Below are 57,671 nucleotides of genomic sequence, written 5' to 3' on the forward strand. Positions count from 1 at the left end.
GCGCTCGGGCCGGATCGTGCTTGCCGCAAGGTCGTCGACGGGCGCCGACACATCGGTGAGCCCCTGGAACGAGAGCGACGGATCGAGAGCACGGATCCGTATGAGCGGCGACAGCTCGCGAAGGCCCAGTCCGGGCGCACCGGTTCCCGCCCGATGCAACGCCTCGACGAGTCCGCGGCGAGATTCGATCCACTTGGTGTGGATGCCGCGGATCGGCAGTTCCCGCACCAGGTGACCCGATTCCGGGTTCTCGCGCAACCAGGCCAGCACATGGACGAGCCTGTCGAAATCGGCGCCATCGAGATCGGCGATCGCACGGGCACTGGCGCGGAGCACACTGCTGGCGTCGGAACCGGCCAGGCCTCTCAACTCGTCAAGTCGCGCCACCAGAAGTCGCCAGCCATCCGTCTCGCCCGCCGCTCGAGCGATCGAATCCGAACCGCGCAGCACCGCGCGAACGGGGACTTCCTGCGACCCGATGCGTGACCAATTGCGGACGACCCACTCGAGCTCGATACCCCAGCCCTCGCTCACGCCGCGCCAGGCGTCAACCCACTGTCGAACCCGATTGAGATCGTCCAGCACCTCCCGCTCCGTTGGCGGACGCAGCGGAACCTCGAGCACGACATCGGTCTGCTGGTCGGCGGCCCAGGTGCGGGCATCGCGGTCGAAGAGCTTCTTCGCCCGCGCGCGCAGGTCAGACGGTGTGACAAGCGTGGTCACGCGCGCGACTCCGCGTGCGGCGGGGCGGCGACCTCAGTCTCATCTACCGAGAACACCACGTTCGCGAGCCGTGAGGCGTTGCGGTCGGGATTCGATACCGACGTGATCGCACCCACGTACGGCTCGAGCGTCTGCAGCAGCTTCTGCGGTGTCGCGAGGATCATGTGGAATCCGAACTCTCCGAACACCTCCATCGCGTTACGCGTGTATCGGCTGTCAGCCTTGTCGAACGCCTCATCGAGCACGATCGACCCGAACCTCGGAACCTCGTCCTCTTCTTCAGTCAGCTGGTACCGCAGCGCTGCCGCGAGGCAGAAGATGACGAGCTTCTGCCGCTGACCACCCGACAAGCCCTCTGCGGAGTCATACACCCGCACAACGCGGCCGGCGACGTCCTTCTCCCGCGCGAGGAAGCTCACGTGAAGCCTCGTGTCGAGCACCCGGTTGCGCCAGTCGATGTCGACGCGGTCCTTGGATCCGAGTCGACCGATTACGCGCTGCAGCACGGCGAATCGCTGCTCCGCACCGGACGCCGACTCGTCGGCCCAGTTGCCTTCCACGATGCGGCGGAGGTCGGTGAGGAACTCGTCGACCTCCGGGGTCCGCGTCGTCTTCACATCGATCTCGAGGAAGCGGTCCGCTCCCTCGAACGGGGACCGCCCCAGGGATGCGTTGACAGGGAGGATTCGCTCGCGGATGAGACCCGGGGCGTCGCGGAGATCGCTGAGCAAGTGTGCGACGACGTCCTGCGATCGTTCCCGCAACAGCTTGCGGAACTCGGACTCCTTCTCGGGCAGGCCGCGGGCGAGGATGCCCTCCCGCAGTTCCCGGTAGCCGTAGCGGTCACGGATGTCAGCAGTCAACTCTGCGGATGCAGCGGACCACCCGAGCCGAAACTCGGCGGCGCGCCCGGCGAAGCTGGCCTCAGCATCCGCTGCACGGCTGGCCGCGGCGTCCTTCTCCTTCGAGAGTGCCGACTGCACCTTTCGCGCGACTTCGTCCACCGTCTCCAGGATCACCGAACGTCGCTCGGCTCGGAACCGGCCCTCGAGGGCGTCGGCGATCCGCTCCTCGACCGGTGCATATGGGGTGGCCTCGAGTTCGGCGACGTGTGCCTCGATGCTTTCGACGTGATTGCGGGCGACAGCGTGGGCTCCGAGCGCCCATGCTTGCTTCGCGTTCGTTTCGTCCAGTCGCTGGGTCGCTCGCTCCGCGGCCTCCTGTGCTTCGCGGAGAGTCCCCGATTCGCTGGTGAGCACCCGGAGATCGTCGCGCTGGGCCGCGGTGACCGCCATCGCGGATGCGAGGTCCACTTGGTCCCAGCTGAACGTCGATACGCGTGTGAAGACGTCGCGCCGACTGACAGCGTCCTGACGAAAGGAGTCGGCCTCGGCGTCGCGGGCGGATGCTTCCTCCATCGCCGCCATCGCTTCCCGCCGACGCTCAAGCAAAGCCTCGAGCCGCGCGTGGGTGTCGCGGCCCAGCACCCATCGAGTGGCATCACCGACCTCGTGACGGTCATCCTTCTCATACCTGCGTGAGTTGCGTTTGACCAGGCCGCCGATCGTGACGCCACGCTCGACGTCATCAAGCTCGTCGGGGTGCGCAACGCAGGCGTAGTCGAACTCGGAGGCCATGCGCCTGCGGACGTAGGACGCGAAGGGCCCATCGCTCACCGCGAGGCGATGAACGAGCGAGCGGGCATCCTTGGGGCGACGCGGCTCGTCGACGGCGTGCGGGACCGCTTCGATGACGAGCCGGACACCGAGTGTCCGCGAGTCGGCTGCCCGACGTGCGGCGACAAGATGTTCGTCCCGCACGAGGAGCGTCGACGCAAACGGAGCGAGCACTCGCTCTGCCGCGCCGCGCCAGGCGGAGTGCTGCTCGGCGACCGAGATCAGCTCGCCCGCAAAGGGGAATGTCGATGCCGGCACACCGAAAGCCTCCGCGAGGAATCGCCGTGCGTTCAGAAGCTTCTCGTCGAGGTTGCTCCGGTGATCTCTCAGCGCCTGAATCTGCCTGGTGACTTCGTCCAGCGCCTTACGCGCCTGACTCGCGGCGTCACGGACCTCATACGACACAGCGGGGATGTCGCGCGCAACCTCGGTGACGGCCGCGGCAAGGAGCTCCGCAAACTGCTCGGGGTCTTCGGGCATTGGTGCGCCGATGCGCATCAGCTCTGCGGTCAACTGAGCTCGATATTGCCTAGTGACGTCCTCGGCACGCTGCGCACTGTCGATCCGCTCCTGCAGAAGCTCGACGCGCGCGCCGCCCTCGTCCCGGACCCGCACCTTCGCGGTTTCCAGCGCCTCTGCCGCCAACCGCTGCTCTCGCGCGGCGTCGCTCAGGTCGCTCTCGGCGCGCGCCAGCGCGGCGCGTGCGGGGCCCGCGGCTTCCTTCGCGAGCCGCAACTTGAGTCCCGCTGTGAAGGGCTCGACCCCCTCGTGCAGATCGGAGATCGCCGCCATCTCAGCGCCGGCCAAGTCGAACGCGGTGATCGCCTCGTCGACCTTGCGGAGCGCATCAGCCTGCTTCCTCAGGTCGACCACGTGCTTGTGCGCGGCATCGAGCTCCGTGAACTGCTCAACGGCGGTCTCGGCCCGCGCGAAGGTCCCTGGCTGGTCGAGCATGAACCCGCGGAACAACGCGTCGAGGGTGCCGAGGTTCTTCGCTGATTGTGTCTTGTGGAGAAGCTGAAGCGTCGCATCTCCGCGGAAGCCGAACTGACGGATGATCCGCTCGTGAAAGCGTCCGTGTCTCCCGCCGGTGGTGATCAGCGCGTCGGGGAAGGCCTTCGACATGCGACGCGCGTCAATTCCGCCTTCGACGTGCGGCTTCACGTCGAGAAGCTTCACGTGACCGCGGGTGAAGATCCGTGCGTCCTTCAACGCGGTCGGTTCGGTGCGCGTGCCTGGTGCGTGGAACACCCGCAGCAGGACGACCGGTTCATCGCGGAGATTCTCGTAGCGCAGCAGGATGCCGCTCCAGGTTGCCTTCGAGCGCAGGTAGGTCGTGGTGGCCCGATCGGCAGTCTCGTCAGCTTCCTTGCTCCAGGCGCCACGCACATAGCTCATCAGCGTCCGATCGCTCTGCCGGGAAGCGCCATCCTGAGCCGCCGCGTTGAGACGCAACCACCTATCGGGGGTGAGGACGGCGGCAATCGCGTCGAGTAGCGACGACTTGCCCGATCCGGATGCGCCGGTGAACAGGTGGCCGACACGCGCGACATCCACGGCGACGTGGCCGGCGAACGTGCCCCAGTTGACGAGTTCGATCTGGGCGAGTCGCCACTGGCCGGGCCTGGTCGGATCGACCTCCGGCTCGTCGGTGGGGAAGCTCAGCATCGTCATTCTGTGTCATCCTCGGCATCCGTCGACGGGGTAGCGGATTCTCCTCCGCCCTCTCGGGCGATCCGGTGGTACTCCGATGTGATCGCGCGGATCTGGTCGGCATCGACGAGCAGTCGGAGCACGGGCGAAATCTCGGCACGGTCATCGCCAACGGCGTGCAGCACGCGGAGCTTGTTCTGCATCTTGTTCCACGACGAGTTGACGCGGCTCGCGAAGTCCTTCTCATCACGGTCCGGGGTGCGGAACACGGCGAGCTGCTCGAACACCTCCGCCTGCCCGACGATCACCCGACCGCGACCCTCCTCGCTCAGCAGCGTCTGGCGCAAGACAAGCAGCATTGCGGTGTCGAGGAACGTCAACGCCTCAGACCGCACTGCCTTCGGGGCGTCCTCGGACGGAGCGTTGCGGACGAAGGCGAACTCGTTGTCCCGATCGATGACCAATTCGAGGAACAAATCGGCGAGCCGGGAGCGGAGGACAGCCTCGTCGGTGAGCAGCACCGCCCACAGCTGCGCCTCGCGCGCTCCGGAAAGATACGGGCCACGCACCAGACGCAGCAAGACGCGCCTCGTCCGATCAGGGAGTTCGCCGGCGTCGCCACGCCAGAGGCCTCCGTCCTCGTCGGGGGCGACATCCGCCGTGGTCGACTCGGTCATGCCACCGCTCCTGTGAATCGGTGCGCGGCCACAATCGCCGCACGCGGAACTCCGTCGGCGCCCTGCCAAGCGAGTACCTCGGGCTCATCGTCAACAGTGCCCTGCTCGGCGGCGATCGAGAGAAGTCCGATCACGCTGCCGACCCCCTGCGTCGCGGGGTATCGAGCAAGGACATCTGCGACGGTGCACGAGGGCACCTCGGCGAGCAGGTTGTTGACGTTCCGGGTGAGTTCGTCGAAGTCGATCTCGGTTTCGCGAGCGATCGCCCGCAGCTCCTCGAGGCTCGCGAGGGATGTCGTCTGCGTGACGATCTCTTCGGTGGCGGCGAATTCGGCGGGGTCGTGAAGGTCGATCGCCCCGACGCTCGACAGCGCAACGGCCGAGAGATCCAGCGTGAGAAACGTCGGATGCCACGGACGCGTGTGTGCGGCGGCTTCCACCCCCGCGTGCTGAGCCTCCCGCAGAAGAGTCCGCAGGACCCGGTCGCGCTGGTAGTCCTGCGACTGCACGTAGCGGCGGAGCGCCCGGGCGAACAATGTGATGACATCGTGGATCTCCGCGCTTCGTCCCTTGAGCGTTGCGAGGAAGGCGCGCAGTGCCCGGCGCTCATCCGAGGTGAGATCACGAGCGAATCCGCGGTCGAGGATGCGGCGGATGTCGGCCTCGAACGCCGCACCGAGTGCAGGGTCAAGGACGAGCTGGGAGAAAGCAGCGAAACTGCGGCCTGCATCCGAGTCGGAGATGTGGTCGATTCCGCGGAAGACTTCGTCGACGACGGCCGCCTGAGAGACATCGGACTCGACGATCTTCGCCCTCAGCGATGCATTCAGCATCTCGAACTCAGCACGCACCCGAGCAAAGTCGTCCGGCACGTCCGCCGCCTGCGCCAGCACGTCGCGAACGCGTTCGATCGCCCGGTCTTCATCGATCGCGGACTCGTCACCGGAACGCAGGCTCTCGATCCGCCGCTCAATCGACTCGATCTCTTCCTCGAGCAGTGCGATGCGCGCTGACACGTCAGGATCGGTGTCGATCGCGAGGCGACGGACCTGCGCCGCAAGACTCGCAAGCCGAGACTCGGTCACACTCGAACGCGGGGCGGCGCGACCCTGCAAGAAGCGGATCCCGGCGATCGCGTCCGGGGAAAGCTCGAGCGTCTCACCCCGCGCTTCCGATGACGGCCGACGCACCAGGAAGCCGGCCGATCGCCACTCCCCGCAGTACCCCTTCGCAGTCAGCGGCAAGATCAGTCCCTGCGCACGGAGCCGCTCGAGGTCAGCATCGATCCGCTCGTACAGCTCCTCAGCGTCGACTCGGCGCTCGTCTCCACCCAGGTGGGCGCCGAGAAGACCGGCGACCACGGGTGCGCTGTCGGCTCGAAGCAGCTTCCACGCCGCATCGCGCTCCGCAAGCTGAGCGAGCTCGAGAACCTGGGCGACGGCGGGCACGCGTCCATTGTGAAGGAACACACCGACATCCGTCGACGCGGCGGCGGATAGCTCGGGCTGAGTCACCCGATGAGGTAGACCATCCCGCGACCGTCTGTCGCGAGCGACTCGACGAATTCCTGTGCCCACGTGAGGTAGTCGAGGACGTAGCGGAGCTCGTCGTGCCGGCTTCGCCAAGTGCGCGCCCACGTTCGCGCCTGGTCCTCGTCGATCGCACAGAGGTCGTCCGAATCGCTGGCACCTCCTCCGGGAGGATCGTCCTCACCCACGGGTCCCAGCCCATGACGTGCATCGTCACGTTCCCTTCGAACATCCGGTAGCACGAGCCGGCGGCGGGACTTCCGGGCCCCGAGCGCGTGAGGGACTGCAATGCGGACCATGCCTTGTCGAGATAGAGCATGTCGCGCTTCGGTGAGCCCTGCTCGAACGTCGCGACGCTCACGCTCGCGTGCGGCTCCAGGCCCCACGCGTCAGCGAGCGGGTCGCTGGAGAGGATGCTGTGCGGGTCATCGACCGCCTGCTGAGCAAGGTCGGCATCGAAGGCATAGGCGTAGTAGCGGATTCCCATGCGGCCAGCATCCCGATGGAGGCGCAGCCACGATCACCGCATCCGACGCCGTGGGGAGAACGCGCCCGAATCCGCCGCTGTGGAGGAACGGAGGCCTTCGCATGGCCCCGCCCCTGGAGACCGAGGGATATGCGCTCGCGGTCTCGCGGGCAGCGGCACTGAACCTTCGCCCGGTCCAGCCGCAACCGAGCAGGTTGATGAGCGGGAACTCATGATCGAGCTCAGATCGCCCAGAACGGAACGCTTCGCCGACGTGGCAGAATGGCGGATTTCGTGGCAGATGCGAAATAAACAGCCGTTGATCTGGGATTTTTCCGCGGGGACGGAGGGATTTGAAATCGCGCCGATGGCAATCGAAGTCAACTGAAACCGCGTGATTCCGCGGGTTGTGACCCCGGCGGCGTCCGTTTCGATCAGGTCGATTCGGTTCGATTCGTGGCTGAAACGTGGCAGCGATTGAGGAGCGATCCCGCGGCCGCGCGCCGCTTTCAGCACGCGATTTCAGCCTACGCCGATTCAGGCTCGACGATCATTTCGAGGGCTTCGACCGCTCCGCGCCGCGTCTCAAAACGGTCGAGGATTCTGGGCGGAAGCTATCTCCTCACGAAGACCCGGTCCTGTGCGTTCAGACGCCTGACGGACTTGAGTTTGTCGTTGTTGATTAATCAGTGGTCAGCGATGACAACATGCTAAGTTGTCGATGTTGATTTAGGGCGGAGCGGTGATGACAAATTCTACGAGTGGACGGCCGGGACGCGGACGACCGAGCCGTGAAGTGATCTACAAGCGTTTCGCGACCGCAATCGATGAGCTGGCGAACTACGGCGGGCTGCCGAAGCCCTACGAAGCCAAGTCGCTGTGGGATCATCTGTGGCATCTTGAAGCTCACCACTCGACAGCGATCGAGGGAAACACTCTCGTCCTCCGCGAAGTCGAGACCCTGCTCGAACAGGGGCGCGCTGTGGGGGCGAAAGAGCTGAAGGATTACATGGAGGTCCTCGGATACGCCGAAGCCGCCCGGTGGGTATACCAGCAGGCCGTCGCCCCGGATGAGTGGTCGCACGACGGTCTGGTCACCGTCACCGAGGTTCGGCGCGTCCATGCTCTCGCCATGGCGAAGGTGTGGGAGGTGGCGCCACACCCGGATGCGCATGACACCGAAGGGCCAGGCAATTGGCGGCAGCATGAGATCCAGGAATTTGCGGGCGGCATGAAGCCCCCGACCTTCCCGCTCATCCCGTCCGAGATCACCGCGTGGGTCGATCGAGCAAATCACTTGCAAGAACAGATCACCGATGGATCACTCACCATCGCCGCGGTTCCGGAAGAGCTGGCCCGGCTGCATCGCGAGTTCGAGTGCGTCCACCCGTTCATCGATGGCAACGGACGCAGCGGAAGACTCCTGCTCAACCTTCTACTCATCCGGCTCGGGTGGCCGCCCGCGATCATCCTCAAGGAACAGCGACGGAAGTACCTCCGCGCACTCGAACGCTCGGATCAAGGGGATGACGGGCCTCTGGCAGAGGTGATCAGCCGCTCCGTCGTCGACAATCTCCATCGGCTCATCCCGAACATCGCCGGCCCTGCCAAGTACGTGCCTCTCGAGGCACTCGTCGACGACGATTTCAGCCTCGTCGCCTTAAAGCAAGCCGCATCGCGCGGGCGCCTCGAAGCCATCATCGGGAGCGACGGCCGGTACCGGTCGAGCAAGTCTGCTCTCGAGGAGTACAAGGCATCAAAGTACTCACGTGGCGAGAAGAAGCAATAGTCGGCACGCGCTTCACCACATCGATCCCCCTCACGGGTCGCGAGGGGGATCGATGTGGTGCAATCAGCGCTGGTCGCTCATCGCATGAGGTCGGTGCAGGTCGAGCGGAATCACAAGCGACTCCGTCGGAGGGAGGATGAGACTCGTCGGTTCGACTCCGACAGTTGTCCCGGTCAGCATTGCCCGGTGTCCGGGTTGACGGTCATCTTCCCGCACACCGATCCGCCCTCGGGCGCCTCGTCGACGACCGAGGAGGTGACGCTCGTCCAGCGCACCGCCGTGCCCGCCGGTACGCCGTCCTGGTCGCGGAGGAGGACCTCGCGATCGCCGATGAACGTGCCGGTATCGGGGTCGATGATGATGTCCACCCGGGTGCCCCACGCGTCCTCCACGCGGCCGATCGCGACCCCCGTGCGGCCGTCAAGGGTAGCTTGATCGCTGATGAACGTGACGCCCGGGATCATGGCCGCAGCCTTGTACATCGCGGCGCGCAGGTCGGCGGGCACGTTCCCGGCACGGAGACGGTCGGCCATGTACACGAGAGCCTCGGTGTCGGGCGACGGACCGGAGCCGAGGGTGACACGGTAGATGTAGTTGAGCAGTCGATACGGGTCACGCGGAAGCTGGTCCAGATCGGCAAACCCCGCCCCGGCGTCACCCCCGTAGAACGCGCCCCCAGGTGCCCGGAGAAGATCCCCAGCCTCGAATGAACCTGACGAGGAGGACACGGCTTCCCACCACGCGTTCGCCACCTGCTCGGACTCCGGACCGAATGTCGCCGCGATGGATTGCGGACCGCGGACCCACACCCAGTCATCGGAGGGATCTGCGGGGCGGTAGAGAGTGTCATCGGACGCGTACTGGTACGACGCCACAACATCACCGATACCTCCGCTTGAGAGGTGTACGCCCCTGGTGTTGACCCTCAGATACTGGCCGGGCTGCACCGCGGGATCGACTGAGGTGATCGCGGCGGCGCTCGCCTCGTCGAGCACGGCGGCGGCAGCGGCATCCGCCCCACCACGCCAGCCAGCGAGGCCGACCACGTCCGTCAGCACGAGCCCCGCCACCAGTGCCGCGGCGCCGACCGTACTGAGTCCGCCGATCGCAAAGCGTCGGGCGCGTCTCGGTCGGCGCGACGTGCTGATGTGCGGCTGGGCGGAGCCGGAGGCTGCGGCCAGGAGCGCCGCCCTGCCCCGGTGCAACGTCGACTCCGGCGGTTCGGTCTCGCTACGTGTGTTGCGCAGCAGCGTCAACTCGTCCATGTTCCTTCTCCAGTTCGGGATCGTTGGTGCCCGCCGCGGTCCGCAGGATGCGGCGGGCACGATTCAGGCGTGAGCGGACGGTGCCGATCGGCACGTCGAGAGCGCGTGCGATGCCCGCGTAGTCGAGGTCGCCCCAGGCGTACAGCAGCAGGGTGTCGCGGTCGGACGCGGGCAGGCCACGCAGCGCCGAAGCCAAGCGCCGCGTGAGCCGTGCCGCGTCCAACCGCGCGCCCGCCTGCTCGATCATGTCGGGCGAGAGCTGCGCCGCGAGATCCGCGACCATGCCCTTCCATGCCCGCGCTTCCAGCCGCACATGCTTATGCATCAAGCGGGTGGCGATCCCGAACAGCCAGGGGCGAGCATCGACGATCGCGAGGTCGTACGCTGCTCTCTTCTCGAAGGCGACGAGGAACGTCTCCGACATCACGTCCTCGGCGCTGCCCTCTCCCAGCCGCTGCGCCGCGTAGCGGTAGATCGCCGGCGCATGTCGATCGAAGAGCAACGCGAACGCACCCGGCTCATCCGCCGAACGTTCGATCACCTCGTTGTCTGTGCCCACGTCTGTATTGCTCATTCCTCCCGTTCGAGTTCACGATCCACCACCTCGACCCGATCTGATGACACGACGTGCCGGTGCGGACAACGCGACGATAGCCGCCGACGGCGCGAGCACAGCGAGCGGAAGCGAGCGCCCGAGCGGGCACGCCAAGTCGGGGAGGAGACGGAGGGATTCGCGCTCTCCGTCTCGCTCTCACGCGGCCGAAACGAGGCAGCGGAGCACCACGCAGTGAGCAGAACGCTCAGCGATATCCCGGGAGAATCGCAAGAATGCTCAACGCCAGCCACTTCAAGAACGTGGCAGAAATGGTAGATTTCGTGGCAGAAGCCGAAGAAAACAGCCTCTGATCAGGGCTTTTCAGAGCGGAGACGGAGGGATTTGAACCCTCGGTCCCCTTGCGAGGACTCCACCTTAGCAGGGTGGTGCACTAGGCCTGACTATGCGACGTCTCCAGGCGCTCGGCGGCCGAAACCGTGCGAACGCACCCGGCAATCATAACCGGTCCGCGGCCCGGCACCGAACCGGGTAATGGGCGGCCTCAGCGCTGCGCGACGGTGCAGGTGACCTGCGCGGCGGTCTGGCCGGTGATCGAGCTCGGCAGCTGGACGGCGGTCTCGGTGGGCGCCGGCGTCTCGGTGTCGGTGGCATCCGGCGTGGCCGAGTCGGTGGGCTCGGGCGTCGCCGTGGCATCCGTCTCGGGCGCCGTCGCTTCACCGACGACCTCGGTGCTGGATCCGTCGCTGGTCGATCCCGTCAGCGCGATCGGCTGGTTGGCCGCGAGCGCGTCGAACAGCACGGTGGCAGCACTGGTCACCGGCAGCACGCGTGAACCGTCCTCAGCGTAGACCGTCGGGTACTGCAAGAAGACGATGTCCTCGTACGCCACGGCACGCACGGCCATCGCGATCTGCACCATGCGCTGCGGGTTGGCCAGCGAGGTGCTCAGGACGATCTGCCCCTCGTTCACCTGCGCCACGGCCGTGTTGGCGAGGTTGAGCAGGGTCGCGGGGTTGTTGAGCACACCCTCCGACTGCAGCTTGCGCACGAGCGAGCTCATGAACTGCTGCTGATTCGAGATGCGCCCGAGGTCAGACCCGTCGCCGATGCCGTGACGGATGCGCAGGAACTGCAGCGCCTCAACGCCCACGAGCGTCCGAGTGCCGGCCGGCCAGTCGATGCCGGTGTGGCTGTCTTGGATCGGATCCGACAGACACACGTCGACGCCGCCGATGGCATCCGACATGTTGATGACGCCCGTCCAGCGGGTCGCGGCAGCGAACTGGATGTCGATCCCGGTGAGCGCCTCGATCGTCGCCACCGAGCACGACAGCCCGCCGTACATGTACGACACGTTGAGCATCTGCGCGCTCATCGCCGAATACTGCGTGCCGTCCTCGCCCGTGCACGACGGGATCGGGACGATCATGTCGCGCGGGAAAGAGATGACGGTCACGCGGCGCGGGTTGTCGCTGACGTGCAGCAGCAGAGTGACGTCGTTGCGCTCACCCTCGGTGTCGCCGTTCTGGCACGCGCCCGACAGCGCGGCGTTGGCCCCCTCGCACGAGTCGGTGCCGACGACGAGCAGGTTGACGCCGCCCTCGATCTCGCCGAGCGTCGGCGGCAGCGTGACATCGTCATCGCCGATCGAGACACTGTTGTCGGCCACGGCCCGCGCGGCATCCCACACGTAGAACGCGCCGACGGCGGTCACGCTGAGCACGGCCACGACGACCATCGCGCCGAGCACAGTGAGCACCTGCACGAACGGATTCGGCGAACGCAGGATGCCATGACGGGCCACGGGCTGGCGGCGTGCGCTCACAGGGGTCCTTTCACAAGCGGAGGGTGTGGGATTCGAACCCACGGGACATTGCTGCCCACTGGTTTTCAAGACCAGGTCCATCGGCCGCTCGGACAACCCTCCCGGCGGACGCATACTGCGGGCAGCATGGCATCCGTCGAACAGGCGTCGAGTCTAGTCCAGACGACGTCCCCATCTTCGCGTGTGCGCCTGTGCGGGCCCTGAAAGACGCGCCCGACCAGCCTGAAAGCGGTTCAGAGCGTCCGCAGCACGTCGGCGACGCCACCGGAATGAACGGATGCCGTGATCTCGCCCGCCTCGCGGCGCACCTCATCGGGCCCCTGCCCCATCGCGATCGCGCGGCCGCCGTGCTCGCGCGCCCAGCGGAACATCCCGACGTCGTTGCGTCCGTCGCCCATCACGAGCACCCGGTCGGGCTCGATGCCCAGCCACGTGCGTACCTTCTCGAGCGCGGTCGACTTGTCGACGCCCTGCGGGGCGATGTCGAGCCACGCCGACCAGCCGACGGCGTACGACACCCCGTTCAGCCCGATCCGCGCGACGAGGTCGACGAAGTCGCTGTCGTCGTTCTCGGGCGACACGACGACGACGCGGCACACCGGCTGCGCCGCCAACTCGGCGAACGGCACACGGCGCGCGTGCACGAGGTTCCAGTCGTCCATCGGCTCGGTGTACAGCCGGTGCCCGTCGGCGAGCTCGACCATGTAGCGTGCATCCGGCAGGTGCGACCGCAGCAACTCAAGCACGTCGCTCGCGTCGAACGTCTCGACGTGGAACCGCTCGTAGTGTGACTCTTCCGCGAAGTCACCCTCGACCCGCTTCATGATGACGGCGCCGTTCGAGCACACCGCGTACTCGGGTGCGAGTTCGAGCACCCGCTGGATGCCCCGCGTCCCCTCCCACGACCTGCCGGTCGCGAGCATGACCTCGTTGCCCGCGCGGTGCGCGTGCGCGATCGCCTCGACGACCCCGGGGCTGAGTGTCTCGTCCTCCAGCAGCACCGTGCCGTCGACGTCGAGCGCGATCAGCAGCGGATCGACGCGGGCCGCCGACCGCTCGGCATCCGTCGCGATCTCTTCGACGAGCTGCGCCGCAGCGCGCGGACGCACGACCTCGACTGAGCCGGTGGGCGGCAGGTGCTCTTCGGCGGATTCGGTCATCAGCCGACCGGCTCCGCGATCGCGATGCCACCGAGGTACGGCCGCAGCACCTCGGGGATCACGACCGAGCCGTCCTCGCGCTGATGCGTCTCGAGCAGCGCGACGATCCACCGGGTCGTCGCGAGTGTGCCGTTGAGCGTCGCGACGGGCGCCGTCTTGCCGACGCCCCCGCCCTCGACCGGCGGCCGGTACCGCACATCGAGGCGGCGCGCCTGGTAGCTCGTGCAGTTGCTCGTCGAGGTGAGCTCGCGGTACGCGTCTTGCGTCGGCACCCACGCCTCCACGTCGTACTTGCGCGCCGCCGACGATCCGAGGTCTCCTGCGGCAACGTCGATGACGCGGTAGCTGAGGCCGAGGTCCTGCAGCATCTGCTCTTGCAGGGCGACGAGGCGCAGGTGCTCCGCCTCGGCATCCTCCGGCGTCGTGTAGACGAACATCTCGAGCTTGTTGAACTGGTGCACGCGGATGATGCCGCGGGTGTCCTTGCCGTACGAGCCGGCCTCGCGCCGGTAGCAGGTCGACCAGCCCGCGTAGCGCTTGGCGCCGGATGCCAGGTCGAGGATCTCGCCCATGTGGTACCCGGCGAGGGGCACCTCGCTCGTGCCGACGAGGTAGAGGTCGTCCTCTTCGAGCTTGTACACCTCGTCGGCGTGCTGACCGAGGAAGCCCGTGCCGCGCATGATCTCGGGGCGCACGAGCGTCGGCGGGATCATCGGGATGAACCCGGCATCCACCGCGCGCTGCAGCGCGAGCGACATGAGGGCGTATTCGAGGCGCGCGCCGATGCCGGTGAGGAAGTAGAAGCGGCTGCCCGAGACCTTCGTGCCGCGCTCCATGTCGATCGCGCCGAGCAGTTCGCCCAGCTCGAGGTGGTCGCGCGGCTCGAAGTCGAACGTCGCGGGCTCGCCGTGCGTGCGCAGCGTGACGAAGTCCTCTTCACCGCCGGCGGGCACCCCGTCGATGACGATGTTCTCGATGCGACCCAGCGCCGCCGTGGCGGCCTCTTCGGCCTCGGTCACCGCGACCTGCGCGGCCTTGACCCGGTCGCTCAGATCCTTGGCCTGCGCGACGAGTGCGGCCTTCTCGTCCTTGGGCGCCTGCGCGACCTTCTTGCCGTGCGCGTTCTGCTCGGCCCGCAGCTCTTCGAACGCGGTGATCGCGGCGCGGCGCGCGCGGTCGGCCTCAAGTGCGGCATCCACCGTCTCGGGCGACTCACCGCGCGAGATCTGCGAACGCTTGACGAGGTCGGGGTTGTCGCGGAGAAGGGCCAGATCGATCACCCGAACAGTCTAGTTACGGGCCGACGCCGCGAGACAGCGCGGGCAGCCTCACTATCCCGGCCGCCGCGGCCTGCCGCGCGCTATCGTTGCGACATGACCGATGCCGACGCCACTGCCCCCGCGGCGCGGCGTGCGGCGCTCGTCTACAACCCGATCAAGGTCGACGCTGAGGCCCTGCGCGATCTCGTCCGCCGCAGCGCGGCCGACGCGGGGTGGGCCGAGCCCCTCTTCTACGAGACGACCGTCGACGACCTGGGCGACGGCGCGACGCGCGAAGCGCTGGATGCCGGCGCCGCGGCCGTCCTCGTCGCCGGCGGCGACGGCACCGTGCGCGCGGTCAGCGCGGCGATGAGCGGTTCAGGCATCCCGCTGACGATCGTCCCCAGCGGCACGGGCAACCTGCTCGCCCGCAATCTGAACCTGCCGCTGACGAACCCCGAGACGATGGTCGCGGCCGCCTTCGACGGCGACGTGCACGCGATCGACATCGGCTACGCGGCCCTCGTGCGCGCCGGCGGCGAGCGCGAAGAGCACGCGTTCGTCGTGATGGGCGGCATGGGGCTGGATGCCGCGATGATCGCCAACACCAGCGGTGACCTCAAGAAGCGCGTCGGCTGGGTCGCCTACGTCGACGGCGCTGCCCGCTCGCTCGTGCGCGCGAAGCCGTTCCCGATCATGTACCAGGTGCCCGGTCACCGCATGCACCGCGCCACCGTGCAGAGCGTGCTGTTCGCCAACTGCGGGTCGCTGCCGGCCGGGCTGGAGCTGATCCCCGAGGCATCCGTCGCCGACGGCGCCCTCGACATCGTCATCTTCCAGCCGAAGAACCCGCTCGGCTGGCTGCTCGTCTGGCGCCGCGTCGCGTGGGACAACAGTGTGCTGCGGCGCTTCCGCGCCGGGCGGCATATCCTGCGGCTGCGCACGAAAGACAACGCCGTGCGCTACGCGAAGGGTTCGGGGATCGAAGTCGCCGCATCCGCTCCGCGCCCCGTGCAGCTCGACGGCGACGAGTTCGGCGAGGCGACCGGCGTCACGGTGCGCGTCGCCGCCGGCGCGCTGCAGCTGGCGGTGCCGACGGGGCATGTGTCGGCGGCGCTGTAGCGTCGGGGGCGTCAGGGCGCTGTCGGGGACGCCGGTTAGCGTCCGTGCCGTCGGAGCGCCCGTGGCGTTGCCCGGTGCCCGGGAATGGAGCCGCCTCGCCGCCGGTTGGCCTCAGCGATGACTCCCGCACTCTCCGTTCTCGATCTCGTCTCCGTCCGCACCGGGCAGACCAGCGCGCAAGCGATTGCCGCGTCGCTCGACCTCGCCGTCCGCGCTGACGAACTCGGCTACCGCCGCTATTGGTTCGCCGAGCACCACAACATGCCGGCCGTCGCCTCGACGACGCCGCCCGTGCTCGTCGCCGCCGCGGCCACGCGCACCTCGCGCATCCGCGTCGGATCGGGTGGTGTCATGCTGCCCAACCACTCGCCGCTGATCGTCGCCGAGCAGTTCTCGGCGCTCGAGGCCATCGCTCCGGGGCGCATCGACCTCGGCATCGGCCGCGCGCCGGGCAGCGACCCCGTCATCACCCAGCTGCTGCGCATGTCGGGGACGACGAGCGAGGTCGATCGCTTCCCCGACAACATCCGCGACATCCTCGCGCTGAGCTCGCCGGAGGGTGCGACCGTGCGCCTGACGGGCCGACCTGTCGGCGACGACCGCTACACGGTACATGCGACCCCCGCCGCGACCGGCGCACCGGAGCTGTGGCTGCTCGGGTCATCCGACTACTCGGCACAGCTCGCGGCGGCCTTCGGCCTGCCCTACGTGTTCGCGAACCACTTCTCCGGCGAGGGGCTCGAGCGCGCGCTCGACCTGTACCGGCAGCAGTTCCAGCCGTCCGAGCACCTCGATGCTCCCCGCACGTTCCTGACGGCGAACGCCGTCGTGGCGACCACCGAAGCCGAAGCCGAGGCGCGCATGCTGCCGCAGGCGCGCATGATGGCGCGGCTGCGCGGCGGGCGCCCGCTCGTCGCGCTCGAGACGGTCGAGCAGGCGGCGGATGCCGAGGCATCCGACCACCTCGCCGCCCCGGTGCTCGACGCGATGCGCCGCCGCTGGTTCGTCGGCGCGGGCGCCGAAGTGCGCGAGCGACTGGCCGCCTTCGCGGCGCAGCACGGCGTCGACGAGATCATGATCTCGCCCGTCGCGGGCGCGTACGAGGCGGAACCCCTGGGCGTCGCCGCGGGCCGCGTGCAGACTCTCGAGCTGCTCGCCGGCTGACGCGGTTTCGCAACTGCAAGGGACCGTCGGCGACACGCCGCGCCGGCGCCCGTCCGCGCGGCGTGTCGCGCGCGCGGCCTTGCAGTTGCGTCCCGGCGCGAGCCGGGGTCAGGCCTCGGGCTCGCCCGAGATCAGGCCGCGCAGCCAGTCGCGGGCCTCGACGAACACGTCGTCGGAGTAACGCTCCGGGTAGTGCACAATCTGGCGGTCGGCGCGGGGGTACGACCCCAGATACGTGACCTTGGGGCTGAACCGGCGCAGACCCATCAGGGCGTCGGCCATGCGCTCATCCTGCACGTGCCCGTCGGCGTCGATGACGAACCGGTAGCGGCCGAGTTCGTCGCCGACGGGGCGCGACGCGAGCAACGACAGGTTGATCCCGCGGGTCGCGAACTGCTCCAGCAGCTCGAGCAGGGCACCGGGATACTCCTCGGGCAGCTCGACGATGAGCGACGTCTTGTCGGCCCCGGTCGGTGGCGGCGCGGCCACCGTGCGGCTCACCAGCACGAACCGCGTGACGGCGCCCGCGTTGTCGCCGATGCCCTCGGCCAGCAGCTCGAGGTCGTAGTGCTCGAGGATGCCCGGGGGTGCGATCGCGGCATCCGCATCGCTGACCCCGTCGACGATCCCGACGGCCGAGGCCACGTTGCTCGCCGCCGGCAGGTGCGCGTGCTCGGGCAGGTTCGCGGTCATCCACTGCAGGCACTGCGCGTAGGCGACGGGGTGCGCCGCGACCAGCTTGACGTCTTCCAGGCGGACGCCGGGGCGGGCGACGAGCACGAAGCTCACCGGCACCAGGTACTCGCCCACGATCCGCAGGCCCGGCATCGTGGCGAGGGCATCCTGCGCCGTCGACACACCGCCGTCGACCGAGTTCTCGATCGCGATCATCGCGGCATCCGACCGACCCTCGACGACGTCCGACAGGGCCTCGCCGACGTTGCGCACGGGCCGCCAGATCTGGTCGCGCGCCTCGGGAACCTGGGCAAGCGCAGCCTCGGTGAACGTCCCCGCCGGACCGAGGTAGCTGTATGTGCGACGGGCGGGTGCGGCGGGATCGAGGCTCACGGGCACCAAGCCTAGTCGCGCGATTCTGCCGGGGATCACGAGAGCCGCCGGGTACCGTGGAACAGTGACCCGCCTCCCCCGCACCGCCGCTCTCGCCGCCGCCGCCGTCTTCGCCGGCATCCTCGCGCTCGGCGCGACCGCGTGCGCACCCGAGCCCGAGCCCACCGCCACGGCGACGACCGGCCCGACGGAGACGGCGACGGCGACGCCGACCACTTCGGCGACCACGACGCCGACGCCAACCGAGACGGCATCCGCGGATGCCTGCCTCGTCGGCACGTGGGTCATGGACCAGGATGCCCTCACCGCGTTCTACGACCAGGTCAACGACCTGCAGGCGGGCTCCGGAGTGAGCTTCAGCCCGACCGGCTCGGCGACGATGGTCCTCGGCGCCGACGGTGGCTACACGTGGACGCCCGACGCGCAGGTCACGGCACAGGCATCCGGTGTCACGATCGACCTCACCTTCGCTGGGCACATGGACGGCACCTACACGGCCACCGACACCCAGATCACCTCGGATGTCGTGACCACCGACGACCTGCAGATCACGGCGACGATCGACGGCACCTCGACCGACCCCGGCGACATCGCCCACGAGATCGCCGCCGCTCCGCTGAGCGACGCCGCCTACACCTGCTCGGCCGACACGCTCACGCTCGAGAGCTCGATGCTCGACAGCTCGGTGACCTCGAACTTCCGCCGCGGCTGAGCCGGGCCCGACGCGCGCCCGGGCCGTCGCCGTGCGCGCGGCCCGTCACATAACGGACTCAGATCTGCCGACCGGTGCACGGCCGCGGGCCAAGTGACAGACTGGGGCCATGAGCCGCGCAGGACAGCCAGCCGAAGCATCCGATCTCATCGACATCGACGAACTCATCGCCGCGTACTACGACCGCAAGCCGGATCCGCAGGTTCCCGAGCAGCGCGTCGCGTTCGGCACGAGCGGTCACCGCGGCTCGTCACTGTCGACGAGCTTCAACGAAGACCACATCCTCGCCACGACGCAGGCGATCATCGACTACCGCGCCGGGCAGGGCATCACCGGGCCGCTGTTCCTCGGCCGCGACACGCACGGGCTCTCGCTGCCCGCCGAACGCAGCGCGATCGAGGTGCTCGTCGCGAACGGCATCGACGTGCGTACCGATGCGCGGGATGCCTGGGTGCCCACGCCTGCGCTCAGCCACGCGATCCTCACCTACAACAAGGGGCGCGCCGTCGACGACCCGGGCCGCGCCGACGGCATCGTCGTCACCCCGTCGCACAACCCGCCGCGCGACGGCGGGTTCAAGTACAACCCGCCGCACGGCGGGCCGGCCGACACCGACGCCACCGGGTGGATCGCCGATCGCGCCAACGCGCTGATCGCAGCCGGTCTCGACGGCGTGCACCGCACCCGTTACGCCGACCTGGACGGTGACAAGATCGGCGAGTACGACTTCCGCGAGGGCTACGTCGCCGACCTCGCGAACATCATCGACGTGGATGCCATCAAGCGCGCCGGCGTCCGCATCGGGGCCGACCCGCTGGGCGGGGCATCGGTCGAGTACTGGGCCCTCATCGGCGAGCGGTACGGGCTCGACCTCACGGTCGTCAACCCCGAGGTCGACCCGACGTGGCGGTTCATGACGCTCGACTGGGACGAGAAGATCCGCATGGATCCGAGCTCGCCCTCGGCGATGGCCTCGCTCGTGGCGCGGCGTCACGAGTACGACATCCTGACCGGCAACGATGCGGATGCCGACCGGCACGGCATCGTCACCCCCGACGCGGGTCTGATGAACCCGAACCACTACCTCGCGGTCGCGATCGACTACCTGTTCAGCCACCGCGACCGGTGGTCGGCGGATGCCGCGGTCGGAAAGACCCTCGTGTCGTCGATGATCATCGACCGTGTCGCCGCGTCGCTCGGGCGACAGCTGCTCGAGGTTCCGGTGGGCTTCAAGTGGTTCGTGCCGGGGCTGCTCGACGGGTCTGTCGCGTTCGGCGGCGAGGAGTCGGCCGGGGCATCCTTCCTGCGCTTCGACGGAACCGTCTGGACGACCGACAAGGACGGCATCCTGCTGTGCCTGCTCGCGTCGGAGATCCTCGCGGTGACCGGCAAGACGCCGTCGCAGCGATATGCGGAGCTCGAGGCCGAGTACGGTTCGTCGGTGTATCAGCGGGTCGATGCTCCCGCGACGCCCGCGCAGAAGGCCACGCTGTCGAAGCTGTCGGGCGACGCCGTCACGGCGACCGAGCTCGCGGGCGAGCCGATCACGGCGAAGCTGTCGCACGCGCCCGGCAACGGCGCGGCGATCGGCGGCCTGAAGGTGCAGACCGAGCACGCGTGGTTCGCCGCGCGCCCGTCGGGCACCGAGGACGTCTACAAGCTGTACGCCGAGTCGCTGCGCGGGGCCGAGCACCTCGCCGAAGTGCAGGCCGAGGCCCGCGCCGTCGTCAGCGCGGCGCTCGGAGGCTGAGGCGGCGCTCGGGGGCTGAGCGAGCGGGGCGCGGCGGCGCTGTCGCTTCCGTCCCACCGCAATAACTCAGGAGATCCGCCGACATCGGCGCGGACGCGCCGCGGAAACACGCGGAGCCAGTCGACAGCAGCGCGCTGCGTTCCTGAGTTGTTGCGGCGCGGGCGTGGCGCCTGCCCCGCCGGGGCAGAGCCTCCTCCACATTCGGCAACTCTGCGCAGTTGTCCACCAATCTCCGCGGATCCGCGTCGAGGGTCGCCGGGTACGCGTACTGTCGGTGACACCGGCGACGACAGGCGTCAGAATGGAGGGGTGACCGTGACTCCGGAAGTGATCGGCGTGATCATCGCCGCGTTCGGTGGTGCCGCCACATTGCTCGGCGGCGTCGCGGCGATCAACGGGATGATGATGCGCCGCATCGATCGGCGGTTCGATCGTCTCGAATCCGACGTGGTTGAGCTGAAGGTCGCCGTAGCGCGACTCGAGGGCCCGCAGCCGCGGCTCTTGCGCCCCTGAACCTCAGCCGGCTCTCGCTGCGAGTTCCGCGCCCGCGACGCGCAGCCAGCGCGCAGGGGCGGCGAGGGATGCCTCTGCAGAGCCGGCGAGTTCCGCGAGCGCGAGCGACGCAGCGAAGGCCGACGTGTCGGCGTCGGCGGTGACGCGGCCCGCGATGAGCGCGACCGAAACCCCCGCCGTCGCGGCGAGAGCCGCCACGTGGGCCGGGGCCTTGCCTGCGGCGGATTGGCCGTCGTAGGAACCCTCCCCCGTCACCACGAGATCGGCCCCTGCGATCGCGGCATCCAGCCCGATGAGCGTCGCGACTTCGGCCGCGCCGGGCCGCAGCTCACCGCCCCACGCGAGCAGCGCGAACCCCGTGCCGCCCGCGGCGCCCGCGCCGGGGGTCGCCGGGTCGGCGCCCGCCGAATGCGCCCGTTGTTGCCCAGCGCGCCGGTCGGTGTCGAGCTGCAACCGGCGCACTCGGCGCGAACCGGCGCGCTCGGCGTCAGCACCCGCGGCAGCGGCAGCGGCCCGAGCCGAAGCCGCACCGGCGCGCTCGGCGCCAGGTCCCTCGACCCCAGTCAGAGCCCCCGCGACGAGCGCGGCGAACCGCGCCAGCGCCGCGTCGGCGGCGGCGACGCCGAGGGCATCCAGCCCCTTCTGCGGTCCGAAGACGGCGGCCGCGCCGCGCGGTCCGCACAGCGGGTTCGTGACGTCACTCAAGACGACGACGCCGCCGGGCGGCAGGTCGCGCAGCTGCGACAGGTCGACGGATGCCGCGGTCTCAAGCCCGCGCACCCCCGGCACGACCAGCTCACCGGCGGCATCGAGCACGCGCGCGCCGAGCGCGGTGAGCACTCCGGCGCCGCCGTCGGTCGAGGCGGACGACCCGATCCCGAGCACGAGCCGCTCGACCCCGTGATCGAGCGCGCCGGCGATCGCCTGGCCGAAGCCGAACGTGTCGGCATCCCACGGCCGCAGCTGCCCGCCGAGCAGCTCGATCCCGCTGGTCGCCGCCAACTCCACGACGCCGGTGCCGTCCGGCAGCAGCAGCCAGTCAGCCGCGACAGGGCGACCGTGCGGGCCGCGCACCGTCACGGGCACGCGCTGGGCCCCCGATACCGCGGCGGCGAACGCATCGAGCGTGCCCTCGCCGCCGTCGGCCATCGGCCGCAACAGCACCTCGTCGCCGGGGCGCGCCCGCTGCCAGCCGGCGGCAACGGCGGCGGATGCCTCGGCCGCGCCGATCGACCCCTTGAGGCTGTCGAGCGCGACAACGACCCGGGTCACGGCCGCGGCGGGGTCGAGTCGCGCAGTAGCACCTCGAGGCGCAGCTCGTCGACGTCCGGTTCCCACTCGGCATCCGTCGCCGCCAGCAGCGCCTGGTGGCCGACCTCTTCCAGCGGGATGCGCACGGTCGTGAGCGGCGGTGTGACGTCGCGCCCGGTGGGGATGTCGTCGAAGCCCGCGAGCGCGATGTCGCGGCCGGCCTCACGTCCGGCTTCGCGCAGCGCCGACAGCGCGCCGATCGCGACGACGTCGCTGATGCCGAAGACGACCGTTCCCGGCTCGACGCCGGCGGCGAGCGCCTGCGTCATGAGGGCATGCCCCGACTCACGCGTGAAGCCGCCGCGGTAGACCTGCGCGATCTCGCCGCCACCGGCCGTGAACCCGGCCGTGAACCCCGCGAGGCGGTCGTCGCTCGTGACGGTGCCGGCCGCCGCGGCGAGGACGATCGCCCGGCGGTAGCCGCGCGCGGCGAGGGCAGATCCGAGGGCGGTCGCTCCGCCGAGGTTGTCGATCGCGACGCCGCGGACGGTGTCGGATGCCGCGCCCAGTGCCACGACGCGTCCGCCGGTCGCGGCGAGTTGGTCGAGCTCGGTGGCCAGTTCCGGCGCGAGTTCGCGCGAGGCGCGAGATGCCGCAAGGATCAGCCCGCGCGGCCGCTGGCCACGCAGCGCGCGCACGAGGCGCACTTCGCGGGCCGGGTCGCGCTCGGTGATGGCGACGGTGACGACGAGACCCACTTCGTCGGCGCCGCGTGCGACGCCCGAGGCGATCTCGCCGAAGTACGGGTCGGCGATGTCGGCCACGAGCAGCGCGATGACCGCCGACGTGCCGCGGGCGGTCGCCTGCGCCGACAGGTTGGCGGTGTAGCCGAGCTGGTCGGCGGCGGCCTCGACGCGCTCGCGGTACGACTCGGCGACCTTGCGCGCCGAACCGTTCAGGACGCGCGACGCGGTCGCCAGCGACACCCCCGCCTCGCGGGCCACATCGTGCAGCGTGACGGCGCCGGCGCGAACGGTGTCGGAAGTGTCGGTCACGATCGCGATTCTAGGCGGGCGGGCGCGGCGGCCAGGTAGGGCGAGACCGCGTCGGCGAAACCGGCGGCCGTGCGGCGGACGGCTTCGGCGGGCTCGGTGGCCCAGATCTCCTCGTTGAAGATCTCAACCTCGACGTCGCGGTCGTATCCGGTCTCGACGACCGCCGCCGTCAGCGATGCGAAGTCGATGATCCCGCCGCCCGGGTAGTGTCGCCCGAGTAGCACGTCGGCGGGCAGCGGCGTCTTCCAGTCGCACACCTGATAGGTCGCGATGCGACCCTCACGGCCGGCACGGGCGATGGATGCCAGGACGTCCGGATCCCACCAGATGTGGAACGTGTCGACCGCAGCCCCGACGACGGCCGCATCGAAGTCGCTCGCGATGTCGAGCGCCTGGCCCAGGGTCGAGACGACGCACCGGTCGGACGCGTACATCGGGTGCAGCGGCTCGATCGCGAGTGTGACGCCCGCCGCCGCGGCATCCGGCACCAGTTCACCGATCGCGTCACGCACGCGTTCGCGGGCTCCGGCGAGATCGCGCGATCGCTCGGGCAGTCCGCCCGCGACGAGCACGAGCACGGCCGTCGAGCCGGGGCCACCGGCCGCCGCGAGGGCGGCGGTCTCTTCGATCGCGACGCGGTTGTCGTCGATGGATGCCCGGCGGCCCTGCCCCTCGGGCATCGTGAAGAACCCGGCCCGGCAGTGCGTGCTGAACCGTAGCCCCGAGTCGGCGAGCATCTGCGCGGCAGTGGCGAGTCCGACGGCCTGCACCGGCTCGCGCCACAGGCCGATCGCCTGCACGCCGGCATCCGCCGTCACGCGCAGCGCCGTCGCGAGGTCGGCGTGCTTGATGGTGGCCTGGTTGATCGACAGCCGGGGGTCGATGGTCGTCATGTGGCGCTCCCCTCTCCCCGCGCCGCCAGCCCGACCATGTCCCACTTATGGTCGTCTGCGGGGCGCCGCGGCGACACATTTTGGGACATGGTGCGCCGCAAGTGGGACATGGCGGGGGTCGTCAGGGTGGTCATGCGTCGACTCCGTTCAGGAGCAGCAGTGCGTGCCAGCGGGATGCCGCGAGGTCGGGCTGCTCGAGCGCGCGCGCCGCGTTCGCGAGCTCGACGACGCGGGAGAGGTGCGGAAGGCTGCGCGCGGCGTGCAGACCGCCGACCATCTGGAAGGCACGCTGATGGCCGTTCAGCCACGACAGGAACGCGACGCCCGTCTTGTAGTAGAAGGTGGGAGCGGCGAAGACCTGACGGCTGAGCTGCTCGGTCGGGCCGAGGATGTCGAGGTAGCGGCCCGCGTCACCGGCATCCAGCGCCTGGATCGCCGCCGAGGCGACCGGCGTGATCGCCGCGAACGCGCCCAGCAGCGCGTCGGAGTGCTGACGCGTCGCGCGCAGGTCGCGTTGCGGCTGCTCTGCGGCGGGAACGTCGCCGCCACCGATGAGCCCGACGTAGTTGAAGTCGTCGCCCGTGTACATGCGCACGCCGCGCGGCAGGCGCTCGCGCACCGCGACCTCGGACTCGGCGTTCAGCAGGCTCATCTTGACACCCGCGACCTTGTCGACGTTCTCGCGGATGATCTCCAGCAGCACGTCCGATGCCGTCTGCCAATCGGATGCGCCGAAGTAGCCCTCGAGCTGCGGGTCGAACGCCGTGCCGAGCCAGTGCAGCACCACCGGCGTCGTCGCGGCGCTGAGCACCTCGCGATACACGCGGCGGTAGTCGTCCGCCGACGCGGCGACACGGGCGAGATGACGGGATGCCATGAGCACGGGCCCCGCGCCCTCTTCCTCGGTGAAATGGAGCTGCTGCTTGTAGGCGTCGGTGACCGCGCCCAGCGAGATGCGCTCGTCGTCGACGTGGTCGGTGTTGACCCCGACCACGACCTGCCCGCCCTCTTCGCGCGCGACCTGGGCCGACCGCGTGATGAGCTCGCGCGTCGCCGCGGCATCCAGCCCCATGTTGCGCTGGGCCGTGTCCATCGCGTCGGCGACGCCGAGCCCCCAGCCGTAGACGTGGCGGCGGAAGGCGAGCGTCGCGTCCCAGTCGATGTCGGCGGGCTGGCCGGGCGTGTTCTCGGCGTTGGTCTTCGGCACGACATGCGCGGCGGCGAACGCGACGCGCGAGCGCAGCGGCGCAGCCGGGCGCGCATAGCCGGGCGCGTCATCGAGCGGGGCCGTCGAGACGGCTCCATCGGCAGAGAGCAGCGTGAGGTGCGGCATCCGACTCAGTCCAGGGCCAGTTCGGGCAGCTCGACCTTGCGACCCTCGCGCGCCGACTGCAGGCCGGCCTCGGCCAGCAGCACGCCGCGGGCGCCGGCGAGCAGGTCGAAGGGATAGTCGGTGCCGAGGGCGTAGGAGGTGAGGAACTCCTCCCACTGCTGGCGGAACCCGTTGAGGAAGATCTCGTTGGTCGGCACCTGCGCCCAGTCGGCGTCGTAGTCGTGCTCGTCGGCCAGGTCGGGGTTCCACACGGGCTTGGGCGTCTGGTTGCGGTGCTGGATCTTGGCGCCGAACAGGCCCACGACGGCCGAGCCGTGCGTGCCGTCGACCTGGAACTGCACGAGCTCATCGCGATCGACGCGCACCGTCCACGACGAGTTGATCTGGGCGACGACGCCGCCGGCGAGCTCGAAGATGCCGTAGGCGGCGTCTTCGGCGGTCGCCGTGTAGTGCTCGCCGCGCTCGTCCCAGCGGTCGGCGATGTGCACGGATGCCTGGGCGTAGACGCTCTGGACTCCGCCGAACAGGTTCTCGAGCAGGTAGTTCCAGTGCGGGAACATGTCGACGATGATGCCGCCGCCGTCTTCGGTGCGGTAGTTCCAGCTGGGGCGCTGCGCGGCCTGCCAATCGCCCTCGAAGACCCAGTAGCCGAACTCGCCGCGCACCGACAGGATGCGGCCGAAGAAGCCCGACTCGATGAGGCGGCGCAGCTTCTGCAGTCCGGGCAGGTAAAGCTTGTCGTGCACGACGCCGGTCTTCACCCCCGCCGCAGCCGCGAGCTTCGCGAGCTCGAGGGCCTCGTCGACAGATTCGGCGGTGGGCTTCTCGGTGTAGATCGTCTTGCCGGCGGCGATCGCCTTGCGCAGCGCCGCGGCGCGCGCCTTCGTCACGAGGAAGTCGGCGTAGATCTCCCAGCGCGGGTCGGCGAGCGCGGCATCCAGATCGGTCGTGTAGTCGTCGATGCCGTGGCGCGCGGCGAGCTCGGCGAGCTTTGCCTCGCTGCGCCCGACCAGCAGCGGCTTGACGGTGAGCTTCGACCCGTCAGGCAGCTCGATGCCGCCCTGGTCGCGGATCGCGAGGATCGACCGCACGAGGTGCTGGCGGTAGCCCATGCGGCCCGAGACGCCGTTCATGATGATGCCGACCTCGCGCACGGCGGGGGCCGTCGCATCGGTGTGTGCGGGGGCGAGGGTGGTCGTCTCTGACACGGTGGTTCCTTCTGTTCTCGTCACCGACGTTTGCTAGTCGGTAAGCGCTTTCCGTACTTCGATCGTGGCATGGGAATGCGTTTTCCGCAACCCGATCCGGCCGTGAGTCTGACGTCGTTCAGGCGGGCTGCACAGCTCTCGCCGCGGCGGTCAGGCGCACGAGGCGCCGCTCGGCGATCGCCACGAGGGCGAACGCGACGAGGCCGAGCGCGGGGATCACGAGCGGAAGGAACTGCCACGTCACGACGCCCGCGAGCCCCACGGCGACGATGACGTAGGCCGTCCCCGAGACGTCGGCACGCGCGATGCGCGGGGCGATCCGCACGAGTGCGAGCCACCGGTCGGCGGGAGACCACAGGCTCGCGGCGATGAGGGCGAGCGTCAGCGCGACGGATGCCGCGGCTCCCGCCACGAGCGCAGCGGCGAGGGCGCCCGGCACGACACCCCCTGCCAGCAGAGCCAGTTCGACGCCGGCGAGTGCGGCGAGGGCCGTCGTCGCGGCGCCGACCACGAGCCCACCCGGCAGCGCTGCGCGGACGTCGGCGAAGAAGGCCGACGCGGGCGTCGCCTCGGCATGCACGAACCGGCGCAGGTGCGCCGAGCCCGCGGCGACGGGGGCCGGCCAGGTCACGATCGGGATGCTGACGAGCGCCATGAGCGCGCCGACCCACAGCACTTCGCCGAAGAGGGCGAACCGCTGCCGGGCACCCGGCCAGCGCAGGACGCTGCCGTCGACCTCGGGGCGGGCACGGCGGGCACGGCGGGCACGGCGGTCGCTGCGCGCGCGGCGGTCCGCTTGGCGCTGCTCGCGGGTCATCCCTTCAGCCCCTGCGTGGAGACGCCCTCGACGAGGAAGCGCTGGAAGATGATGAAGAAGATCAGGATCGGCAGCAGCGCCAGCACCGACACCGCGACGGTCGCGCCGTAGTCCGACGTCGACGTCTGGTCGTTGAAGACGCGCAGCGCGAGCGGCAGCGGGTACATCTCGGTCGAGTTCAAGTACAGCAGCGGCCCGAGGAAGTCGTTCCAGCTCCAGATGAACGCGAAGATGGATGCCGTCACGAGCGCCGGCTTGACCAGCGGCAGGATGATCGACCAGTAGATCCGCCAGTGCCCGCACCCGTCGATGCGCGCCGCCTCATCCATGTCGCGCGGCAGGGCGCGGATGAACTGCACGACGAGGAAGACGAAGAAGGCTTCCGTCGCGAGGAACTTGCCCAGCAGCAGCGGCACGAACGTGTCGACGAGGCCGAGACCGCGGTACAGCATGTACTGCGGGATGATCAGCACGTGGAACGGCAGCAGCAGCGTGCCGATCATGACGGCGAACCACACGCCCGACCCCTTGAAGCGGATGCGTGCGAAGGCATATGCCGCCAGCGACGCCGACATCACGGTGCCGATGACCGAGCCGATCGCGAGGATGAATGAGTTCGCGAAGAACTGCCACAGCGGCACGCCGCCGACGCCCTCGGCGACCTTGAAGTAGTTGTCGATCGTCGGGTTATGCGGGAAGAAGCCCTGGTTCGCGCCGAACTCGGCGGTCGGCTTGAACGATGCCGAGATCATCCATGCGAGCGGATAAAGGATGATCGCGGTCAGCGCGAGCATGACGATCACCCAGATGACGGTCTGCCAGGCCCTGCGCTTGCCGTAACGGCGACGCGGCGGCTTCACGCCCTTGGGCAGGACGGCGGTGATGGTCTCGAGGTTCGCGGCGGTCATCGGTTGTCTCCCGCGTAGTGCACCCACGAGTTCGAGGTGCGGAACATGATGAAGGCGATCAGGGCGACGACGATCAGCAGCGCCCAGGCCATCGCCGAGGCGTAGCCCATCTGCGCGTTCGTGAACGCCCGCGTGTAGAGGTACACGGTGTAGAAGTTGGTGGCGCCGGCAGGTCCACCCGTGCCCGACCCGATGATGTACGCCGACGCGAAGATCTGGAACGCGTGGATCATCTCGAGCAGCAGGTTGAAGAAGATGACGGGCGAGAGCATCGGCAGCGTGACGCTGCCGAACTTGCGGAAGGGCCCGGCACCGTCGACGGATGCCGCTTCGTACAGCTCCTGCGGCACTTGCTTGAGCCCCGCGAGGAAGATCACCATCGGCGCGCCGAACTGCCAGACGGCCAGCAAGATCATCATCGGGAGGATGAGGGCGGGAACCCCGACCCAGCCGCCGATGTCGATGCCGAACAGGCTCAGGGAGCTGTCGACGGGGCCGCCGGTGGAGAACATCGCGCGCCACACGATCGCGATGCTGACGCTCGCGCCGATCAGCGACGGGGCATAGAACGCGGAGCGGAAGAAGCCCGTGCCGCGGCTACGGAAGTTCAGCAGCATCGCGACGCCGAGGGCGGCGGCCAGCTTGATCGGGGTGCCGACGAGGACGTAGATCAGGGTGATGCGGACCGAGTCCCACCACACGTCGTCCTGCAGCATGCGCTCGAAGTTGCCGAGGCCGATCCACTTCGGCGGACTGAAGATGTTGTAGTTCGTGAATGCGAGATACAGAGAGAACAGCATCGGCCCGGCGGTCAGGGCGAAGAAGCCGAGCAGCCAGGGCGACAGGAACAGGTACCCCGCCGCGTTCTCGCGTCGCCGCAGCATGCTTCCACGGCGGGGGGCTCCCCCCGCCCGGCGGTCATCCGCCGCGCGGGGGGCGGTCTCGACCGCTTCACCGAGTTCGATCACAGCGTTCGATTCCATAGCCATGGTGGTACTCCTGGGTTGTGCGGGGCTCAGCCCTGCAGGACGACGTCCGCCTCGGCGAAGAACTGCTTGACGGCTTCGTCGATCGTGAGAGCGCCCAGGCCCAGCGCCTTGCCGAGGTCCCAGAACTTCTGCTCGAGCGAGCCGTAGCCGACGACGGGAACCGGCGGGGCGTCACCGATGCGGTCGGCGACCGAGTCGAGGTAGTCAGCGACCTGCTTGTCGGCGCCTTCCAGCACGGCACCGGCGAGCTTCGAAGAGGATGCCGGGTAGCCGAGCGTCGTGCCGAAGATCTCGCCCGCCTCGGGGCTGTTGACCACGAAGTCGAGGAACAGCGCCGCCGCCTCGGGGTGCTCGGTGTTGGCCGAGATGGCCATCTGCAGGCCGGCCTGACGGTAGAGGTCCTTCGAGCCGACCTTCGCCGTCGGCGGCGCGATCATCGAGATCGACGATGCGCCCGAGTCGGCGAGGTAGCCGCCGAGGAAGTTGCTCCAGCTCGTCTCTGTCGCGGTCAGTCCCGCGCCGAAGCCCGACTTGGGGCTGATCTCCTCGAGCGTGCTCTGCGGAATCGCGACACCGTCGCGCAGCGTCTGGCCCGACTCCCAGAACGCGGTCAGCTCGTCCTCGGTGAAGCCGAGCTTGCCGTCGTCGGTGTAGAGGTTCTTGCCCTCGGCACGCAGCGCGAGCTCGAAGGTCTGGATGCGCTGGGTCACGTCGGTACCGCCGTAGACGGCGCCACCCGTGGCATCCGTCGTCTGTGCCATCCAGTCGTAGAACTCGTCGAACGTCGTGCCACCCTCGGGCTCGGTCAGGCCGTTCGCCGCGATCACGTCGTCGTTGACGAAGTTCGCCCACGCGCTGTAACCGGTCGGCAGCGAGTACTGCGTGCCGCCGAGCTGGCCGGTGCCCAGCAGCGAGTCGTCGAACGTCGAGAAGTCGATGTAGTCCGAGACCGTGCCCAGGTCGAGCACGTAGCCGGGCTCGGCGTACTGGCGCAGGTAGCTGTCGGAGAACTGCCACACGTCGGGCAGGCCGCCGCCGGCCGCTTCGGTCTGGCGCTTCTCCCAGTAGGCGGCGAAGTCGGTGAACTGGCCGTTGATCGTGATGTTCGGGTGCTCGACGTTGAACGCGTCGATGAGCTTCTGGTAGCGGGCGGCGCGGTCGTCGTTGCCCCACCAGGTGAAGTTGAGCGTGACTTCCTCGTCGGGATCGTAGCTGGATGCCGGAGCGGAGCTGCCGGAGCAGCCCGCGAGGGCGAGGGCCGCGCTGGTCGCCAGGGCGAGCCCCGCGACAAGCCGCTTGGTGCTGAACATCTTTGTCCTCTCTGTGAACGTCCGCGTTCTGAGTGCCTGCTGCGCGAACGTTCCTTGTCCGTGTGTGCGGTGCGCCCGCCTCGGTGCTCGGGAAAGCGCTTGCCGGTTACGGTACTACGCGTTGAAACGATTCGCAAGACTTCGGGGAAGCGTTTTCCAGCTCTTCTTCCCGCGATCGATGTTACCGGTCACACCCGAGAGTGGGGTGGGGTCTGTGCGCCCGGCCGGCGTGACGGCGCGGCATCCACCGCGCTCATCCGTCCCGAATCGCTGCATCGCGGCACGGGGAGCGACAACAACGGACGGATGAACGCGCGCGGCGGTCACTCGACGACGGTGAGGATGCCATCGGCGACGCGCAACTCAACGCGGAAGACCGCGCTGCGGCGGTCGTCCGGCACGCCGCCGTCGGGCTCGCGCGTGGCGTCGCCGAGGGCAGACGGATGCCCGAAGAAGTAGTACCAGAGGCGGTCGCCCTCGCGCACGGGTGCTCCGTGGTGGCCGCGCGGCAATGGCCCCGCCCCCGACCTCGCCCCGAGGATGACCTGATCCGCGCCGCCCTGGCGCTCCCAGCCGACGGCGTCGGCCGAGCGGTAGACACCCATCCCCCGCCACTCGTCGACGATCATCCACCACCAGCCGCCGAGGGCGAACCCGCTCGGGCCCTCGTGCGGGCGCCCGCCGATCGCGACGCCGTCGAGGGTCCACGTGCGCAGGTCCGGAGACGAGGCGACCATCGTGACCGAGTCCGCGGCCTCGTCCTTGTACCAGATCCGCCACCGCCCGTCCGGACACCGCGCGACGGCGGCGTCGATGACACGGTCGCTCGACAGCTCGAGCGGGCCGACGCGGTGCCACGAGGCGACGTCGTCCGAGACGTACTCGACGATGCGCCGCGCGAAGCCCTCCCACCGGTCGGGGACCCCGTCGATCTCGGTGAGGTACATCCGCCAGCGCCTTCCGTCGTGGATCACCTCCGGCGCCCAGTGCGTCACGGTGGTGACCGCCGGTGGCGCGCCCGGCACCAAGCTCAGCCCCGAGGCATCCGGCTCGAGCGTTCCGGCGTACGTCCATCGCACGCCATCGGACGAACAAGCGACGCCGATCCGGGTACCGTGCACCCACGTGACGCCCGGCCCCGGATCGGGATGGCTCGCCCGGCGCTGCGTGTAGAACATCCACCACACGCCCTCGCGGATCACGACGAGCGGGTCGGTCGCACCGTCGTACACCGGATCGCGAAAGAGGTCTCGCCTCACCGAGGCCGCATCTCGGTCACGGGGCTCTCGAAGCCCGCGCGGTGCGTGGGGTGCGCGGCGAGCGCGTCCGGTGTGACGAGGGCGCCGTCCGCCGCGGCCGAGGCATAGATCGCCGCGACCAGCTCGAACGAGCGCGCCGGCTCGTCGGCGGTATCGGGCAGCGGCGCCCCCGACAGCAGGGCGTCGAACACGTCGCGCAACAGCGGCGCATGATCGCTGCGCTCCTCGACATCAGGCAGCGCCCACGCCTCCGCCTCGGCCTCGAAGCCGGGCGCGGGAGTGATCGCCCAGTTCTCGTGCCCGTGCCCATAGAGGTGGTCGACGGTGACGGTCGCCTTCTGCGTGTCGATGCGGATCGAGCTCGTCTGCCGCGGCGAGACGGCGCTCGTCACCACCTGCGCGACGACGCCACCCGCGAAGGTGACGGTGGCCGTCGAGGCATCCTCGGTCTGCGTCTCGCGATCGAGGCGCCACAGTCGCCCCTGCACACTCGTCCAGTCGCCGAGCAGATAGGCGAGCAGATCGAGCTGATGGATGCCGTGGCCGAGAGTCGTCCCTCCCCCCTCGCTCTGCCACGTGCCGCGCCACGGCACGGCGAAATAGTCCGCATCGCGGTACCAGAGCGTCTCGCACACGGCGATCAGCGGCCGGCCGAGCGCGCCCGAGCGCAATAGTCCGCGGACGTGCGCGGCGGCCGTGCCCGTGCGCTGCTGGAACACGACCGCCAGCCGGCGATCGGCTGTCACGGCCGCGGCGCGCATCTCGTCGAGCTCGTCGAGCGAGAGCGCCGGCGGCTTCTCGACGATGACGTGCGCGCCTGCGGCGAACGCAGCGAGGGTCTGCTCGCGGTGCACCGCGGGCGGCGTGCAGATCAGGACGACGTCGGGATGCTCGGCCGCCAGCAGCGCGTCAAGCGAGTCGTACACGTCCGACCCGCCCCACTGACCGGCGAAATCGTCGGCCGCGGCGCGGCTGAGATCGGTGACCGCGACGAGCTCGGCGTGCGGGTGGGCGGCGACGGCGCGAGCGTGCAGCTGAGCGACGGCGCCCGTGCCGACGAGGGCGCAGCGCAGGGTTCGGGTCATGCGGATGCCTCCGAGGATCGCAGCTCGGCGACGAGTTCCGCGCCGAACGATGGGGCGTACGACGAGACGTCCGCGTCGCCGATGATGAGGGCCGCGGCGAGCACCATCGTCGCGCCGGGCGCGAGGACGGCCTCGCGGTGGAAGAACGGCGCGGGGTTCAGTCCCGCGTACTCGGCGCTGCGGGCGAACCAGGGGTTGCCGGCGGGGGTGGGGGCATCCGTGGCATCCATCATCAGGATGCCCGCGGTGCGGTCCGGCGCGACGAAGGCGAGCCACGGGGCGGGCTCGCCGCGCGCGGCGTCGCCGACCGGATGCGTAGGGCCGCCTGCATCCGTGGCGACACCTGCGCCGGCAACGCCGCCGACGCCGAGCGCGCCACCCGCGCTACCCGCACCTGCCGCGCCACCCGCGCCGAGGATCTCGCCGCCCGTGAACCCCGCGGGCCCGCGCCAGAAGATGCCCGCGTACCCTGCATCGGGGCGGCCCTTCGTCGTGGGCGACCCGAACGCCAGCGGCGCTTGCGAGATGTTCGTCAGCGCGCTGCGCCACGTCAGCGCCCACGCGGTGTCGCTCACCGCTCGCACCGTCAGCGAGCGCTGTTCGGCGAGCACGGTCGCGCCGCCCTGCGCCGTCCAGTCGAGCGTCTCGTCGATGCCGCCGGGCGCGCAGCGGGTGAACGCGCGGTGCACCTGCGCACCGTTGTTGGGCAGCTGCACGTAGCCCTCGCCCCGGACGTAGGTGGGTCCACCCCAGAAGTTGTGCGGCCCGACCGCCGGCAGCGCGAGCGACAGCCCCTTGTGCCAGACGTGGTCGGCGGGACGATACGCCGTGACCGCCACGCCCGCGCGCGTGCGCAGCAGCGCGTAAGGCCGCGGCGACTCGACCTGCGGCTCCGTCGGCGCGTAGACGTACTCGAGCAGCGCGGTGCCGCCGTCGCGCACGACGAGGCGACCGGGCACGGTGTCGTCGAGCTGCATGAGTGCTCCGCGGTGAGGTTCTCGCTGGATGAGGGGCTGTCGCCACCCTGTCGCTACCCTAGGGCTTCCACCGGGAAAGCGCTATCCGATACGGTGATCACGCCGGGCGACGGATGCCCGTGCCACGAGAGGACCGCAATGACGACGCCGATCCGGATCTATCCGGCGACCGAGCCCGCAGGCTCGAAACCCACGGGCTCCGCACCCGCGCCCGCGACGCCCCAGCGACCAGGCCTCGTCTGGCTGCACGGCGGCGGATTCGCGGGCGGCGACCTCGACATGCCTGAGGCCGACCACGTCGCCCGCACACTCGCGGCCGCCGGCATCACCGTCGCGAGCGTCGACTACCGGCTCGCCGTCGACGGCATCCACTTCCCCGTGCCCCTCGACGACGTGCTCGCCGCGTGGGCGCAGGTCTGGGCGCAGCGCGCACAGCTCGGCATCGACCACCTCGCGATCGGAGGGGCTAGCGCCGGCGCCAACCTCGCCGCCGCCGCGGCGCTGCAACTGGCGGACGCCGCGACGGCGCCCGATCTCGTCGTGCTCGCGTACCCGACGCTGCTCGCCGTGCAGCCCGCGCCAGGCGCCGCACTGCGCGCGGCCCTCGATGCTGATCCCGCCGCCGACCGGTTCGGCCCGGCCGTCGTGCGGGGCATGTACGAGAACTACCTTGGCACCCCGGCCGAGGAGGCTCCTGTGGCCGCGGCACCTGCGCTCGCGACCGCGGCGGACCTGCACGCCTACCCGCGCACGCTCATCGTCGACGCCGAGGTCGACGAGTTGAGCGTCTCGGCCGAAGTCTTCGCGCAGACGCTACGCGACGCCGGGCGCGACATCGGGCTCGTCGTGCAGGCGGGCACCGATCACGGATTCCTCAACCGCCCCGAGCGCCCCGGCGCCGCCGACGCGCTCGCGCTCATCGCGGAGCGGCTGAACGGGCTGACCACATGAGCGCCCCCTACTCTGCCGCGTTCGACTGGGCGCGTCGCCACGTCGCCGCAGGGCGGCTGCCCGGCGCCGTCCTCGGCGTCGCGACCGCCGACGGCATCGTCGCGCTCGACGCGATCGGGGCACACACCGACGACCGCTACGCGCTGTTCTCCATCACGAAGGTGCTGTGCGGCATCACCGCTGCCCGCGCGGTCGAACGTGGGCGGCTCTCGCCGATGACACCGCTGACGGATGCCCTGCCCACTTTCGGCTCGCGCCGCGACGACATCGTGCGGCTGTGGCATCTCGTCAGTCACACGTCGGGCGTCTACGAACCGCCGCTCGACACTCCCGTGCCGCTGCGCACCGAACTGGTCACGCGGGGTCGCGACTTCGCCGCCGGCGCCGCATCGCGCTACTCGACGCTGGCGTTCGAGGGAGTCGCCGCGCTCATCGAGCACGCGACCGGCACGACGTGGGATGCCGGCGTCGCCGACTGGGCCGCCGCAATCGGCGCGGACGGACTCGCGCTCGACCTGACCGACACAGTGCCCGTCGTTGACGCGGCCGAAGCCGGGCTCGACATGGCGCGCTTCGCCGCGCTGCGCCACCCCGGCGCGGGCATGTCGGGCCGGGCCGTCGACCTGCTCGCCCTCGGTGCCGAGCTGCTGCGCATCGGCGGCGGCGCGTCCGGTGGCATCCTGCACCCGCGCACACTCGCGATGATGCGACGCCCGCTGACGGGCGCGATCCCGCGGCTCGATCCGTACCCCGCCGAGCGGGGTCAGGACTGGGGCTTTGCGTGGAACCTGCGCACGCGCGCTCCGGGCCTGATCGACCGCGACGCGTTCGGTCACGGCGGTTGGGCCGGGACCGAGTTCTGGGTGCACCCGAGCGCGGGGCTTGCGTGGGTGCTGCTCACCAACCGCGCGCTGCGCGACGGCGTCGACACCGACGAACTCGACAACGCGATCGTGACGGGCGCCTGAACCGGCGCCCGGCGCGGCACCGCAACCCCGGCCGCCGTGCCACCAGCACCGGACCCACGCCACCGTACCTCGGCCGCCGACTCAGTACTCGGTGTGCCCGAGGTCGAGGTCGTCGAGGAAGGTCAGCACCGGCGCGCTGAGCGCCTCGAGCTCGAGCACCGTGATGACGTTCTCGCCGGCACGCGTCGCCGGAGCCGGCACGAACAGGCTGCGCTGCGGACCCTTGCGCCAGTAGCGGCCGAGGCAGAACCCGTTCACCCACACGAGCCCCTTGCCGAGGCCCGCCGTCGACAGCGACAGGTCGGTCGGCGCGTCAAGGCTCACGATCGCCTGATGCACGGCCGCCCCGGCGGTCGGCGCTGCCTCCGCGTCTACCGAAAGCAGGCTCAACCCGCTCTCGAAGGCATCCAGCGGCACCGGCGATGCGATCCAGCCTGCTTTCGGTACGCCGCGGAAGGTCGCCGGGCCGATGAGCCCCTTCGGCTCGCCGATGCGCGGCCCGTAGTTCACCCGGCCCTCATCTTCGACGAGGATCTCGAGCACCCCTTCGCCGCGCGGCAGCGTGATCGCGAACGCGTGCTCCTCTCGCGCCAGCACGCCGACCGGCACCCCGTCGAGCGACACCCAGGCGCGATCGCGCACTTCAGCGAACGCCAGTACGCCGGGCTCGGGTCCGTCGTCGAGCACGGTGCGGTAGCGGGCGAACCCGCGCGAGATGCCGAGGTCATCCATCGTCGGCACCGCCTCGAAAGCCACCCCATCAGCAGGCGCGAGATCGGCGAGCGCGCCGACGGGGCGCAGCGGCGCGGCAACCGGCACGTGCAGCGGCAGGCGCTCCGTGCGCGGGAACTCGGGTACCGGCGCATAGCGCGAGATCACCTCGCGGAACGCCCAGAACTTCTCGGTCGGGCGCCCGGCCTCATCCAGCGGAGAGTCATAGTCGTAGCTCGTCACCGTCGGCTGGTACACCCCCTTGTCGTTCGCACCGTTGGTCAGCCCGAAGTTGGTGCCGCCGTGCAGCATGTAGACGTTGACGGATGCCCCGGCAGCCAGCAGCTCGTCGAGTTCGCGGGCGCTGGCCTCGGCATCCGTCGTGTGGTGGTGCGCACCCCAGTGGTCGAACCAGCCGCACCAGAATTCGCTGCACATGAGCGGTCCGGTCGGCTGCTGCACGCGTAGCGCGGCGAGGCGGTCGGCGGCGCGCGATCCGAACGAGCCCGTCGCGTGCAGCTCGGGGATCGTCCCTGCCGCGAGCATCGCCGGCTCGGGCTGATCGACCGTCGTGAGGGGGACGGTGATGCCTGCAGCGCGGAAGATCTGCGTGAGCGCGCGCAGGTAGTCGTGGTCGGCTCCGTCGGCGCCGTACTCGTTCTCGACCTGCAGCAGTGTGACGGGCCCGCCGCGGTCGATCTGCAGCGGCGCGACGATCTCGAGCACGCGCTGGAGGTAGTCGGTGACGGCCGCGAGATAGCCCGGCTCGAGCGAGCGGACGCGCACGCCGGGCTTGCGCAGCAGCCATGCGGGCAGGCCGCCGCCGTCGAACTCGGCGCAGATGTAGGGCCCGGGCCGCACGATCGCATGCATGCCCTCCTCCTGAACCTCGCGCAGGAACCGCGCAAGGTCGAGGCGTCCGGTCGTGTCGAAGACGCCCTCTTCGGGGGCGTGCTCGTTCCACGCGACGTAGGTCTCGATCGTGTTGAGGCCCATCATGCGTCCCATGCGGATGCGGTCTCGCCACTGGTCGGGGTGCACTCGGAAGTAGTGCAGTGCTCCGGAGATGACGCGATGGGGCTGTCCATCGAGCAGGAAGTCGTGCTCGCCGATGGTGAAAGTGCGCGCTGGCATGGATACCATGTTATCGTCAACACGGTCGAGCGCCACCACGCTAGAGTGAACGTCGAGGATGGGAGTACGAATGAGCTGGCTCGTCACCGGAGGCGCGGGATACATCGGGGCGCACGTCGTGCGCGCACTGGCGGCGGCGGGCATCGACCCGGTCGTCGTCGACGACCTCTCCAGCGGCCACGCCGCGTTCGTACCCGAGGGCGTGCCCTTCGTCCGCGGCTCGATCCTGGACCGCGAGCTGCTGGTCGGCGCGATGCGCGAGCACGACGTGCAGGGCGTCATCCACGTCGCGGGCTTCAAGTACGCTGGAGTCTCGGTGCAGCGTCCGCTGCACACGTACGAGCAGAACGTCGAGGGCACGCGCGTCGTGCTGCAGGCGATGGCGGATGCCGGTGTGCACAACATCGTGTTCTCCTCGAGCGCCGCGGTCTACGGCACCCCCGACGTGCCGCTCGTGACCGAAGACCTGCCCAAGCGGCCCGCGTCGCCGTACGGCGAGTCCAAGCTCATCGGCGAGTGGCTGCTGCGTGATCAGGGCATCGCCACGGCATCCGACCCGCAGCCACTGCGGCACACGTCGCTGCGCTACTTCAACGTCGTCGGCTCGGCCGACCCGGTCGTCTACGACACGAGCCCGCACAACCTGTTCCCGATCGTGTTTGAGAAGCTGCTCGCGGGCGAGACGCCGCAGATCAACGGCGACGACTATGACACCGAAGACGGCACGAACGTGCGCGACTACGTGCACGTCGGCGACATCGCGGCCGCCCATGTCGTCGCCGCGCAGCGCCTGGCATCCGGCGCCCCGATCGAGGCCGCCTACAACCTCGGATCGCGCAACGGCCTGTCGGTGAAGCAGATCATGGATGCCATGGCGCGCGTCACCGGCATCGATTTCACCCCGAAGATCGGCCCGCGTCGCCCAGGAGACCCCGACCGCATCGTCGCGACGGGCGAGCTCGCCGCGCGCGACCTCGACTGGGCGAACCGGTACACGGTCGACGAGATGGTGCGCACCGGCTGGGAGGCACGCCGCACCGCGGAGTGACCGCGCGGCGCTGGCCGCCGTAGGGTGACCGCGGCGGCTTGACCACCGGGTCGCCGCTGCGCACGGCAGCGCGCCGCGGGCGCTCAGGCGCTCAGGCGCTCGCGCGCACGATGAGCTGCGGCGTCAGCGTGACGTGCGCCGCCGGGCCTCCGCTGATGCGGGCGACCAGCGCGTCGACGGCCGCGGCGCCGAGGGCGTCGAAGTCCTGCCGCACGGTCGTCAGCGGCGGGCGGTACTGCGCGGCATCCGCGACATCGTCGAAGCCGACGACGGCGACATCCTCGGGCACGCGGCGCCCTGCGTCGGCGAGCGCGCGCAGCGCGCCAAGCGCCATCTGATCGTTCCCGACGAACACGGCCCGCACTGCGGCCGGCAGTTCACGCGCGGCGACATGACCGGATGCCGAGGACCAATCCCCCCGCAGAACGGGCGGCGCCGCGACGCCGGCGCCTGCCAGTGCGTCGCGCCAGCCGCGCTCGCGCTCGTCAGCCGCGTACGACCCGGCCGGGCCCGCGAGGTGCCACACGGGCCCGCGGCCGAGCGCGAGCAGGTGCTCGGTCGCGGCACGCGCTCCGGCGGCGTGGTCAGTCTGGACGATCGCGGCGGTGGCATCCCGCCCGTCGGCGACGGCATCCCGCCCGTCGGCTGTGGCATCCCGCCCGTCGGCGGTGGCATCCCGCTCCCCCGCGGGCGAGTCAACGACGACGAGCGCGAGGTGCTCGGGGGCATCGACAGCCCGCGCCGCGGCGCTCGCCTCGTTGAGGATGATCGCCCCGTCGACGCCCTGATCGCGCATGCGCGCGAAACCCTGCGCGATGGCATCCGCACCGATCGCGGTCACGACGGTGAGGGCGTAGCCGCGGCTCGCGGCGGCATCGGCGATCGCCTGCAGCATGCGCGAATTGCCGACCGTCGCGAGTGTCGACACCACGAGGCCGATCGCATCGGTACGGCCCGTGCGCAGCGCGCGGGCGGCACGGTGGATGCGATACCCGAGTTGGTCCATCGCGGCCTCGACGCGCAGCCGCGTCTCGGGATCGACGCGCGGGCTGTCGTTGACGACGCGAGAGACGGTCTGCGCGGACACTCCCGCCACGGCGGCGACATCCGCCATCGATACCCTGCGCTGCATCAGCCCTCCCATCCTCGATACGATCCGATCACAACTCCGGAGATCCTAACCATGTTGACGATAACATGCTCGCTGTGTACCGTGTGAGTGTGAACACTCAGCAGTTGGAAACACAGACCCTCGGCGCCGGCGTCATCAAGCGCACCGCGCGTCTTGCCGACGGCCGCGAGCTGATCTACTTCGACGACCCCGGCACGACGCTCGGCGCCGAGCGCGCCGTCGACGCCCGCGACCTCGACCCGCGCCCCGAGACCGCGACGATGCGGCAGGACGTCCTGACCGGCGACTGGATCTCGGTCGCCGCGGCGCGGCAGAACCGCGCCTTCCTGCCGCCGGCCGAGCTCGACCCGCTCGCGCCGCAGTCGCCCACGAACCCGTCCGAGATCCCGTCGCACTACGACGTCGCCGTCTTCGAGAACAAGTCGCCGTCGTTCGGTCCGGCGCTTGCCGCAGCGACCGGGGATGCCCCGGCCGCGGCCGACCCGCCGCGCGGGCTCGACGACCTCGCCCACCTCGGCCTCGGTCGCACCCGCACGAGCGTCGGTCGTTGCGAGGTTGTGTGCTTCTCGCCCGACCGCGCCGGCTCGTTCGGCACGCAGTCAGTCACGCGCGCCCGCACCGTGATCGAGGCGTGGGCCGACCGCACCGCGGCGCTGTCGGCGCTGCCCGGCGTGCAGCAGGTGTTCCCGTTCGAGAACCGCGGCGAAGCGATCGGCGTGACGCTGCACCACCCGCACGGCCAGATCTACTCGTACCCCTACATCACGCCGCGCACGCAGCGTCTGCTCGACTCGATCGACCGCACCGCACACGACCTGTTCGAGCGCATCCTCGCGTTCGAGCAGGAGGGCCCCCGCGTCGTGCTGCGCGGCGAGCACTGGACGGCGTTCGTCCCGTTCGCGGCACGCTGGCCGATCGAGCTGCACGTGCTGCCGCACCGCCACGTCGCCGACTTCGCGGGGCTGACGGATGCCGAGCGCGACGAGCTCGCTCCGTTCTACCTGCGCCTTCTGCGCGGTGTCGACGCGCTCTACGACACCCCCACGCCGTACATCGCCGCGTGGCATCAGGCGCCCGTGCACGTCGCGCGCGACACCGTGCGTCTGAACCTGCAGCTGACGAGCCCGCGTCGTGCCGCGGACAAGCTCAAGTTCCTCGCCGGATCCGAGGCCGCCATGGGCGCCTGGATCGGCGACGTTCCCCCCGAGGTCGCGGCAGAGAAGCTGCGCATCGCTGTCGAAGGAGTCTCCCTGTGAGCACCACCCCCGTCTCCACCGGCACCCTGACCACCGGCGTCTGGTCGGGCCCGGGCCGCGTCAACCTGATCGGTGAGCACACCGACTACAACGACGGATTCGTGTTCCCGTTCGCGATCGAGTACCGCACCTCGGTCGCGCTCGCGGTGCGCGATGACGGCCGCATCCGGGTCAGCTCGTCGTTCGACCCCGAGCCCGTCGAGGTCGCCCTCGCCGACTTGGCGGGGCTGTTCCCCGACCGGCGCGACGAGGTCATCGAGTGGGCCCGCTACCCGCTCGGCGTGGCGTGGGCGCTGCTCGAGGCGACCGGCGCCGACGTGGCATCCGTCACCGGCGTCGACCTGACGTTCACCTCCGACGTGCCGGTCGGCGCGGGGCTATCGTCGTCCGCCGCGATCGAGAGCGCGACCGCGGCGGCACTGAACGACGTGTGGGGCCTGGGGCTAGACCGCGTCGCGCTCGCCCGCGCCGGGCGCCGCGCCGAGAACGAGGCGGTGGGTGCGCCCACCGGGATCATGGACCAGATGGCATCCCTGCTCGGCCGCGCCGACGCCGGCACGTTCCTGGACTGTCGGTCGCTCGAGGCCGAGGTCGTCGACCTCGGGTTCGCTCCCGCGGGGCTGGAGTTGCTCGTGATCGACACGAAGGTCACGCACGCGCATTCGACCGGCGGCTACGGCGAGCGCCGCGCGGCGTGCGAGCGGGGTGCCGCGATCATGGGTGTCGCCGCGCTGCGCGACCTCTCCGTGGATGACCTCCCGCGCGCGCAGGAGCTCATGGACGACGTCACGTTCCGCCGTGTGCGCCACGTCGTGACCGAAGACCAGCGCGTGCTCGACGCCGTCGCGACGCTGCGCAGCGACGGCCCCCGCGCGATCGGCCCGCTGCTGGATGCCTCGCACGTCTCGATGCGCGACGACTTCGAGATCTCGGTGCCCGAGCTCGACCTCGCCGTCGAGACCGCCCGCGCGGCGGGCGCGATCGGCGCGCGGATGACCGGCGGCGGCTTCGGCGGAGCAGCGATCGCCCTGATCGACCACGAGCTCGTCGGCCCCGCGACCGCCGCCGTCGAAGCGGCCTTCGTGGATGCCGGGTTCGCCGCGCCGCACATCTTCACGGTGCACCCCTCTGAGGGTGCGCGCCGCGACAGCTGAGGCCGGCGGCCCCCAGCACCCCTGAGGGCAGCCCCGCTGGCGAAGTTGGCGCGACACGCGGCATCCACCCCAGGAATCCCGCGCTTCGCGCCAACTTCTGCTGGCCGCCCACGCCCCGCGGGCCAAGTTGGCGCGACACGCGGCATCCACCCCAGGAATCCCGCGCCTCGCGCCAACTTCTGCTGGCCGCCCGCTCGCCCAGAGGCGTAGCGTCAAAGCAGGCGTAGGCGAGCGTCCGCGCCGGGAAGGCGAGACCGTGGCATACCTGACCGTTGCGACCGAGAACTCCGTCGACGTCGAGATCTTCTACACCGACCAAGGCCCCGCCGACGGCCAGCCGGTCGTGCTGATCCACGGCTTTCCGCTGGACGGCGAGTCGTGGGGCAAGCAGCAGGCGGCGCTGCTCGGCGCCGGATACCGCGTGATCGCGTACGACCGGCGCGGTTTCGGGGCATCCACGAAGACGGCCTCGGGATCCGACTACGACACGTTCGCCGCTGACCTGCACGCGCTCATTGAAGACCTCGATCTGCACGATGCCGCCCTCGTCGGATTCTCGATGGGCACGGGCGAGATCGCGCGCTACCTGTCGCGGTACGGCGCCGCGCGCGTCGCCAAGGCGGCCTTCCTCGGATCGCTCGAGCCGTTCCTGCTCATCACCGACGACAACCCCGATGGCGCCGGCGACCAGGCCTACTTCGACGGCACGTCGGCGGCCGTCGCGGCCGACCGCTACGCGTTCCTGACGGGGTTCTTCCGCGACTTCTACAACCTCGGCGACCTGCTCGGCACCCGCATTTCGCAAGAGGCGCTGGATGCCTCGGTGCAGACCGCCAACCGTGCGGGGAACGCCGCGATCGCCGCCGCTCCCCTGACCTGGCCGACCGACTTCCGTGCCGACATCCCCGAGATCACGGTGCCGACGCTCATCGTGCACGGCACGGCCGACAACATCCTGCCGATCGACAAGACGGCGCGGAAGTTCCGCGACCTCGTGCCCGGCGAGCTGACCTACCTCGAGATCGAAGGCGCGCCGCACGGTCTGCTGTGGACGCACGCCGACGAGGTCAACGAGGCACTGCTCGCGTTCCTCGGCACGGAGTGAGGGGGTGCGCGCTCCTCGGCAGCGCGGAGTGAGGGTGCGCGCTCCCCGGCAGCGCGGAGTGAGGGTGCGCGCTCCCCGGCAGCGCGGAGTGAGGTCGCGCGCTCTGCGACGACGCGCTGCACACGCGGCGGCTCGTACGCTGGAGTGATGACCGGGATGCCGTGGCGCGCGCTCGCGGGCGTCGCCGCGGCCGGCGCCCTCGTGCTCGCCTTCGGCGAGGTGCAGGCGTGGCGCACGGCGCGCGCCGATTACCCGGCCGACCCCACGTCGGGGCCTGCGGACGGCCGCGATGTCCTGCTCGTGCTCGGGTTCCGCTCGCGAGACGATGACCGACTCAACCCCGTGCAGGCGTGGCGCACCCGCATCGCGGCGCGATCGGCGCCACCCGGCGCGCTGTTCGTGTTCTCGGGCGGCGCCGTCCGCGGGTCGGTGCCCGAAGCCGAGATCATGGCACGCTTCGGGGCCGCACGCCTGGGCATCCCGCCCAGTGACATCGCGATCGAGCCGCGCGCGACCACGACGCGCGAGAACCTCGCCTTCGCGCTGCCATGGCTGACGGATGCCCGGACGATCCGCATCGCGTCGAACACGGCCCACGCGCGTCGCGCGCGCCAGTACCTGCGCGACCTCGATCCGGCGCTGTTCGCGCGCCTGCGCCGCACGCGCGACTTCGTCCCGCTCGAGCTCGGCCCGCTGCGCCTCGCCCTGACGTTCTACGACTTCGTCGCGGCACGCACCGCCCGCCGCCGCGAGCAGCAGCCGGCGCGCTGACGCGGCAGCTCCGCGCGCCACCCACATGGCAGTCGTGGCGGCATCCCGCGACGCGAGGCATCCACTAGTGCCCGACGTCCGCGACAGCCACGGCCGCCGTCACTCCTCAGCGAGCGCCGAGAGGTCCGGCGCGACGCCGGCATTCGCGGCGGCCAGCAGTGCCTCGACCTGCTCGTACGTGACGGGCACGCCGGGGAATCCGACGATGCGCCCGACCGGGAACGACGCCATCATCTTCTGCGTCGCCTCATCGTTGGGCATCATCGACGCGGTGGACGAGTCGACGTCGTTCATCCCCGCGAGGAACCCGCCCATCGCCTGCTGCACGATGGGTCCGGCGATCGGGTGGGCGAAGACGTCGGCGAGCGACGAGTTCATCGTCAGCGGCAGCGCGACCTCGTCGCCGGCGACCGCGACGGTCACCTCGCCTCGGACGTCGCGGCTCGACGCGGCGACCTCGACACGGTAGTCCCCGCCCTCGACGACGAAGCGGTCGACCCGCACGTCCCAGTAGGCGAGATCCGAGCGGCGCACGGTCAGCGTTACCTCCGCCGTCGCACCGGCGGCGATCGCGACCGAGGCGAAGGCCTTCAGCTCGCGCGGCGCGCGCTGCACCGCCGAGGCCACCGGCGAGATGTAGACCTGGACGATCTCGCGCCCGTCGACCTCGCCTGTGTTCGTGACCGGCACCGTGACGACGAGATCGCCGGATGCCCCGACGGATGCCACCGGCGCACCGTACGCGAACGTCGTGTACGACAGCCCGTGGCCGAACGGGTAGGCGACGTCGAGTCCGCGCGCGTCGAACCCGCGATAGCCGACGAGCAGGCCTTCGCCGTAGCGCACGTGCCCGAACTCGCCCGGGAAGTTGCCGTACGACGGGCTGTCTTCCAGTCGCAGCGGGATCGTCTCGGCGAGCTTCGCCGACGGGTTCACGATGCCGAACAGGACGTCGGCGGTCGCACCGCCGCCGGCCTGACCCAGCAGCCACCCCTCGAGGATCGCGGGCACCTCGTCGCGGAACGGCAGCGCCACGACGCCCCCGTTGGACAGCACGACGACCACGTTCGGGTTCGCCGCGCGCACGGCAGCCAGCAGCGCGAGCTGGTCGGCGGGCAGGTCGATGTGATCGCGGTCGAAGCCCTCGGACTCTTCGGCGGCCGGCAGCCCCAGGAACAGCACGACGACCTCGGCGCCGGCCGCCGCGGCGGCGGCCTCGGCGCGCAGGTCCGCGGCATCCTGCCCTGCCGTCTCGGCGACGCCCTCGAGGGCGAAGCCCGGTGCGAACACGACCTCGCCGACGGCAAGCGCGCGGATCTCGGTCAGCGCCGTGTCGAGGCGCGTCGGGTTGATCAGCGACGAGCCCGCCCCCTGGAATCGCGGCGTGCGAGCGAACTCGCCGATGACGGCGATGCGCGCGTCGCGCGCGAGCGGCAGCAACGGCCCGGCGCCGCCGCGGTCGTTGTTGCGCAGCAGCACGATCGCCCGACCGGCGACCTCGCGGGCGAGGGCGTGGTGCGCATCGACGTCGAGCGGGCCGGATGCCGCGGGGCGCGCGCCGGCCTTCGCGACGAGGTCCAGCACCCGGTTCGCCGCGACATCCAGCGCGGCCTCGTCGAGCGATCCGTCGCGCACGGCCGCGACCAGCTGCGCGTCGGTGCGCCCGCCCGAGGCGGGCATCTCGAGGTCGAGTCCGGCGGGCAACCCCTTCACGCGGTCGTTGACGGCACCCCAGTCGCTCACGACGAGACCCTCGAAACCCCAGTCCTCGCGCAGCACCTGCGTCAGCAGCCACGGGTCCTCCGACGCGTAGACACCGTTGATGCGGTTGTACGAGCACATGACGGTCCACGGCTGGGCATCCTTCACGACGCGCTCGAAGCCGCGCAGGTAGATCTCGTGCAGCGGCCGCGGATCGACGTCCGAGCTCGCGCGCATGCGGTCGAACTCCTGGTTGTTGGCCGCGAAGTGTTTGAGCGACGAGCCGACGCCCTGTGACTGGATGCCCCGGACCAGCCCCGTCCCGACGGCGCCCGCGAGGATCGGGTCTTCCGACACGTACTCGAAGTTGCGGCCGCACAGCGGCGAGCGCTTGATGTTGATGCCCGGCCCGAGGATCACGGCGACGTCCTCGATCGCCGACTCGACGCCGAGGGCGACGCCGACGCGTTCGGCCAGCTCCGGGTCCCACGCGGCGCCGAGGCCGACCGCAGGCGGGAAGCAGGTGGCCGGCACACTGTCGGCGAGCCCGAGGTGATCGTTCGCGCCCGCCTGCTTGCGCAGGCCGTGCGGGCCGTCGGTCATCATGATCGACGGGACGCCGACACGCTCGACCGCCTTGGTCGTCCAGAAGTCGGCGCCGCTCGTGAGCGAAGCCTTCTCTTCGAGAGTGAGGTCGGATGCCGTGATATCGGTCATGGGTCGTTCCCTTCGATGTGTGCGTGGGGCATCCGGCGCCGCATGACGTCGATCGCGTCGGGGTTGTCGTCGACGAGCACGGCATCGCGGCCGAGCGCCGCAGCGACGGCGCCGGTCGTGCCACTGCCGGCGAACAGGTCGAGCACGCGGTCGCCGGGGCGGCTGGACGCCTGCACGATACGGCGCAGGATGCCCTCGGGCTTCTGCGTCGGGTAGCCGGTCTTCTCGCGGCCGCCGGTCGCGACGATCGTGTGCCACCAGACATCCGTCGGCAGCTTGCCGCGCTCCGCCTTCTCGGCGGTGACCAGGCCCGGCGCCATGTACGGCTCGCGGTCGACGCTCGCCGAGTCGAACCAGTAGCGCTGCGGGTCTTTCACGTAGACCAGGATCGTGTCGTGCTTCGTGGGCCACCGGCTCTTCGACTTGGCCCCGTAGTCGTAGGCCCAGATCAGCTCATTGAGGAAGCACTCGCGGCCAAACAGGGCGTCGAGCAGGACCTTCGCGTAGTGCGCCTCGCGGTAGTCCAGGTGCAGGTACAGGGTGCCGTCGTCGGCGAGCAGCCGCCACGCCTCGCGCAGGCGCGGCTCGAGGAAGTCCCAGTAGTCGTCGAACCGGTCGTCGTAGGTGCGCAGGTCGCCGCGCAGCCGCGCGTAGCTCGCGCCGCGGAACCCGGTCTTCACCGGCGGCTGTTCGTAATTCAGTCTTCCCGCATCGCGCTCGGCGCTCGCTCCGCGAGATTCCGCGGGATCGGCGCCCGACGCATCCTGTGCAGACTGAATTGCGAACGCCGACCGCTCGGCACGCTCGACCGCGCGCGTGCGCGCGCGGCCCGTGTTGAAGGGCGGGTCGAGGTAGATGAGGGTGAAGGAGGCATCCGGCAGCGACCGCGCGACCGCGAGATTGTCGCCCTGGATGATCTCGATGCGCCCATCGGAGGGCGCGGCGACCGGTTCGGCGACCGTCACGGCACGCGGTGCAGCCACGCGTCGGTCGCGAACTTCGAGGCGACGAGGGCTTCGGCCTCGGCGTACTCGTCGTCGGTGATGCGCCCGGGCTCCGCACCGTAGAGCATCGCGAAAGTGGTCTTCAGCCGCTCGATGATCGCCTCGCGCGGAAGCCCCGTCTGGCTGCGCAGCGGGTCGACGCGCTTGGCGGCCGAGGTGGTGCCTTTGTCGCTGAGCTTCTCGCGGCCGATGCGCAAGACCTCGGTCATGACCTGGCCGTCCATGTCGTACGACATCGTCGCGTGGTGCAGCACGCCGCCGCCGGCGAGCCGCTTCTGCGCGGCGCCGCCGATCTTGCCCTTCGGCGAGGCGATGTCGTTGAGCGGCTGATACGTCGCGTCGACGCCGAGTGACCGCAGCGCCTGCAGCACCCACTCGTCGAGGAACGCGTACGAGTCGGCGAACGTCATGCCCGCTACGAGGGATGCGGGGACGTACAGCGAATACGTCACGATCGAGCCGGCGCCCATCATCATCGCGCCGCCGCCCGAGATGCGCCGCACGACGTCATACCCGTGCCGGGATGCCCCCTCGGGATCGACCTCGTTGCGGTACGACTGGAACGAGCCGATCACGACGGCCGACTCGTTCCATTCCCAGATGCGCAGCGTCGGGTTGCGCATTCCCGCGCCCACGCGCGCCGTGAGCACTTCGTCGAGCGCGAGGTTCATCCGCGGTGAGACGGCCTTCTCGTGCACGATCTCCCACGAGAAGTCCTTCCACCCGGGCGCGGTGACCAGGGCCCGCCGCACGGCCGTGCCGACCGATTCGGGGGTGAAGCCGAGCAGTTGCGCCCCTTCGGGCAGCGCCGCGCGGACGGCGGCGGCGATGCCAGAGGCATCCGTCTCGACCGGCAGTCCATTGACGGCGGCATCGATGTCGAGCAGCGCCTCATCGGGCTCGAGGAAGAAATCGCCCGCGAGGTGGAAGTCGGTGATGACGCCCCCCGCGACCTCGAGATCGGCGACGACGAGCTTGCCGCCCGGAACCTTGTACTCCCCGTGCATGGCTCCAGCCTATGGCTCGCCGGCCACGGCGGGCCCTCAGTCGCGGGCGGGAAAACGCGGGTCGAGCCAGGCCTCGAGGTCGTCGAGGACGTCTTCGGCCGAGACCTCGTTGAAGATCTCGTGGCGCGCGCCGGGGTAGACGAGCGTCGTGACATCGGTCAGCCCCGACCGGGTGCGGTACGCGTCGGCGAGGCGGTGCACGCTGCGCGGCCCGCCGACCGTGTCGTCGCGGCCCACCATCAGCAGCACCGGCAGCTCGGGCGGCAGGTTCTTCGCGGGCTTGCCGTACAGGCGCGCGGCGTCGACGAGGCCGAACAGCTTCAGCAGCGGTTCGCTCGTGGTCAGCGGGTCGGCGAGAAACGCGTCACCGACGGCGGGGTCGGATGCCAGCCACTCGACTCCGGTGGCATCCGCACTCTTCCACGGCGCGTTGAGGTCGCCGCCGTTCAGCGACCCCGGCCAGCGCAGGGCCGAGCCGCTGAGCACGACGCCGTCGTACGCCTCGGCGTGCTCGTTGACGAGCATCTGGGTCAGGAACGAGCCCCACGAGTGCCCCAGGATCACGAGCGGCACGCCGGGATTCTCGGCGCGGATCAGCTCGGTCAGCTGCCAGCAGGCGGCCTTCGCAGCGGGCAGTCCGCCGGGCCCGAGGTGCCCGAGCCTGTGCAGATCGCCGTCGTGCTGGTGCACACCCGTGCGCCCGTGCCCGCGGTGGTCGTCGGCGTAGACGGCGTATCCGTTCGCCGTCAGCCGCGCGATGAGCGCGCCGTAGCGGCCGGCGTGCTCGCCGACGCCGTGCAGCAGCTGGACGACGGCGCGCGGATGCGCGGTCTCAGCGGGGTACATGTCGAAGAAGATGCGGATGCCGTAGGCGTCGGTGAACGTGCGTTCCTGCGTGGTCTCGGCCATGTCGCGAGTCTAGGAGAGGCCGGGCCATCGTGCCGGGAGCACCGTGCCGAGGGCGCCGTGCCGAGAGCGCCGTGCCCTCGCGCCGAGAGCGCCATGCGCGGGGCATCCGAATTTACTTAGCAAAACTAATAAGCTATGCTAACGATCTGTATGGATGCCTCGAACAACCCTCCCCTGGCCGCTGAGGCCTCCGACCTGCGAATGGCGACGTTCCGCCTCGCGCGCCGCCTGCGCGCGCAGCGCGCCGTCGACACGATGAGCGACGGACAGTTCGCGGTGCTCGCGGCGCTGTCCGTCCACGGCCCGCACACCCTCGGCGAGCTCGCCGACCGCGAGCGGGTGTCGTCTCCCTCGATGAACCGCACGGTCAACTGCCTCGAAGAGTCGGGCTACCTCAGCCGCACCCCCGACGAGACCGACCGCCGCAAGGTCAACATCGCCCTCACCGACGAGGGTCGCGATGTCGTCGCCGAGACCGTGCGCCGCCGCGATTCGTGGCTCGAGGGCGCACTCGCCGACCTCACCGCACAGCAGCGTGCGACGCTGGCCGAGGCCGCCGAGATCATGCGCGAGGTGGCCGCCCGATGAGCTCGATGTTCCGCTCGCTCTCGCTCTTCAACTTCCGCGTCTGGTTCATCGGCGCCCTGGTCTCCAACATCGGCGGCTGGATGCAGGCGACGGCACAGGACTGGGTCGTGCTCACCCAGCTCACCGACAACGACGCGACCGCGATGGGCGTCACGATGGCGCTGCAATTCGGACCGCCGCTCGTGCTCGTCCCGATCACGGGGTGGATCGCCGACCGGTTCGATCGACGCAAGCTCCTGATGGTCACACAGTCCGGCCTCATGGTGCTCGGCATCGCGGTCGGCGTGCTGCTGCTCGCGGGCGTGATGACGCTCCCCCTCATGTGGGTGTTCGCGCTGCTGTTCGGCATCGCGAACGCGTTCGACAGCCCCGCCCGGCAGGCGTTCGTCTCTGACCTGGTGGCACGCGAGAACGCGTCGAACGCCGTCGCGCTCAACGCGGCATCCTTCAACATGGCCCGCCTCATCGGGCCGGCCGTCGGCGGCGTGCTGATCGTCCTGATCGGCGCGGGCTGGATGTTCTTGGTCAACGCGGGAACCTTCCTCGCGATGCTCATCGCCCTCGTCGTGATCCGCGCGGGCGAACTCGTCCCGCGCGTCAAGGCCCCGGGCGCCGCGCGCCTCGCGGACGGCTTCCGGTACGTGCGCCGTCGGCCCGACCTCATCGTGATCTTCGCGATGGTGTTCCTCATCGGTGCGTTCGGCATGAACTTCCCGATCTTCGCGTCGACGATGGCGCTGGAGTTCGGGAAGGATGCCGACGGCTACGGTCTGCTCAGCTCGGTGCTCGCCATCGGCTCACTCATCGGCGCGCTGCTGGCGGCACGCCGAGACCGCGCTCGGCTGAGGGTCGTGATGTACGCGGCCGGTGGATTCGCCGTCGCGTCGGCGATCTCGGCGGTCATGCCGCGGTACGAGCTGTACGCGGCGATGCTCGTGCTCGTCGGGTTCTGCACGGTCTCGATGATGACGACCGCCAACGGGTACGTGCAGACGACGACCGACCCGGCCCTGCGCGGCCGCGTCATGGCGCTGTACATGGCGATCCTGATGGGGTCGACGCCGGTCGGCGCGCCCGTCGCGGGGTGGGTGGCCGACGCGTTCGGCCCGCGCGCCGCGATCTGGGTCGGTGCGGGTGCCGCGCTCGTCGCTTTCGCGATCGGGTTCGCCTGGCTCGTGCTGTCGGGGCGCCTGCACCGCCACGAGTCGCGCCGCTTCGCCCTCGCGATGGACGAGACGCGCCCGATCACGATCGCCGTGCCGGTCATCCCCGAGGAGTTCAGCGACGAGGTCGCCGCGACGACCCCGATCGACCTGCCGAGCGCGGCGAGCGCCGCGCGGCGCTGACGCGGGGCATCCCCTCTGCTGTAATCCCCCTGGCTTGCCTCGGGTTTGGGGTCGCCTGTGGTCGCCTCGCTGTTGGGCGTGGTGGGGTTGGGGTCGCTTGTGGTCGCCTCGCCCTGACTTGCCTGGGGTTTGGGGTCGCCTGTGGTCGCCTCCCGCGCCGCGAGGCGGCAGTACGCGACCCCAAACCGGGCTGGGCAGGGTTTGGGGTCGCGTGTGGTCGCATCCCCTGGCTCGCCACGGGTTTGGGGTCGCCTGTGGTCGCCTCACCCGCCGCGAGGCTGCAGCACGCGACCCCAAACTTGCCGCGTGGCGACAGCACGCGACCCCAAACCGGCAGTGGGCGGGCGCAGCCACGACGCACACCCGCGCGCGCGACCCCACCTCACCCCACGGTCGAGGCGCGCACCACGAGCTCGGGGCGGAACCGCACGTGCCGCGCGGGGCGGGCATCACCGGCGAGACCCGCGCCACCCGCAAGCGCCTCGAAGAGCAGCTCCACGGCCGTCGCGCCGATCTCGCGCGCCGGCTGACGTACCGACGTCAGCGGCACCACGGTCGCCTGCGCGAAGTCGATGTCGTCGTATCCGATGAGCGCGACATCGTCGGGCACGCGCACATCGCCGAGGATCGCGGTGCCCTGCAGCACGCCGACGGCGAGCAGGTCGTTGGCGCAGAACACGGCGTCGGGACGGTCGGATGCCTCGCGGCGCCCGATGGCTTCCCCGGCTTCGCGCCCGCGCAGCACCGTCAGGGCATCCAGCTCGATCACCTCGAGGGTCGCACCGGGCACCTCGGCGAGCGCGCGGCGCGCACCCTCGAGGCGGTCCGCGACCTGACGGATCGACAGCGGGCCACCCACGAACGCGATACGCCGGCGGCCGAGCGACAACAGGTGCGCGACCGCGAGATGCCCGCCCTCGACGTCGTCGACGGCGACCGAGGGCACGTCCTCACCGGGCAGCTCGCTGTCGACGAGCACGACGGGGATGCCCGCCGCGACCAGCCGCTGCACGGGCGCCGCGTCGAGGTCGACGGGCGTCAGCAGCACACCGTTCACGCGCTGCTCGCGGAAGAGGTCAAGGTACGCGCTCTCGCGCGCAGAAACCTGGTCGCTGTTGCCGAGCAGGATCGACATGCCCTCGGCATCCGCCCGCTCCTCGGCCCCACGGGCGACCTCGGCGAAGAACGGGTTCGCCGTGTCGAGCACGACGAGCCCGATCGAGCGACTGCGCCCGGCGCGCAGCTGCCGCGCCGCGTCGTTGCGCACGAAGCCGAGCTGCGCGATCGCGGCCTGCACGCGCGCGACGGTCTCGGGCGCGACCTTCTCGGGGCGGTTCAGGACGTTCGAGACGGTGCCGACCGAGACGGATGCCGCGGCGGCGACATCCTTGACGCTGGCTGCCACTGCACTCACCCCCTGCGGGCCGCATCGGCCGCTTGACGAATCTCTGCGCCCACACTACAGTTTGAAACGATTCATCTACGGATCGTGTCCCGCCGCCCCACGAAGGAGTGCCATGGCCCGCGTCGCCTTCCGGCTGCAGGTGCGCCCCGAGCTGCTCGACGCCTACATCGAGCGGCACAGCCCGGTCTGGCCCGAAATGCTCGCCGAGATCGCGGCATCCGGCCGCTGCAACTACTCGATCTTCCTCGACCGCGAGACCGCGACGCTGTTCGGCTACTACGAGGTCGACGACGACGCGGCGGCGCAGGCGTACCTTGCGACCTCCGAGGTCGCGGCCCGCTGGGAGGCATCCATGGCCCCGTTCTTCACCGGGCTCGAGGGCCGCGCCGACCAGGCCGCGACCCCCCTTGCCGAAGTCTTCAACCTGCACGACCAGCTCACAGAAAGCACCCCGTCATGAGCAACCTCACCGCTGAGAACCTCTCCACCCTCGAAGCCCAGGGCATCGAACTGCCCAGCTGGGCGTTCGGCAACTCGGGCACGCGCTTCCGCGTGTTCCCGACGGCGGGCACGCCCCGCGATCCCTTCGAGAAGATCGCGGATGCCGCGCAGGTCAACGCCTTCACCCGGCTCGCGCCGAGCGTCGCGCTGCACATCCCGTGGGACAAGGTCGACTCCTACGAAGACCTGAAGAAGCACGCAGAAGATCTCGGCGTCACGCTCGGCACCATCAACTCGAACACCTTCCAGGACGAGGACTACAAGTTCGGCGCCCTCACCCACCACGACGCGAGCATCCGCCGCAAGGCCATCGACCATCACCTCGAGTGCATCGACATCATGGATGCCACCGGGTCGCGCGACCTGAAGATCTGGCTCGCCGAAGGCTCGAACTACCCCGGGCAGAACGACATGCGCGCCCGGCAGGACCGCCTGCAGGACTCGCTGCAGCAGATCTACGCGCGCCTCACGGGCGACCAGCGCCTCGTGCTGGAGTACAAGTTCTTCGAGCCGTCGTTCTACCACACCGACGTCCCCGACTGGGGCACGAGCTACGCGCAGGTCGCCGCCCTCGGCGACAAGGCGATGGTCTGCCTCGACACCGGCCACCACGCCCCCGGCACCAACATCGAGTTCATCGTCATGCAGCTGCTGCGGCTCGGCAAGCTCGGCTCGTTCGACTTCAACAGCCGCTTCTACGCCGACGACGACCTCATCGTGGGCGCCGCCGACCCGTTCCAGCTGTTCCGCATCATCGCCGAGGTCATCCGCGGCGGCGGGCTGAACAACCCTGACGTCGCGTTCATGCTCGACCAGTGCCACAACATCGAAGACAAGATCCCCGGGCAGATCCGCTCGGTGCTCAACGTCCAGGAGATGACGGCACGCGCCCTGCTGATCGACCGCGACGCGCTCACCGCCGCGCAGGATGCCAACGACGTCCTCGCCGCGAACGCGATCCTGATGGATGCCTTCTACACCGACGTCCGCCCGGCCCTCGCCGCCTGGCGCGAGGAGCGCGGGCTTGCCCCCGACCCGATGGCCGCCTACCTGGCATCCGGCTACCAGCAGCAGATCGCCGCCGACCGCGTCGGTGGCGTGCAGGCCGGCTGGGGCGCCTGACCCGCATCCGTCCCGATTCGCCGCATCCGCACGCCGATTACGACCCGTTCAGACGGACGAACAGCCAAGGAACCCACCATGACCTCCGCACCCTCCACTCCCGAGACCCTCATCGCGCGCAGCAACCGCCTGGGCGCCGATCCGAAGAACACGAACTACGCCGGCGGCAACACGTCGGCCAAGGGCACCGAGATCGACCCCGTGACGGGCGAGCCCGTCGAGCTGCTGTGGGTCAAGGGCTCGGGCGGCGACCTGGGGACCCTCAAGCCCGCGGGCCTTGCGGTCCTGCGCCTCGACCGCCTGCGTGCGCTCACGGGCGTCTACCCCGGCGTCGACCGCGAAGACGAGATGGTCGCCGCCTTCGACTACTGCCTGCACGGCAAGGGCGGAGCGGCCCCCTCGATCGACACCGCGATGCACGGCCTCGTCGACGCCGCGCACGTCGATCACCTGCACCCCGACTCGGGCATCGCGATCGCGACCGCCGCCGACGGCCCGGCACTGACGACGCAGATCTTCGGCGACAAGGTCGTGTGGGTGCCGTGGCGCCGACCCGGCTTCCAGCTCGGACTCGACATCGCCGAGATCAAGGCGCAGAACCCGCAGGCGATCGGCTGCATCCTCGGCGGCCACGGCATCACGGCGTGGGGCGAGACGAGTGAGGATGCCGAGGCGAACTCGCTCTGGATCATCGACACCGCCGCCGCCTACATCGCCGAGCACGGCAAGACCGCCCCGTTCGGCGGCATCCGCCCCGGTTTCGAGGCGCTGCCGGAAGCCGAGCGGCACGCCCGCGCGGCGGCCCTGGCCCCCACGATCCGCGGGATCGCGTCGACCGACAAGCCCATGGTCGGCCACTACACCGACTCGGCCGTCGTGCTCGACTTCCTCGCGTCTGAGAAGGCGCCCGCGCTCGCGGCCCTGGGCACGAGCTGCCCCGACCACTTCCTGCGGACGAAGGTCAAGCCGCTCATCCTGGATCTGCCCGCGACGGCATCCCTCGACGAGCAGCTCGCCCGCCTGCACGAGTTGCACGCCGAGTACCGCGCCGACTACCAGGCGTACTACGACGCGCACGCCACGAGCGAGAGCCCCGCGATCCGCGGCGCCGACCCGCTTATCGTGCTCGTGCCCGGCGTCGGCATGTTCAGCTACGGCGCGAACAAGCAGACCGCACGCGTTGCGGGCGAGTTCTACGTCAACGCCATCAACGTCATGCGTGGCGCCGAGGCGCTCTCGACCTACACGCCGATCTCGGATGCCGAGAAGTTCCGCATCGAGTACTGGGCGCTCGAAGAGGCGAAGCTGCAGCGGATGCCGAAGCCCAAGTCGCACCAGGGGCGCATCGCGTTCGTGACGGGTGCCGCATCGGGCATCGGCAAGGCGATCGCGTCGCGGCTCGCCGCCGAGGGCGCGTGCGTCGTCGTCGCCGACCTCGACCTCGCCAAGGCGCAGGCGGCCGCGGCGGAGCTCGGGACCACCGACGTCGCGATCGGCGTCGCCGCCAACGTCGCCGACGCGGGCGCCGTGCAGGCCGCGATCGACGCAGCGGTGCTCGCCTTCGGCGGCATCGACCTCGTCGTCAACAACGCGGGACTCTCGCTGTCCAAGCCGCTGCTCGAGACCACCGAGAACGACTGGGATCTGCAGCACGACGTCATGGCGAAGGGCTCGTTCCTGGTGAGCAAGGCCGCGGCATCCGTCCTCATCGCGCAGCGTCTCGGCGGCGACATCATCTACATCTCGTCGAAGAACTCGGTGTTCGCGGGCCCCAACAACATCGCCTACTCGGCGACGAAGGCCGACCAGGCGCACCAGGTGCGGCTGCTCGCCGTCGAGCTCGGTGAGCACGGCGTGCGTGTGAACGGCATCAACCCCGACGGTGTCGTGCGCGGTTCGGGCATCTTCGCGTCGGGCTGGGGCGCCAACCGCGCCGCGACTTACGGCGTCAAGGAAGAAGACCTCGGCCAGTTCTACGCCAACCGCACGATCCTCAAGCGTGAGGTCGTGCCCGAAAACGTCGCGGACGCCGTGTACGTCCTCACCGGTCCCGAGCTCAGCCGCACGACGGGCCTACACATCCCGGTCGACTCGGGCGTCGCGGCCGCGTTCCTGCGATGAGCGCGGGCGGCGCCGTCGCGGCGGTCGATCTGGGCGCGACGAGCGGGCGTGTCATCGTCGGCCGCGTCGGGCCCGACACCCTCGAGACCACGACGGTCGCGCGCTTCCCGAACACTCCGGTGTTCGCCGGCGACGGGCTGCACTGGGACATCCTGGGCCTGTACGGCGCGGCACTGGAGGGCCTGCGCGAAGCGTTCCGCGGGGCGCCCGAGATCGCGTCGATCGGCATCGACTCATGGGCCGTCGACTACGGCCTGCTGCGCGGCGGGCGCCTGCTCGGCAACCCTTTCCACTACCGCGACGCACGCACGGCGCGCGGCGTCGCGACGGTGCACGAGCGCGTCCCGCACGCCGAGCTCTTCGAGCGGGGCGGCCTGCAGTTCCTGCCGTTCAACACCCTGTACCAGCTCGTCACCGAGCCGGCCGAGATCCTCGAGATCGCCGACACGGCGCTGCTGATCCCCGACCTGCTCGCGTACTGGCTGACGGGCGTCGCGCGCGCCGAGGTCACGAACGCCTCGACGACGGGCCTACTGCGCTGGACCGACCACGCGTGGGACGACGCGCTCATCAGCGCGCTCGGCCTGCCCCGGGGCATCCTGCCCGCGCTCGTGACCCCCGGCGAGCGCCTCGGCCCGCTGCTGCCCGAGGTCGCGACCTCGCTGGGCGGCAGTGCCGACGTCGTCGCGGTCGGCTCGCACGACACGGCGTCGGCGGTCGTCGCGGTGCCGATGCAGGCGGATGCCGCGGCGTACATCTCCTGCGGCACGTGGGGCCTGGTCGGTGTCGAAGTCGCCCGGCCCGTGCTCACGACCGCGGCCCTCGCGGCGAACTTCACGAACGAGGGCGGCGTCGACGGACGCGTGCGCCTGCTGCACAACGTGATGGGCCTGTGGGTGCTGAGCGAGACGGTGCGCGGCTGGGAACGCGAGGGTGCCGCGATCGACCTGCCGACGCTGCTGGATGCCGCGGCGGACGTCCCGGCATCCGCCGTGCCCGTCTTCGACGTCGACGACCCGCGCTTCCTG

General features: G+C 70.2%; 50 protein-coding genes and 2 tRNA genes (2 of these 52 cut by a window edge). 20 read left to right on the forward strand and 32 right to left on the reverse strand.

The window, feature by feature from the left end:
- From BGO46_RS12960 to BGO46_RS12980, 5 genes are all read right to left on the reverse strand, one after another.
- Positions 1-723: the 5' portion of a DUF3322 domain-containing protein gene (locus BGO46_RS12960; RefSeq protein ID WP_292897790.1), read on the reverse strand. The gene continues 399 nt to the left of window position 1, outside the view; only the first 723 of its 1,122 coding nucleotides appear in the window; it begins with the start codon at positions 721-723; its stop codon lies off the left edge, out of view.
- Entirely contained in the window at positions 720-4,073 is a 3,354-nt protein-coding gene (locus BGO46_RS12965) for an SbcC/MukB-like Walker B domain-containing protein (protein ID WP_292897792.1), read from the reverse strand. Before BGO46_RS12965 ends, BGO46_RS12960 begins: the two co-directional genes overlap by 4 nt.
- Positions 4,070-4,729, reverse strand: a complete 660-nt coding sequence (locus tag BGO46_RS12970) for a DUF4194 domain-containing protein (RefSeq protein WP_292897794.1) — start codon at positions 4,727-4,729, stop codon at positions 4,070-4,072. The genes BGO46_RS12965 and BGO46_RS12970 overlap by 4 nt, the downstream gene beginning before the upstream one ends.
- Entirely contained in the window at positions 4,726-6,177 is a 1,452-nt protein-coding gene (locus BGO46_RS12975; protein WP_292897796.1) for a DUF3375 domain-containing protein, read from the reverse strand. The genes BGO46_RS12970 and BGO46_RS12975 overlap by 4 nt, the downstream gene beginning before the upstream one ends.
- A gap of 62 nt (positions 6,178-6,239) precedes the next feature.
- Complete coding sequence (locus BGO46_RS12980; RefSeq protein WP_292897798.1) at positions 6,240-6,446, reverse strand: hypothetical protein; 207 nt, start codon at positions 6,444-6,446, stop codon at positions 6,240-6,242.
- Between the two features lie 510 nt (positions 6,447-6,956).
- Between BGO46_RS12980 and BGO46_RS12985 the strand changes: the two genes are divergently transcribed.
- Complete coding sequence (locus tag BGO46_RS12985) at positions 6,957-7,112, forward strand: hypothetical protein (protein WP_292897800.1); 156 nt, start codon at positions 6,957-6,959, stop codon at positions 7,110-7,112.
- A 408-nt stretch (positions 7,113-7,520) separates the two neighbouring features.
- A complete protein-coding gene (locus tag BGO46_RS12990) occupies positions 7,521-8,513 on the forward strand; it encodes a Fic family protein (protein ID WP_239281567.1) in 993 nt (330 codons plus the stop codon).
- A gap of 173 nt (positions 8,514-8,686) precedes the next feature.
- Here BGO46_RS12990 and BGO46_RS12995 read toward each other — a convergent pair whose 3' ends face one another.
- The 7 genes from BGO46_RS12995 to serS all read right to left on the reverse strand — a co-directional run bounded on the left by BGO46_RS12995 (position 8,687) and on the right by serS (position 14,599).
- The gene (locus BGO46_RS12995; RefSeq protein WP_292675179.1) at positions 8,687-9,769 is read right to left on the reverse strand and encodes a CU044_5270 family protein; all 1,083 of its coding nucleotides are present in this window, start codon (positions 9,767-9,769) and stop codon (positions 8,687-8,689) included.
- Positions 9,744-10,352, reverse strand: coding sequence for a sigma-70 family RNA polymerase sigma factor (locus tag BGO46_RS13000; protein WP_292675182.1), 609 nt, complete (start codon positions 10,350-10,352; stop codon positions 9,744-9,746). Before BGO46_RS13000 ends, BGO46_RS12995 begins: the two co-directional genes overlap by 26 nt.
- A gap of 348 nt (positions 10,353-10,700) precedes the next feature.
- Positions 10,701-10,789, reverse strand: a tRNA-Ser gene (locus BGO46_RS13005).
- A gap of 86 nt (positions 10,790-10,875) precedes the next feature.
- On the reverse strand, positions 10,876-12,159 hold the full coding sequence (locus BGO46_RS13010; protein ID WP_292675184.1) for an LCP family protein: 1,284 nt from the start codon (positions 12,157-12,159) through the stop codon (positions 10,876-10,878).
- 17 nt (positions 12,160-12,176) lie between these two features.
- Positions 12,177-12,261, reverse strand: a tRNA-Ser gene (locus BGO46_RS13015).
- 131 nt (positions 12,262-12,392) lie between these two features.
- The gene (locus BGO46_RS13020; RefSeq protein WP_292675186.1) at positions 12,393-13,319 is read right to left on the reverse strand and encodes an HAD-IIB family hydrolase; all 927 of its coding nucleotides are present in this window, start codon (positions 13,317-13,319) and stop codon (positions 12,393-12,395) included.
- Entirely contained in the window at positions 13,319-14,599 is a 1,281-nt protein-coding gene (gene serS, locus BGO46_RS13025) for a serine--tRNA ligase (protein ID WP_292675189.1), read from the reverse strand. Before serS ends, BGO46_RS13020 begins: the two co-directional genes overlap by 1 nt.
- Positions 14,600-14,692: 93 nt before the next feature.
- Between serS and BGO46_RS13030 the strand changes: the two genes are divergently transcribed.
- Positions 14,693-15,700, forward strand: coding sequence for a diacylglycerol kinase family protein (locus BGO46_RS13030; RefSeq protein WP_292675192.1), 1,008 nt, complete (start codon positions 14,693-14,695; stop codon positions 15,698-15,700).
- A gap of 117 nt (positions 15,701-15,817) precedes the next feature.
- Positions 15,818-16,864 (forward strand): LLM class flavin-dependent oxidoreductase, encoded by a 1,047-nt coding sequence (locus BGO46_RS13035; RefSeq protein ID WP_292675195.1) that lies wholly within the window; start codon positions 15,818-15,820, stop codon positions 16,862-16,864.
- A 108-nt stretch (positions 16,865-16,972) separates the two neighbouring features.
- Here the strand turns inward: BGO46_RS13035 and pheA are convergent, their stop codons facing one another.
- Complete coding sequence (pheA, locus tag BGO46_RS13040; RefSeq protein ID WP_292675200.1) at positions 16,973-17,932, reverse strand: prephenate dehydratase; 960 nt, start codon at positions 17,930-17,932, stop codon at positions 16,973-16,975.
- A 64-nt stretch (positions 17,933-17,996) separates the two neighbouring features.
- Between pheA and BGO46_RS13045 the strand changes: the two genes are divergently transcribed.
- The 3 genes from BGO46_RS13045 (at position 17,997) to BGO46_RS13055 (ending at position 20,907) form a co-directional block, all read left to right on the forward strand.
- On the forward strand, positions 17,997-18,644 hold the full coding sequence (locus BGO46_RS13045; protein WP_292675203.1) for a hypothetical protein: 648 nt from the start codon (positions 17,997-17,999) through the stop codon (positions 18,642-18,644).
- Positions 18,645-18,753: 109 nt separating this feature from the next.
- The gene (pgm, locus tag BGO46_RS13050) at positions 18,754-20,394 is read left to right on the forward strand and encodes a phosphoglucomutase (alpha-D-glucose-1,6-bisphosphate-dependent) (RefSeq protein ID WP_292675206.1); all 1,641 of its coding nucleotides are present in this window, start codon (positions 18,754-18,756) and stop codon (positions 20,392-20,394) included.
- A gap of 327 nt (positions 20,395-20,721) precedes the next feature.
- Entirely contained in the window at positions 20,722-20,907 is a 186-nt protein-coding gene (locus BGO46_RS13055) for a hypothetical protein (RefSeq protein ID WP_292675209.1), read from the forward strand.
- A 3-nt stretch (positions 20,908-20,910) separates the two neighbouring features.
- On the opposite strand, the gene BGO46_RS13060 is transcribed toward BGO46_RS13055, so the two are convergent.
- From BGO46_RS13060 to BGO46_RS13115, 12 genes are all read right to left on the reverse strand, one after another.
- A complete protein-coding gene (locus BGO46_RS13060) occupies positions 20,911-22,179 on the reverse strand; it encodes a glycerate kinase (RefSeq protein ID WP_292675211.1) in 1,269 nt (422 codons plus the stop codon).
- Entirely contained in the window at positions 22,176-23,213 is a 1,038-nt protein-coding gene (locus BGO46_RS13065; RefSeq protein WP_292675213.1) for a LacI family DNA-binding transcriptional regulator, read from the reverse strand. The genes BGO46_RS13060 and BGO46_RS13065 overlap by 4 nt, the downstream gene beginning before the upstream one ends.
- Positions 23,210-24,106: a sugar phosphate isomerase/epimerase family protein gene (locus BGO46_RS13070; RefSeq protein ID WP_292675215.1), complete on the reverse strand. Its 897-nt coding sequence runs from the start codon at positions 24,104-24,106 to the stop codon at positions 23,210-23,212. Before BGO46_RS13070 ends, BGO46_RS13065 begins: the two co-directional genes overlap by 4 nt.
- Positions 24,107-24,236: 130 nt before the next feature.
- Positions 24,237-25,439 (reverse strand): dihydrodipicolinate synthase family protein, encoded by a 1,203-nt coding sequence (locus BGO46_RS13075; RefSeq protein ID WP_292675217.1) that lies wholly within the window; start codon positions 25,437-25,439, stop codon positions 24,237-24,239.
- A 5-nt stretch (positions 25,440-25,444) separates the two neighbouring features.
- Positions 25,445-26,572 carry a Gfo/Idh/MocA family oxidoreductase gene (locus BGO46_RS13080; protein WP_292675426.1) on the reverse strand — a complete coding sequence of 376 codons (1,128 nt, stop codon included), beginning with the start codon at positions 26,570-26,572 and terminating at the stop codon, positions 25,445-25,447.
- Between the two features lie 193 nt (positions 26,573-26,765).
- Entirely contained in the window at positions 26,766-27,464 is a 699-nt protein-coding gene (locus BGO46_RS13085; protein ID WP_292675220.1) for a hypothetical protein, read from the reverse strand.
- Positions 27,461-28,372 carry a carbohydrate ABC transporter permease gene (locus BGO46_RS13090; protein ID WP_292675223.1) on the reverse strand — a complete coding sequence of 304 codons (912 nt, stop codon included), beginning with the start codon at positions 28,370-28,372 and terminating at the stop codon, positions 27,461-27,463. The genes BGO46_RS13085 and BGO46_RS13090 overlap by 4 nt, the downstream gene beginning before the upstream one ends.
- The gene (locus tag BGO46_RS13095; protein WP_292675429.1) at positions 28,369-29,256 is read right to left on the reverse strand and encodes a sugar ABC transporter permease; all 888 of its coding nucleotides are present in this window, start codon (positions 29,254-29,256) and stop codon (positions 28,369-28,371) included. The genes BGO46_RS13090 and BGO46_RS13095 overlap by 4 nt, the downstream gene beginning before the upstream one ends.
- A 131-nt stretch (positions 29,257-29,387) precedes the next feature.
- Entirely contained in the window at positions 29,388-30,671 is a 1,284-nt protein-coding gene (locus BGO46_RS13100; RefSeq protein ID WP_292675225.1) for an extracellular solute-binding protein, read from the reverse strand.
- A 323-nt stretch (positions 30,672-30,994) separates the two neighbouring features.
- Positions 30,995-31,930 (reverse strand): hypothetical protein, encoded by a 936-nt coding sequence (locus BGO46_RS13105; RefSeq protein ID WP_292675228.1) that lies wholly within the window; start codon positions 31,928-31,930, stop codon positions 30,995-30,997.
- Positions 31,927-33,015 (reverse strand): Gfo/Idh/MocA family oxidoreductase, encoded by a 1,089-nt coding sequence (locus tag BGO46_RS13110; RefSeq protein WP_292675230.1) that lies wholly within the window; start codon positions 33,013-33,015, stop codon positions 31,927-31,929. Before BGO46_RS13110 ends, BGO46_RS13105 begins: the two co-directional genes overlap by 4 nt.
- The gene (locus BGO46_RS13115; protein WP_292675231.1) at positions 33,012-33,992 is read right to left on the reverse strand and encodes a PmoA family protein; all 981 of its coding nucleotides are present in this window, start codon (positions 33,990-33,992) and stop codon (positions 33,012-33,014) included. The genes BGO46_RS13110 and BGO46_RS13115 overlap by 4 nt, the downstream gene beginning before the upstream one ends.
- Before the next feature lie 138 nt (positions 33,993-34,130).
- Here BGO46_RS13115 and BGO46_RS13120 point away from each other — a divergent pair, with 138 nt between their 5' ends.
- Both BGO46_RS13120 and BGO46_RS13125 read left to right on the forward strand, forming a co-directional pair.
- Positions 34,131-34,943 (forward strand): alpha/beta hydrolase, encoded by an 813-nt coding sequence (locus BGO46_RS13120; RefSeq protein WP_292675233.1) that lies wholly within the window; start codon positions 34,131-34,133, stop codon positions 34,941-34,943.
- On the forward strand, positions 34,940-35,911 hold the full coding sequence (locus tag BGO46_RS13125; protein WP_292675236.1) for a serine hydrolase domain-containing protein: 972 nt from the start codon (positions 34,940-34,942) through the stop codon (positions 35,909-35,911). Before BGO46_RS13120 ends, BGO46_RS13125 begins: the two co-directional genes overlap by 4 nt.
- A gap of 81 nt (positions 35,912-35,992) precedes the next feature.
- Here the strand turns inward: BGO46_RS13125 and BGO46_RS13130 are convergent, their stop codons facing one another.
- Positions 35,993-37,765: a beta-galactosidase gene (locus tag BGO46_RS13130; protein ID WP_292675239.1), complete on the reverse strand. Its 1,773-nt coding sequence runs from the start codon at positions 37,763-37,765 to the stop codon at positions 35,993-35,995.
- Positions 37,766-37,826: 61 nt separating this feature from the next.
- On the opposite strand from BGO46_RS13130, the gene galE reads away from it, so the two are divergent.
- Positions 37,827-38,804: a UDP-glucose 4-epimerase GalE gene (gene galE, locus BGO46_RS13135; RefSeq protein ID WP_292675241.1), complete on the forward strand. Its 978-nt coding sequence runs from the start codon at positions 37,827-37,829 to the stop codon at positions 38,802-38,804.
- A gap of 91 nt (positions 38,805-38,895) precedes the next feature.
- Here the strand turns inward: galE and BGO46_RS13140 are convergent, their stop codons facing one another.
- Positions 38,896-39,918, reverse strand: coding sequence for a LacI family DNA-binding transcriptional regulator (locus BGO46_RS13140; RefSeq protein ID WP_292675431.1), 1,023 nt, complete (start codon positions 39,916-39,918; stop codon positions 38,896-38,898).
- Between the two features lie 107 nt (positions 39,919-40,025).
- Between BGO46_RS13140 and galT the strand changes: the two genes are divergently transcribed.
- The 4 genes from galT (at position 40,026) to BGO46_RS13160 (ending at position 44,222) form a co-directional block, all read left to right on the forward strand.
- Complete coding sequence (gene galT, locus BGO46_RS13145) at positions 40,026-41,192, forward strand: galactose-1-phosphate uridylyltransferase (RefSeq protein ID WP_292897805.1); 1,167 nt, start codon at positions 40,026-40,028, stop codon at positions 41,190-41,192.
- On the forward strand, positions 41,189-42,346 hold the full coding sequence (galK, locus tag BGO46_RS13150; protein ID WP_292675247.1) for a galactokinase: 1,158 nt from the start codon (positions 41,189-41,191) through the stop codon (positions 42,344-42,346). The genes galT and galK overlap by 4 nt, the downstream gene beginning before the upstream one ends.
- A gap of 256 nt (positions 42,347-42,602) precedes the next feature.
- Positions 42,603-43,451, forward strand: coding sequence for an alpha/beta hydrolase (locus BGO46_RS13155; RefSeq protein WP_292675250.1), 849 nt, complete (start codon positions 42,603-42,605; stop codon positions 43,449-43,451).
- 147 nt (positions 43,452-43,598) lie between these two features.
- Positions 43,599-44,222: a YdcF family protein gene (locus tag BGO46_RS13160; protein WP_292675253.1), complete on the forward strand. Its 624-nt coding sequence runs from the start codon at positions 43,599-43,601 to the stop codon at positions 44,220-44,222.
- Between the two features lie 99 nt (positions 44,223-44,321).
- Here BGO46_RS13160 and BGO46_RS13165 read toward each other — a convergent pair whose 3' ends face one another.
- From BGO46_RS13165 to BGO46_RS13180, 4 genes are read right to left on the reverse strand one after another with little or no spacing between them, the layout of a single operon-like run.
- Entirely contained in the window at positions 44,322-46,640 is a 2,319-nt protein-coding gene (locus tag BGO46_RS13165; protein ID WP_292675255.1) for a glycoside hydrolase family 3 C-terminal domain-containing protein, read from the reverse strand.
- On the reverse strand, positions 46,637-47,623 hold the full coding sequence (locus tag BGO46_RS13170) for a site-specific DNA-methyltransferase (protein WP_292675258.1): 987 nt from the start codon (positions 47,621-47,623) through the stop codon (positions 46,637-46,639). Before BGO46_RS13170 ends, BGO46_RS13165 begins: the two co-directional genes overlap by 4 nt.
- Positions 47,602-48,651: a biotin/lipoate A/B protein ligase family protein gene (locus tag BGO46_RS13175; RefSeq protein WP_292675261.1), complete on the reverse strand. Its 1,050-nt coding sequence runs from the start codon at positions 48,649-48,651 to the stop codon at positions 47,602-47,604. Before BGO46_RS13175 ends, BGO46_RS13170 begins: the two co-directional genes overlap by 22 nt.
- A 36-nt stretch (positions 48,652-48,687) precedes the next feature.
- Positions 48,688-49,560: an alpha/beta fold hydrolase gene (locus BGO46_RS13180; RefSeq protein ID WP_292675264.1), complete on the reverse strand. Its 873-nt coding sequence runs from the start codon at positions 49,558-49,560 to the stop codon at positions 48,688-48,690.
- 135 nt (positions 49,561-49,695) lie between these two features.
- Here BGO46_RS13180 and BGO46_RS13185 point away from each other — a divergent pair, with 135 nt between their 5' ends.
- Positions 49,696-50,148: a MarR family transcriptional regulator gene (locus tag BGO46_RS13185; RefSeq protein WP_292675266.1), complete on the forward strand. Its 453-nt coding sequence runs from the start codon at positions 49,696-49,698 to the stop codon at positions 50,146-50,148.
- Positions 50,145-51,494 (forward strand): MFS transporter, encoded by a 1,350-nt coding sequence (locus BGO46_RS13190; RefSeq protein ID WP_292675269.1) that lies wholly within the window; start codon positions 50,145-50,147, stop codon positions 51,492-51,494. Before BGO46_RS13185 ends, BGO46_RS13190 begins: the two co-directional genes overlap by 4 nt.
- A gap of 382 nt (positions 51,495-51,876) precedes the next feature.
- Here the strand turns inward: BGO46_RS13190 and BGO46_RS13195 are convergent, their stop codons facing one another.
- The gene (locus BGO46_RS13195; protein WP_292675272.1) at positions 51,877-52,899 is read right to left on the reverse strand and encodes a LacI family DNA-binding transcriptional regulator; all 1,023 of its coding nucleotides are present in this window, start codon (positions 52,897-52,899) and stop codon (positions 51,877-51,879) included.
- 112 nt (positions 52,900-53,011) lie between these two features.
- On the opposite strand from BGO46_RS13195, the gene BGO46_RS13200 reads away from it, so the two are divergent.
- The 4 genes from BGO46_RS13200 to BGO46_RS13215 all read left to right on the forward strand — a co-directional run.
- Positions 53,012-53,359: an L-rhamnose mutarotase gene (locus tag BGO46_RS13200; RefSeq protein WP_292675275.1), complete on the forward strand. Its 348-nt coding sequence runs from the start codon at positions 53,012-53,014 to the stop codon at positions 53,357-53,359.
- Entirely contained in the window at positions 53,356-54,522 is a 1,167-nt protein-coding gene (rhaI, locus tag BGO46_RS13205; protein ID WP_292675278.1) for an L-rhamnose isomerase, read from the forward strand. The genes BGO46_RS13200 and rhaI overlap by 4 nt, the downstream gene beginning before the upstream one ends.
- A 78-nt stretch (positions 54,523-54,600) precedes the next feature.
- Entirely contained in the window at positions 54,601-56,643 is a 2,043-nt protein-coding gene (locus BGO46_RS13210) for a bifunctional aldolase/short-chain dehydrogenase (RefSeq protein ID WP_292675281.1), read from the forward strand.
- A protein-coding gene (locus tag BGO46_RS13215) for a rhamnulokinase family protein (protein ID WP_292675284.1) crosses the window boundary here: on the forward strand, positions 56,640-57,671 show its 5' portion. 399 nt of this gene lie beyond the right edge of the window; only the first 1,032 of its 1,431 coding nucleotides appear in the window; its start codon is at positions 56,640-56,642; its stop codon lies off the right edge, out of view. The genes BGO46_RS13210 and BGO46_RS13215 overlap by 4 nt, the downstream gene beginning before the upstream one ends.

Source organism: Microbacterium sp. 70-16, assembly GCF_001898315.1.
Lineage (GTDB): Bacteria > Actinomycetota > Actinomycetes > Actinomycetales > Microbacteriaceae > Microbacterium.

Excerpts from the sequence above, each read along its gene's own strand:
- BGO46_RS12965 (WP_292897792.1), bottom strand. The coding sequence starts at position 4,073 with ATGACGATGCTGAGCTTCCCCACCGACGAGCCGGAGGTCGATCCGACC.
- BGO46_RS12970 (WP_292897794.1), bottom strand. The coding sequence starts at position 4,729 with ATGACCGAGTCGACCACGGCGGATGTCGCCCCCGACGAGGACGGAGGC.
- BGO46_RS12985 (WP_292897800.1), top strand. The coding sequence starts at position 6,957 with ATGATCGAGCTCAGATCGCCCAGAACGGAACGCTTCGCCGACGTGGCA.
- BGO46_RS13000 (WP_292675182.1), bottom strand. The coding sequence starts at position 10,352 with ATGAGCAATACAGACGTGGGCACAGACAACGAGGTGATCGAACGTTCG.
- BGO46_RS13020 (WP_292675186.1), bottom strand. The coding sequence starts at position 13,319 with ATGACCGAATCCGCCGAAGAGCACCTGCCGCCCACCGGCTCAGTCGAG.
- BGO46_RS13030 (WP_292675192.1), top strand. The coding sequence starts at position 14,693 with ATGACCGATGCCGACGCCACTGCCCCCGCGGCGCGGCGTGCGGCGCTC.
- BGO46_RS13035 (WP_292675195.1), top strand. The coding sequence starts at position 15,818 with ATGACTCCCGCACTCTCCGTTCTCGATCTCGTCTCCGTCCGCACCGGG.
- pgm (WP_292675206.1), top strand. The coding sequence starts at position 18,754 with ATGAGCCGCGCAGGACAGCCAGCCGAAGCATCCGATCTCATCGACATC.
- BGO46_RS13070 (WP_292675215.1), bottom strand. The coding sequence starts at position 24,106 with ATGACGACCATCGACCCCCGGCTGTCGATCAACCAGGCCACCATCAAG.
- BGO46_RS13075 (WP_292675217.1), bottom strand. The coding sequence starts at position 25,439 with ATGCCGCACCTCACGCTGCTCTCTGCCGATGGAGCCGTCTCGACGGCC.
- BGO46_RS13080 (WP_292675426.1), bottom strand. The coding sequence starts at position 26,572 with ATGAACGGCGTCTCGGGCCGCATGGGCTACCGCCAGCACCTCGTGCGG.
- BGO46_RS13085 (WP_292675220.1), bottom strand. The coding sequence starts at position 27,464 with ATGACCCGCGAGCAGCGCCAAGCGGACCGCCGCGCGCGCAGCGACCGC.
- BGO46_RS13090 (WP_292675223.1), bottom strand. The coding sequence starts at position 28,372 with ATGACCGCCGCGAACCTCGAGACCATCACCGCCGTCCTGCCCAAGGGC.
- BGO46_RS13095 (WP_292675429.1), bottom strand. The coding sequence starts at position 29,256 with ATGCTGCGGCGACGCGAGAACGCGGCGGGGTACCTGTTCCTGTCGCCC.
- BGO46_RS13100 (WP_292675225.1), bottom strand. The coding sequence starts at position 30,671 with ATGTTCAGCACCAAGCGGCTTGTCGCGGGGCTCGCCCTGGCGACCAGC.
- BGO46_RS13110 (WP_292675230.1), bottom strand. The coding sequence starts at position 33,015 with ATGACCCGAACCCTGCGCTGCGCCCTCGTCGGCACGGGCGCCGTCGCT.
- BGO46_RS13115 (WP_292675231.1), bottom strand. The coding sequence starts at position 33,992 with ATGCAGCTCGACGACACCGTGCCCGGTCGCCTCGTCGTGCGCGACGGC.
- BGO46_RS13120 (WP_292675233.1), top strand. The coding sequence starts at position 34,131 with ATGACGACGCCGATCCGGATCTATCCGGCGACCGAGCCCGCAGGCTCG.
- BGO46_RS13125 (WP_292675236.1), top strand. The coding sequence starts at position 34,940 with ATGAGCGCCCCCTACTCTGCCGCGTTCGACTGGGCGCGTCGCCACGTC.
- BGO46_RS13130 (WP_292675239.1), bottom strand. The coding sequence starts at position 37,765 with ATGGTATCCATGCCAGCGCGCACTTTCACCATCGGCGAGCACGACTTC.
- galE (WP_292675241.1), top strand. The coding sequence starts at position 37,827 with ATGAGCTGGCTCGTCACCGGAGGCGCGGGATACATCGGGGCGCACGTC.
- BGO46_RS13140 (WP_292675431.1), bottom strand. The coding sequence starts at position 39,918 with ATGGCGGATGTCGCCGCCGTGGCGGGAGTGTCCGCGCAGACCGTCTCT.
- BGO46_RS13160 (WP_292675253.1), top strand. The coding sequence starts at position 43,599 with ATGACCGGGATGCCGTGGCGCGCGCTCGCGGGCGTCGCCGCGGCCGGC.
- BGO46_RS13165 (WP_292675255.1), bottom strand. The coding sequence starts at position 46,640 with ATGACCGATATCACGGCATCCGACCTCACTCTCGAAGAGAAGGCTTCG.
- BGO46_RS13175 (WP_292675261.1), bottom strand. The coding sequence starts at position 48,651 with ATGCACGGGGAGTACAAGGTTCCGGGCGGCAAGCTCGTCGTCGCCGAT.
- BGO46_RS13180 (WP_292675264.1), bottom strand. The coding sequence starts at position 49,560 with ATGGCCGAGACCACGCAGGAACGCACGTTCACCGACGCCTACGGCATC.
- BGO46_RS13185 (WP_292675266.1), top strand. The coding sequence starts at position 49,696 with ATGCTAACGATCTGTATGGATGCCTCGAACAACCCTCCCCTGGCCGCT.
- BGO46_RS13190 (WP_292675269.1), top strand. The coding sequence starts at position 50,145 with ATGAGCTCGATGTTCCGCTCGCTCTCGCTCTTCAACTTCCGCGTCTGG.
- BGO46_RS13200 (WP_292675275.1), top strand. The coding sequence starts at position 53,012 with ATGGCCCGCGTCGCCTTCCGGCTGCAGGTGCGCCCCGAGCTGCTCGAC.
- rhaI (WP_292675278.1), top strand. The coding sequence starts at position 53,356 with ATGAGCAACCTCACCGCTGAGAACCTCTCCACCCTCGAAGCCCAGGGC.
- BGO46_RS13210 (WP_292675281.1), top strand. The coding sequence starts at position 54,601 with ATGACCTCCGCACCCTCCACTCCCGAGACCCTCATCGCGCGCAGCAAC.